This is a genomic window from Tateyamaria sp. Alg231-49 (genome assembly GCF_900143535.1).
In the GTDB taxonomy this organism is placed as follows: domain Bacteria; phylum Pseudomonadota; class Alphaproteobacteria; order Rhodobacterales; family Rhodobacteraceae; genus Tateyamaria.
On record NZ_FRFA01000007.1, the window covers coordinates 169,867 to 224,567 of the forward strand.

The following is a 54,701-nucleotide window of genomic DNA, read 5'->3' on the forward strand; positions in this document are numbered from 1 at the left end:
GATTGATCGGCTATGCAGGGGAATGGACTGACATTCTTTCCTATTTGCCAGAAGGTTGGGAGATGGACCCGATCAAGCGCCGCTCGGCTACAGCTGCGACGTTCGCCGCCAGCCTCGAACTGGTAAAAGAGGGTCACTTAGAAATCCGTCAGACTGATACCTTCGCGCCCATTCAATTGCGCAAAAGAGATGAGCCCCGTGACAGAACCAGTTGAACATCAAGAAGAAAGCCTGTTTGAGGCCCCTCCGATAGCTGAGCAGGAACGCATGGTCGAAGCGATCCTGTTCGCCACCGCTGATCCCATCACCGTCGCGGAGTTGAGCGCACGTATGCCCCATGGCTGCGATCCGGCCGAGGCGCTGGTCTATTTGCGCAAACGCTACGAAGGGCGCGGCGTTGCAGTCATGAAAGTCGGTGATGCCTGGGCCATTCGCACGGCGCCTGACCTCGGGTTCCTTATGCAAAAGGAAACGGTGGAAACCCGTAAACTGTCGCGTGCTGCCATCGAAACGCTGGCTATTATTGCCTACCACCAGCCTGTCACCCGCGCCGAGATCGAGGAAATTCGGGGTGTCAGTGTCAGCCGTGGCACTGTGGATCAATTGCTCGAACTGGAGTGGATTCGTTTTGGGCGTCGCAAGATGACACCGGGACGGCCCGTGACATTTGTGGTGACGCAGTCGTTCCTTGACCACTTTGGGCTCGAAAATGCACGCGATCTGCCGGGGCTCAAGGAATTGCGCGCCGCTGGTCTGCTGGAAAACCGGCCCGCGCCGGGTTTGACGCCCGGTCCAGAAAGCGAGGACGAAGACGAGGACGTCGAAGGTCAAAGCGAACTTTTCGAGGATTGACCCGAAAATCGCCGCATTCTGCCTTATATTGGGGGCAAATCGTAAGGCAGGAGCAGTTCCATGAATGCCAATCAGATTATCAATTTAGTTGTCCGCATTGTTATGCGTAAGGCGATCAATGGCGGCATCAATGCTGGGATGAGGAAGTTCTCGGGTGTGCGCGGCGCGCAGCCTGCGCCGCGATCCCAACCACAGCACACCCAACCACAGCACACCCAAGCGCCGCCCGCCCCACAGGCTGAACTCGGGCCCAACGATGCCAAGATACAGCGCAAATTGGCCGCCAAGCGTGCGGCCCGCGCGGCAACGGCCGCGGCCGGCACCAACACCGGCTAGTGGTCCGGAATTCCACCGTTGATCGCGCATAGGTAGTAGCCTAGCTTCAAACCCATTATTTTAAGGATGGGAATTTGGGTTATGGCTGATCAGAATATTGGCGTGCGCGCGTCCTCGGTGTCATTGGGCATCACGGTTATCCTGCTTTATGTGCTCTTTGTGTCGATGGTGACCTTCGGCTTCGGCACTTACATTTTCCGCACCACTTGGCAGGCCAATCCGCCCATTATTTTGGCTGACGAGGCTGCGGGTGAAATCGAAATTGATACCGATATCGACAACAACGTTTTTTTGCTGCGCCGTGAAAAAGCGATCGAAGATGACAAGCTGATCGTAGCTGCTGAGATACGGGCTTTGCGACAGCGGCTCTCCGAAAATGAGGCGCAGGTCAAAATTTCCTTTGGTCCGATTGCCCGGGAACGCGAAGAGATGCGACTGTTCGTTAATCGCACCATTATTGACTTGGCCGACTATCAATATGCTCTGACCGGTCCAGATCGGTTCAAATATGAAAACACGGTCAATGATGAGGATCTGCAACCTTTTGCCAAGCTGACAGAATTGCTCACGGTGTTGGACACAGGAATTGACGCGGCAGACCTCGATGAAGATGCACGCGCCAGTTACGTGGACCTCAGCAATGCTGCCAAGATTGCTCTGAAACTGGCACTGGGCGATATCGAAGCGGCGAACGCAGCCTCCCACGCTGTTCAGCAGGAAGGCGAATTGATCGAGGATCAGATTGCGGCGCGCGAGGACCGTAACCGCTTGAATGACGAAAATATCGCAGCTCTTCGGCGGGTTCTGCCCCTTGAGTCCGTGATCCGTGCGCGTCTGTCGTCGCTGTCTCTGGACTTGCCGATCGCGCCTGATTTGTTGTTACGGCTGGTCAGCTTCCCGACTATTTTTCTGACCCTGATCGTGACAATCGCTGCAGGTGCTTTGGGCACAGTGGTTGCGTTTTCACGCCGCTATTACTCTTCCACCAGTTCTGCAGACCTGACCTTGAGCCGTCTATTCGTGAATGTGGGCGAGGGGATCGCGGCGGCGATTGCGATCTTTCTGTTTTCCGGGGCGGGTATGCTGGCCCTGACCCAAGGGGGGGGCAGTGCCGAAAATGTTGAACTGAGCCCTTACACCGTTGCTTTTGTGGCCTTCCTGTCCGGTTTTATGGCCGAAGACGCCTTCGCCTCGATTCAGGCGGCGGGCAAGCGTCTATTCGCAACAGACGAGAACAATGACAACGGCAATGCGAATGGGAATGGGAATGGGAATGGGGAAGGCGGTACAACAGAGGCAGCGGTCGTAGAACAACCCCAACCCGCAGCAGCGACAGAACCGCCGAACAACTAGGCGGGGGCCGCGAAGTGTTTGGACAGCTTCAGGCCTTGCCCCTGATAGTTTGAGGCAATGCCTGTTCCGTAAAGCTGTGCTGGACGCACAGCCATGCGCTCGTAAATCAACCGACCCACGATTTGCCCGTGTTCCAGCACAAAGGGCGCTTCGTGACAGCGCACCTCAAGCACGCCGCGCGCGCCAGCACCGCCAGCCGCATCGTGACCAAAGCCCGGATCAAAGAATCCTGCGTAGTGCACGCGAAATTCCCCGACCATCGCAAGGTATGGTGTCATTTCGGCAGCGTAATCAGGGGGAATATGGACCGCCTCGCGACTCACCAGAATGTAGAAGGCGCCGGGGTCCAGAATGATATGACCATCGCTGCTGTGGACCTCTTCCCAGAAATCGGCAGGGGCATAGTGCCCGATATTGTCGAGATCGATAACGCCGGTGTGGGGTTTGGCCCTATAGCCCACCAGAGTTGTGTTGGGCAGACGCAGATCCACGGAAAAGCCTAGGCCGTCGTCAATCACGGCGTCTCCGTCCACCAGCGGCATGTCAGTGTGTAACGCGGTGAGGTCGGCGTCACTTAACACCGCTTGCCCGGCCCGAAACCTGATCTGGTTCAGTCGCATACCCCGACGCACCAGCACCGAAAACGAACGCGGACAGATTTCAGCGTATAGCGGGCCATCATAGCCGGGAACAATGCGGTCAAACTCGGTCCCGCCATCGCAGATCGTGCGCGTCAGCAGATCAAGGCGGCCAGTTGAGCTTTTGGCATTCGCTACCGCCTGGACATCGGCGGGCAGGGACAAACGCTCCATAAGCGGGACAACATAGACGCACCCCTTTTCCAGAACCGCGCCATCGTTCAGATCCACGCGGTGCATCTCAAACTCTTCGAGCCGGTCGGCAACAGTGCGCCCATGTCCGGCAAGAAACGAAGCCCGCACGCGGTAGGCGACCTGCCCAAGGCGCAGATCAAGGCTGGCGGGTTGGATTTGGGCAGAAGTAACGGCAGGGCGCGCCGAAATCTCGCCACGCGCGATCATGTCCGTCAGTTGGCTGTCTGCAAGTACACCGGTCATCTCGTCCCCTCGTCGTCAATACATGTCAAAGCGGAGAGTTGGATAGGCCCCGTAGCGCTGGGGCGGGTGTAAATGGTCGGGCTAGCAGGACTCGAACCTGCGACCTTCCGTCCCCCAGACGGACGCGCTACCAGGCTGCGCCATAGCCCGACGTGAAGCGTGTCATACCCGAATTCCGGCCCGAGGCAAGGGTGAATGCGCAAAGGTTGTCGTCTCTTTATCGCTGATCTTGCCGCGCACGGGCCATCTGGTCCCTCAGCGCCGTCAATTGGGCCACAAGTGGGCGCAACGCGTCGGCTTGCGCGGGTGTCAGCTGGCGCAGCGTCGTCGCCCGTGTAAGGAGCGATGGAGAGAAATCCGCGGCGTCGATTCCGTCATCGTCTGGCACATCTACGATACGTGGGCGCGGAGGCGCTGCAGGCTCGGGCTCAGCATCAGATTCGGTGTGCGTGAACATCGGCGTCGTATCGGGGGTGGGTTCTGATTGTGATGGCTCTGTGGATGCCTCCGCCGGCGTTTCGTCTGCAAATCCTGTTTCAACGGTTGCTTCGGCGGGCGCATCCTCGCTTGCAGGCGTTTCAGGCGCACCAAAGCTGAACAAAGCTGGCTCTTGCACCTCATCCGGCGCTGTCGGCTCAGGTGCGAAGGTTGCAACCGGGACCTCCGGCGGAGTGGCAGGCACGTCTTCGGGCACTGGCGCGTATGTCTCTTGCGGTGGGCTGGCCTCATCCGGGGGGGTATCGTCCGCGCCCGCATCCGACATTTCTGTGCCCGCGTCAAAGCCACCCATTTCGGGCGTAAGTGTCGGCACGTCCGACGCGCGTGGCGTGACATCTGCCTCTGGCGCAGGTTCTGAGCCGCGCATGAAAGAGGGCAGGGAGGCCGCGGCGTCTTCACTCTGTTCCGTCTGCGCGGCCATTGGGGGCGGCGCGCCCAGTCGGGAGTGCTCTGGTGCCTGATCAAGGCTTTCGGCGATTGGTGTTGGTTTGGGCGCTGAGTCGATATCTGCGTCAGTTTTTGAGACGAGATCCGCATCCAGTTGGGCGGCCGTGTCATCATCAAGAGGGGACGACAGATCGGAGACGTGGGCGATTCCGTCCTCGCGCAGGATCTTTTGCACGCCTTTGATCGTCAGGCCATCATCATGCAGTAACTTGCGAATGCCACCCAAAAGCAGCATGTCGGCGGGGCGATAATACCGACGTCCGCCTGCACGTTTTACCGGTTTGACCTGGGTGAACTTGCTTTCCCAGAAACGCAGAACATGGGTCTGCACGCCCAGCCACTCGGCCACTTCAGAGATGGTGCGAAAGGCGTCTGCAGATTTTGCCATTTGACTTACGATTTGTTCCCGCTTGCCACGCGATCTTTCATCAGATGCGAGGGGCGAAAGGTCAGGACCCGACGTGGGTTGATGGGCACTTCTTCGCCGGTCTTGGGGTTGCGGCCGACGCGGGCAGATTTGTCCCGGACCGAAAACGTACCAAAGGAAGAAATCTTCACTTGCTCGCCGCGCGTTAAAGCGTCGGACATGTGATCCAGCACGCTTTCTACAAGTTGCGCGCTTTCGTTGCGTGACAGTCCAACCTCGCGAAATACCGCTTCGCTCAGGTCCATCCGCGTCAATGTCTTGTCAGCCATAAATCACTCCCCTTTTACAAAGCATAGGTTGAGGGGAAATTCCGAGTCAATATCAATGACTTGCAGAGTGGCGGGAATCTGCAGGCAAAACGGGTAATTAGGGCCTATTGCAGCATAATGCGCGATGATCTTACCAGCGCAAGACAACTGCACCCCATGCCAGACCGCCGCCAATCGCTTCGGTCACGACCAGATCACCGGCTTTGATCTGCCCATTTGCGCGCGCCACAGACAGTGCCAACGGAATGGAAGCCGCCGAGGTGTTGCCATGGTCTTGCACGGTCACAACGACCCGGTCCATCGCAACGCCCATCTTCTTGGCCGTTCCCTGAATGATGCGGATGTTGGCCTGATGGGGAACGATCCAGTCGACGTCCTCGGCACTTACACCGGCCTTGTCCATCGCCGTATTGGCGGTTGCCGCCAGTTTTTCGACCGCATGGCGGAACACCTGATTCCCTTGCATGCGCAAATAGCCCGAAGTGCCTGTGCTGACGCCGCCATCCACATAAAGCAGATCACGCAGCCGTCCGTCGGAATTTAGATCCGTCGATAGGATGCCGCGATCTTCGGGCGAGCCTGCGCCTTCTTGTGCCTCCAGCACAACCGCACCGGCACCGTCTCCGAATAGCACACAAGTGCCACGATCGGTCCAATCCATGATCTTTGAAAACGTCTCTGCACCGATCACCAGCGCCCTTTTGGCCTGTCCGGACACGATCAGTGCGTTGGCATTGGCCAGTGCATAGATGAACCCCGCACAAACTGCCTGCACATCAAAGGCAAAGCCACGGGTCATACCCAGTTGGGCCTGAACCATCGTCGCAGCGGATGGGAAGGTAAAGTCCGCCGTGGACGTCGCCAGAACGATGGCATCAATATCATCAGCCACCATCCCCGCATCTTTCAGCGCAGCCGTAGCAGCAGCGCAGGCCATTGAGGACGTTGTATCGCCTTCTGTCGCGAAATGGCGGCGTTCAATGCCAGAGCGGGACTTGATCCACTCGTCGCTCGTATCCAGCGTCGCCTCGAACTCAGAGTTCTCGACCACACGCGCAGGCAGGTAGTGACCTGCACCTTTGATTACGGCACGCAAAGTCATGATGTTTCGCTCTTTTCTCCGGTTGGGCCGGCTGCTGCCACGCGCGCAGCCAGCTTGTCGCTAAAGCGCAATTCGGCCAGCTGGGCAGCCAGTTTCAGGGCTGCTGAAACGCCCGTTGCATCTGCACTGCCGTGGGATTTCACGACGGTGCCGTTCAGGCCCAGAAACACACCACCATTGTTGCGCCGTGGATCGATCCGCTTTTTGAGGCGGTTCATCGAGGTAAAGGAGAGCAGGTACGCAAGGCGTGACAAGGGCGAGAATTTGAACGCCTCGCGCAGCAACTCGCCGATCAGGCTCGCGGTGCCTTCGCCCGTTTTGATGGCCACATTCCCGGTAAATCCGTCCGTCACGATCACGTCGGCCACGCTGCCCGGAATATCGCCGCCTTCAACAAAGCCAACAAAGTCGAACTCTGCTGCATCTGCATGTGCGCCAATAAGATCATAGGCTTCTTTCAATTCCGTGCGGCCCTTGTGCTCTTCGGTGCCGACATTCAGCAAACCGATACGCGGGCGGGCCAGATCCATCCCGTTGCGGGCATAGGATGCACCCATCAGCGCAAAGCGCAACAGGTCATCGGCATCTGCACGCACATCTGCGCCGACATCCAGCATTACGTTAAACCCTTGCGGGTTGCGCGAGGGCCAAAGCACAGCGATGGCGGGGCGGTTGACGCCAGGCAGCTTGCGCAGTCGGATCATCGACAGCGCCATCAGCGCGCCGGTGTTGCCGCAACTGACGGCCACAGTGGCCTCGCCATTGCGCACTGCTTCGACGCAAGACCACATCGAGGTGCCTTTGCCGTTGCGCACCACATGGCTTGGCTTGTCTTCCATTGTTACGACGCCGGTGGCATCACGCACTTCACACCGCCCGGCCAGACCCTTGCGGCGCGCGACAAGGCGCGTCAGTTCGTCCTTCGGCCCATGAAGGATGAAACCGAGGTCCTGATTCTTTTTTGCAGATATTGCACAGCCCGCAACAACAGCGGCGGGGCCTTGATCCCCGCCCATGGTGTCCACGGAAAGAATAATAGGAAACGCGAGAGCGGCGTTCGTGTCGGCCTGTTTAGATATGGGGGCCGTCATGTGCTGCTGCCTAGCTCTTTTGCCTGTGTTGATCCTAGGCTTAGGCCGCGTCGTCTTCCAGATCAACTTCTTCGGTCATCGGGACAATTTCATTGTCGTCATAGTGACCGCATGCCGCGCAGATGTGGTGGGGGCGTTTCAGCTCACCACAGTTGGGGCATTCGTTGGGATTCGCGGGCGTCAGGCTGTCGTGGGCGCGGCGGTTGTTGCGGCGCGATTTCGACACTTTGTTCTGTTGCACAGCCATTGGAATGGGCCTTTGAGGTTCGGGCAGAGCCGCGCGGGTCGCGGTTGCATGTTTCAAGTCGCCCAGGATCGGGCATAAATTAGGTCGTCCACTTTGGGCGTGACGTGCGTTTAGGCAAAGGCCCCGCCCATGTCCAACCCAAAATGGCGTGAGGGCGGCAAAATACGCATATCTTTCGCACGTGCAAGGCGAAATTCGCCTCGATGCCCCTATTCTCCGGGGTCTTTGTCCAGCTTTGCCTTCAGATCGGCCAAGCCTGCAAAGGGCCGAACCGCCTCATCCGTCAATGGCGCCTTTCCGGGTTCGGTCAGAACTGTTTCACCCAAGGACACACCAGATGCACGGGGATAGTCGGGCACCGCAAGGCTTAGTGCTTCGATCAGCACGGCATCAGGGTCAATCCATGCACCCAGTTTCTCGACTTCGTCATCTTCTGGCATTTCGACCTCGGGGGCATCGATCTCATCGGCGAAATCGCGCAGGTAGACGCGGCGCACAGGCGTGTCGATGCGTGTGACGACCGGGGCCAGCGTCACGGCGCATGGCTGTGTGACCGTCGCACCCAAAGTGCCCGTCAAAAGCCAGTCTGCTTTACCTTGCGCGCGCACCTCTCCTGCAAAGCGGACTTTGCGCAAACTTGTCAGTTCCAGCATGTCGGCCATCGCTGACAAAGCACTTTTGTCAGGCACAATTTCAAACGCTGTACCAGCATTTTGCGCAAGGTCAGCGACCCGGAGGGCAGATCTAGAAGGTTGTGTGTTGGCCATGGCGCGTAACTCGTTTCTTGAACCGCAGGCAATCCTTGAGTAAGTCGAGATAAAAGGACTGCGCCTCACACACAAGGGGCGGCACACATAAAGGGGGCCGACATGCGCGCCTTGGCATATCTGACAGTGGCGATGCTGTCGCTGGGGCTTGCGGCCTGTTCACCGACATTTCGCAATCACGGTTATATCCCGCCCGAAGAAGACCTGCAGGAATTGGTTGTCGGGGTCGACACCCGTTCGAGCGTCGAAGATGCCGTGGGCCCGCCTACTGCGGGCGGTGTTTTGGAGGGGGGCAATTACTATTATGTGCGCAGCACTGTTAAAACCATTGGCCCGCGCCGCCCCGAAGTGATCGACCGACAAGTGTTGGCCATCTCATTTAACGGGAATGGTGTTCTGGACAACATCGAGAGCTTTGGGCTTGAAGATGGCCGCGTGGTTGCCCTGACGCGCCGCGTTACTGATGCTGACCTCACCAATGTTACCTTCATCCGCCAATTGCTCGGCGGCATCGGACAGGTCAGTCCTGACTTTGGTGGAGGGTGAGCCGTCACGATGCTTTGACCGAATCTGTGCTAGGTGGTGTCAAAAGCAACCGAACAGAGCAAGGCGCATGATGGGTTTGAAAAAAGGTCGCTATCGCGCTGTCGAGGGGCAATGTCCCGCTGACATTGCAGATGCGCAGGCTTTGAGGGCGCGCTGTTTCGCTCTGGACCGGGACGTGGACACGTTTGATCTCTTGTGCACTCACATCCTGATCCGAAGGCTGAGCGACGACGCATTGGTGTGCTGTTTTCGCATGATGCCGCTGTCAGGCGCGGAAATCTCGCGCAGCTATTCCGCGCAGTATTACGCTCTGGACGCCTTGGCGGCTTACGACGGCAAGATGGTCGAGATGGGGCGGTTCTGCGTGGACCCAGAGGTGCGCGACCCTGACATTCTGCGCGTCGCATGGGGGGCAATGACCGCCTATGTTGACGGCAATGGGGTTGAATTGCTGTTTGGGTGTTCGTCCTTTTCCGGCACCGAGACGGCGGATTATCTGGACGCTTTTGCCATGCTCAAGGCGCGTCATCTGGCCCCCAAACGCTGGTTGCCTCGCGTCAAAGCGCCCAAGGTTTTCAAATTTGCCGCGCGCCTGCGCCGCAAGCCGGACGCCAAAAAGGCGATGCTGCGCATGCCGCCTTTGCTGCGCACCTACCTGCTGATGGGGGGCTGGGTCAGTGATCATGCTGTGGTGGATGATCGGATGAACACGCTGCATGTCTTTACAGGTGTCGAGATCGGGGCCATCCCGCCGGCGCGCAAACGTCTTTTGCGGGCTGTGATCGGGTAATGCCTTGGGGCGGGGAGCCCATAAAAGTGCCGCAGTACTTTGGGCACAAAGAAACCCGCACCACATCAGTTGACCCCGCGTGGCCAAGAGACTAGCTGGCGCCCATGGCACGCATTCCACTTTTACAGCTTTCGGACATTTCGCTTACCTTTGGGGGCGACCCGGTCTTTGATGATCTTTCCTTGGTTGTACAGCCCGGCGACCGTGTCGCGCTTGTCGGGCGCAACGGGTCGGGCAAATCGACCTTGATGAAAGTGATGGCTGGCATCGTTGAAGCGGATCGCGGAGAGATCGTTGCAGGCCCCGGCGTGTCCGTCGGCTACATGGAGCAGGATCCCGATATGGCAGGTTTTGCCACGTTGGGTGATTTTGCCATGCACGGGCTGGACCCGTCGGACCTTTATAAGGTCGAGCGGGCAGGTGAGGGATTGAAGTTTGACCCGGCCCGCCTTGTGTCCACAGCGTCCGGAGGTGAGCGTCGCCGCGCGGCTCTGGCCCGTTTGATGGCCGAATCCCCCGATCTGATGCTTTTGGACGAGCCGACAAACCACCTGGATATCGAGGCCATCGGCTGGCTTGAATCCGAGTTGAAGGCGACCCGTGCAGGGTTTGTTCTGATCAGCCACGACCGCGCCTTTCTGCGTGCGCTGGCCCGCGCCACCCTGTGGATCGATCGCGGCATGGTACGCCGTCAGGAAAAAGGGTTTGAGGCGTTCGAAGCCTGGCGTGACACCACGTGGGAAGAAGAAGATACGCAGCGACACAAACTTAACCGCAAGATCAAGGCCGAGGCCCGTTGGGCGGTGGAAGGAATCAGCGCGCGGCGTAAACGCAATCAGGGCCGGGTGCGTGCACTTCAGGAATTGCGCGCCGAACGGTCCTCGCAGATCAAACGGCAGGGCACGGCCGCTATGGCCTTTGAGGCTGGACCCAAGTCCGGGCGCAAAGTGATCGAGGTGAAGGACGTCACCAAATCGTTTGGCGACAAGGTCATTGTCGAGCCGTTTTCGCTGACGATCCAGCGCGGCGACCGCATTGCCTTTGTTGGCCCGAACGGGGTGGGCAAGACCACACTGCTTAACATTCTGATTGGGCGCGAGGCGCCGGACAGCGGCACTGTGACCCTCGGCACCAACCTCGAGATCGCCCTGTTTGATCAAACCCGTGCGCAGCTCGATCCAGATATGAGCCTTTGGGACAGCCTGACTGGCGATCCGGAGATGCGTGTGAGCGGCAAGGCTGATCAGGTCATGGTGCGCGGTGCGCCCAAGCACGTGGTGGGCTATCTCAAGGAGTTTCTGTTTGATGAAGCACAGGCGCGTGCCCCTATACGTTCGCTTTCGGGTGGTGAAAAGGCACGGCTTTTGTTGGCCAAGCTGATGGCGCGCCCAAGCAACCTGCTGGTGCTTGATGAACCAACCAACGATCTGGATGTGGAAACGCTCGACCTGTTGCAGGACCTGATCGATCAGTATGATGGCACTGTCATGCTCGTCAGCCACGACCGCGACTTTCTGGACCGTGTGACCGTGACCACCATAGCTATGGAGGGGGATGGCAAGGCCACGGCCTATGCGGGTGGTTGGAGCGACTATCAGTCTCAACGCCGCCCCACTGCCACGCGAGAAGAAGCTGCGAAATCAAAATCTAACGCGGCGAAGGTAAAGCAAAGCGAGAGCTCCAAAGCGGGTCTCAGTTTTACTGAAAAGCACCGTCTTGAGGCCTTGCCTGCAGAGATGGAGCGGCTGGAGGCTGAGATCGTCAAGCTTCAGGAGTTGATGAGCGATCCGGACCTGTTCACCGAAAATCCGGTGAAGTTTCAAAAGGCCACGGATGCGCTGATCGAACGACAGGCCCGGCTGGATGAGGCCGAAGAGGAGTGGCTGATGCTTGAGGAAAAGGCGTCCGCTTGATCACAAGGTGAGCGCACGGCCCGGATTGCCAACGACAGTTGCACCCGCTTCGACGTTCTTTGTTACGATGCTGCCCGCACCGATGATGGCACGATCCCCGATTGTGATGCCCGGCAAGACAATCGCGCCCGCACCGATCCACACATCCGACCCAATTGAAACGGGGGCGGCCCGTTCGACCCCGGCACGGCGTTTGACGGGGTCGCGGTGGTGATCGGCGCATAGGATCTGTGCGCCCGTTCCAATCAGGGTGCCATCGCCAATGTGCACAGGCGCGCTATCAAGGATCACACAACCGCTGTTGATAAAAACTGCGTCGCCCAGATGGATGTTTATCCCGTATGAGCAGTGAAACGGCGTTTCGATCAGGCAGTTTTCCCCGGTCGCGGCAAAAAGCGCTTTGAGCGGCGCACTCAGAGTGCGTCGCTCGGACGGTGGTAAGTGGTTGTGGGCAAATACCGCCTCAAGCGCTGTGAGCCGCAAGGCTTCAAGCTCAGGATCAAGACAGGAGTACCACGCACCCGACGCCATATTGGCCTGTGCGCTGATCATGCCAGCCGGATCGGATCACCGGGGCGAATGGTGCCGCCCATGACAATGCGGCAGTTAAGGCCTGAGCGGTGTTCGAGCAGATCACAGATCGTCTTTTTGGTGATCATGTCGATGTAACGACAAGGATAGTTGAGCCGTCCGCCTTCCAACACGACATCGCCCACTCGGAATTGCCGCCCCACAAGGTGATTGAGCGGTACATCACGGGTGGTCAGGTTGCGGCGGTGTTCCTGCGGGGCCAGCACAATGTCATGGTCGCGTGCCAGCGCCTCCAGCGTCTCCACCTCGATCAGTGTCACTTCGCGCACATCTGGTTGGGCAGAGTAGGTGCCTGTATCGATTCCCTTGGCATAACGGTCGCCCGCTATACCGACCCCTTCGATCAATTCGGCCATGTCATGGCCAACCATAGGCGCGCGTGCCTGCGGCGTTGTATGAATGCTCAAGAGTTTTCCATGCCACATCGCAGCAGTCCTCTATCGCATCCGCAAGGCGCCGTCCAAGCGGATCACCTCGCCGTTCAGGTATCCCATTTCGACAATGAAACCTGCCAGCCGCGCGTATTCGGACGGATCGCCAAGCCGTGCTGGGTTTGGCACGTCCGCCGCCAGCGAGGCCTGCACATCGTCGGGCAATCCGGCCAGCATCGGGGTTTTGAAGATGCCCGGCGCGATGGTCATCACGCGCACCCCTGAACTGGCCAGATCACGCGCCATGGGCAGGGTCATGCCCACAATTCCGCCTTTGGAGGCAGCATAGGCGGCCTGTCCCTTTTGCCCGTCAAAAGCAGCGACAGATGCCGTGTTGATGATCACCCCGCGCGCGCCATCAGGTTCCGGGGCATTCCCGGCCATGGCGGCGGCGGCAAGGCGCGCCACGTTAAAGCTGCCTACCAGATTGATGTCGATTGTTTGCTGAAAGGCGGGCAGGGGGTGCGGGCCGTCCCGGCCCACGGTTTTTATGCCTAACGCAATCCCAGCGCAATTTACCGCAGCACTGATCCCGCCCATCTTGTCTAGGCCCATGTCAATTGCGGCTTGTACGGACGCCTCGTCGGTCACGTCGGTTTGTGCAAAGAAACCGCCGATTTCTTCGGCGACCTGCGCCCCACGGATGGCATCGCGGTCCAGCAGGGTCACTTGCGCGCCCTGAGACGCAAAGTACCTCGCCGTCGCTTCCCCCAGGCCGGACGCGCCGCCTGTTACAACGGCTTTGGTTGTTTCGAGTTTCATCGCTCATGCTCCCCTAACGCAGTCCTTGCGCCACATAAGCGCAAGGGTGCGAGCGCGGCAAGGCAGAGTGCTCAGCCCTTGTGGATCCAGCCCCCGCCATAAATGCGGCTGGAGTCCCGATCATAGAACACACAGGCCTGTCCCGGCGACACGCCTGCTTCGGCAGCGACCAGTTCCACAGTGGCCTCGGTCTCGCTGATGGGGCGAATCACGGCATCAGTGGGCGGTCGGGTCGATCGGACTTTGACCGCCACTTGCCATTCATCGCGCGATGCGAAGGGTGCGTCGCCCAGCCAGTTCACTTCGCGCACAGGAACGGTGCGTGTGGCCAGCATCTCTTTGGGGCCAACGATCACCTGACGGGCATCTGCATCCAGTTTCACCACATAGAGCGGGTCGGCCAACCCACCGATCCCCAGTCCGCGCCGTTGCCCGATGGTGTAGTTGACCACACCGTCATGTTGCGCCAGCACGCGCCCCTCCAAATCCACGATGTCACCGGGGGCGGCGGCCTCGGGGCGCAGTTTGCGGATGACGGCGGCATAGTCGCCATTGGGCACAAAGCAGATGTCCTGACTGTCGGGCTTGTCCGCGACGGACAGCCCATATTTTGCCGCCAGTGCGCGGGTGTCGTCCTTGGACGGCAAGTGGCCCAGCGGAAAACGCAGGTAATCGAGCTGCGCAGGCGTGGTCGAAAACAGGAAGTAGCTTTGATCCCGGTTCGCGTCGGCAGCACTGTGAAGCTCGGGGCCCGCATCGCCCATCTTGCGCTGGATGTAGTGGCCCGTGGCCATACAATCGGCTTCAAGGTCCTTGGCCGTTTCAAGCAGGTCCTTGAACTTTACCCGTTCATTGCAGCGGATGCAGGGCACAGGTGTTGCGCCCCCCAGATAGCTGTCGGCAAATTCGTCTATCACCGCGTCTTTGAACACGTTTTCATAGTCGAGCACATAATGGGGAAAGCCCATTTCTTCGGCCACACGGCGCGCATCATGGATGTCGATGCCCGCGCAACACGCCCCTTTTTTGGCCAGCGCGGCACCGTGATCATAGAGCTGCAAGGTCACACCCACCACGTCGTAGCCCTGCGCCTTCAATTCAGCTGCCACAACAGAACTGTCCACGCCGCCAGACATGGCGACGACGACACGGGTGTCGGCAGGGGCTTTGGCAAAGCCCAGTGAGTTGAGCGGACCGGACTGGTCAAGCATAGCGAAGTCTCCGGGAGGGTTAGGCGCATATATATGAAAATGGGAAATAGTCTCAAGAGGGGGTTTAACCCGCCATTAGGGCCGTAAGCGCATGTTGCCCGAAGTCTAAAGATGAGCAGTGCGATGTATTTGAAGAAAGTAGATGGGCCGCGCGCAATCACGTTGCCTGATGGTACGGTGCTGACGCGGGCCGACTTGCCGCCTCGATCCACTCGCCGTTGGGTTGCATCACGCAAAGCGGCGGTGGTGCGTGGTGTGTTATACGGTTTGCTGACGCAGACCGACGCGCTAGAGCGATATTCCTTAAGCGAAGAAGAATTTTTGGGGTGGGTGCAGGCCGTTTCAGACCATGGCGAAGAGGCACTGAAGGCGACCGCTTTGCAACGGTATATACAACTTTAGGTTGTCATTGTACAAATCCCACAAGAGTAACGTGTGGTTAACCTTTTCAGTTCACGTTTAGTTCGACACCGACACCCATTGTGGAGACCGATTGAATGCGCGTGCTGCTTGTAGAAGACGACCCGACAACCTCCAAAAGCATCGAATTAATGCTGACCCATGCAAACCTGAACGTCTATGCGACGGATCTGGGGGAAGAGGGTATCGATCTGGCCAAGCTTTATGATTACGATTTAATCCTTCTGGACCTCGACCTGCCGGATATGAACGGGCACGAGGTGCTGCGTCAGTTGCGACTTGCGCGTGTGGAAACCCCCATTCTGATCCTGTCAGGGACGGACGATACAGAAAACAAGATCAAAGGGTTCGGTTTTGGTGCTGATGATTATCTGACCAAACCCTTTCACCGAGAGGAATTGGTGGCGCGCATTCACGCCATCATCCGCCGCTCCAAAGGGCATTCGCAGTCAGTCATCGATACAGGCAACGTGTCCGTGAACCTTGATGCCAAAACGGTGAGCGTGGACAACAAGGCGGTGCACCTGACAGGCAAAGAATATCAGATGCTTGAACTGCTGTCTTTGCGCAAAGGGACGACCCTGACCAAAGAAATGTTCCTCAACCACCTTTACGGGGGCATGGACGAACCTGAATTGAAGATCATCGATGTCTTCATCTGCAAACTGCGCAAAAAGCTGAGCGTGGCGACGGGTGGAGAAAACTACATCGAAACTGTCTGGGGCCGTGGCTATGTGCTGCGCGACCCGGAACCTGTCGAGCAGGGCGATGACACACGGCTGGCCATCGGCGCCTGATCCGACCCAAATGTGTTAACAAGAAACCGGCGCGGTTCTCACTTGCGTCGGTTTTTTGTATTTGGAAGGCCAAGCTCCTTTTCCCAAATATGTCTTCTATGACTGGACCCGACGCGCGCACGCTTTTATCTCTTGGCCAGAACCAAGCGGGGAAAGACGTGAGCGCCGATACACCCACCAAAGACTTGTCAGTGCAGGCGGCCAAAGCCGAACTGGCCCGACTGGCAGAGCTGCTTGAGCAGGCAAATCGCGCGTATCACACTGATGATGCGCCCGACATCACGGACGCTGACTATGACGCGCTCAAACGCCGAAATGCTGAGATCGAGGCGCGTTTTCCTGCCCTGAAACGTCAGGACAGTCCTTCCGACCAAGTTGGCGCCGCCCCAGCGGAGGGGTTTTCCAAAGTCACGCATGCTGTTGCCATGTTGTCTCTGTCCAATGCGTTCGAAGATGCGGATGTGGGTGAATTCGATGGACGGGTACGCAAATACCTTGGTCTGAGCGCAGATGCATCTGTCGCTTATACCGCAGAGCCAAAGATTGACGGCTTGTCCCTGTCCTTGCGCTATGAGAACGGCGCGCTTGTCCAAGCGGCGACGCGGGGCGATGGGTCAGTGGGCGAGAACGTCACCGCCAATGCCCGCACCATTGCCGATGTCCCCCAAACGCTGACAGATGCCCCCGACGTTCTCGAAGTGCGCGGCGAGGTTTACATGTCTCACTCGGATTTCGAGGCGTTGAATGTCCGCCAGACAGAGGCGGGCCAAAAACCCTTTGCCAATCCGCGCAACGCCGCTGCTGGGTCGCTGCGCCAATTGGACAGCGCAATCACCCGCGCGCGTCCCTTGCGTTTTTTCGCATATGCTTGGGGCGCGCTATCGGACCCGCTGTCTGACACGCAGCACGGCGCTATCGAACGGCTTAAGGCTTTGGACTTTCAAACCAACGACCTGACAGCGCTGTGCGATGGTCCGGAACAGATGATCGCGCAGTACCGCAAGATCGAACAGCTGCGCGCGGCGCTCGGCTATGACATCGACGGTGTCGTTTACAAGGTCAACGATCTGGCGTTGCAGGCACGTCTTGGTTTTCGCTCGACCACGCCGCGCTGGGCGATGGCGCACAAATTCCCGGCCGAACTGGCTTGGACCCGGCTCGAGGCGATTGATATTCAGGTGGGGCGCACCGGAGCGCTGTCTCCAGTTGCCCGACTGACACCTGTCACGGTGGGGGGCGTCGTGGTGTCCAACGCCACGCTGCACAATGAGGATTACATCGCCGGACGCGACAACAAGGGCGAAGAAATCCGCGCAGGCAAAGACATACGTGTGGGCGATTGGGTGCAGGTCTATCGGGCAGGCGACGTGATCCCCAAAGTGGCGGATGTCGATCTGAGCAAGCGGCCTAACGACGCGATGCCGTTCCGGATGCCCGAACGGTGCCCCGAATGCGACAGCGAGGCCGTGCGCGAGCCCGGCGACGCCATCCGGCGCTGCACCGGTGGCCTCATTTGCCCCGCGCAAGCCGTTGAGAAGCTGAAGCATTTTGTCTCGCGCAGCGCCTTTGACATCGAAGGGTTGGGTGCCAAGCAGGTGGAGCAATTCCACACAGATGGATGGATTGCAGAACCTGCCGACATCTTCACGCTGCGCGACCGTTTCGGCAGCGGTGTTCAGCAACTCAAGAACCGCGAAGGTTGGGGGGACAAGTCCGCAGCCAATCTTTTCGACGCCATAGACGAAAAACGCAGCATTGACCTCAATCGCGTTATTTTTGCGCTTGGCATCCGCCATGTAGGCGAGGCAGCCGCCAATTTGCTGGCCGCGCATTACGGCACTTGGGCCGCTTTCGACACAGCGATGCGCAACGCGGAAGAGGGCAATGCGGCATGGGACGACCTGCTGAGCATCGACGGAGTGGGCGCTGTGATGGCCCATGCGCTGGCCACGACGTTCAACCAAGAGGCCGAGATTGCCAGCATCGACCGACTTGTCGCGCAACTCAGCATCAAGGAAGCCACGCGCCCGAACACCGAAGGCAGCCCAGTCGCGGGCAAAACGGTTGTCTTCACAGGCACGCTGGAAAAGATGACGCGCGCCGAGGCTAAGGCGCGCGCAGAATCGCTTGGCGCCAAGGTGTCAGGCTCTGTCAGCGCCAAAACGGATCTGCTGGTTGCGGGCCCTGGTGCGGGATCCAAGGCGAAGAAGGCTGCTGAACTGGGCATTGAAACGCTGGACGAAGACGGCTGGCTGGACCTGATCGGCACAGCATGAGCCGTCCTGAAATCCTTTTCCCGCTCTTTGCCGATCTTGAAACGCTGGAAGGGGTGGGGCCGAAAACTGCACAGCACATGGGCGGGCTCGCTATCACCACCCCGCGTGATCTGCTGTTTACGCTGCCTCATACCGGCATCGACCGCGCCTTGCGGGAAAGCATTCAAGACGTGGTTTTACCTGCGACGATTACCGTCAAAATCAAAGTTGGCGCACATACTCCGGCGCGCGGCCGGGGCGGGGCCTACCGCATCCATGTAGAGGATGCCGAGACATCGTTTCAGCTGGTTTTCTTTCACGGGCGCGGCGATTACCTGAACAAAGTGCTGCCCACGGGGGCCGAGCGCGTTGTGTCGGGCCGTGTCGAACTGTTCGATGGCATCGCCAACATGGTCCATCCCGACCACATCCTGCCTGTGGAAGAGGCCGGCGACATCCCCGCTTATGAACCTGTCTATCCACTGACCGGTGGCGTGACCCAAAAGACGATGTTCAAGGCCACGCGCGCCGCGCTGACCCGAATGCCTGCGTTTGATGAATGGATCGACCCCAGCCAGATCGCGTCGGCGAAGTGGCCCGGTTTTGCGGATGCGATGACACAGGTTCATGCGCCGAAAGGGCAGGCGGACCTTGCCGCGACCAGCCTTGTGCGCACCCGTCTGGCCTATGACGAACTGCTGGCCCATCAGATCACCCTCGCGCTGGCCCGCGCGTCCGAGCGCAAGATGCCGGGGCAGGTTACACAAGGCACAGGTTGGTTGCAGGCCAAGGTGCGCGCGGACCTTCCTTATGCCGCCACGGGGGCGCAGGACCGCGCGATTGCACAGATCGCCGCCGACATGGCCAGGCCCACGCGCATGAACCGCCTGCTTCAGGGCGATGTGGGTGCCGGAAAGACGCTGGTGGCCTTTATGGCGCTGCTCATCGCTGTCGAGGCGGGCGGGCAGGGCGTCATGATGGCCCCCACAGAAATCCTTGCGCGCCAGCATCTTGAGGGTTTGCAGCCTCTGGCGGAGAGTGCCGGTGTGGTGCTGGAAATTCTGACAGGGCGCGACAAGGGCAGTGAACGGCGCGCCAAACTGGCCGCGCTTGCCCGTGGTGACATCCAGATTCTGGTTGGCACCCACGCCGTGTTTCAGGACGACGTGGTGTTCAAAGATCTGCGCATCGGAATCGTCGATGAACAACACCGCTTTGGTGTCCGCCAGCGGCTCGCCTTGGGGAAAAAGGGGGCTGGCTCGGACGTGCTGGTGATGACCGCCACGCCTATCCCGCGCAGCCTTGCACTGGCGCAATACGGCGACATGGACGTCTCTATCCTTGATGAAAAACCACCGGGGCGCAAACCGATCAAGACCGCACTGGTCAGCACAGACCGGATGGATGAGGTGATCACGCGCCTGCGAGCGGTGATGGACGAGGGGCGGCAATGCTACTGGGTCTGTCCGCTGGTCGAGGAAAGCGAGGCCGTGGACCTCACCGCCGCCGAGGAGCGGTTCAAACGTCTGCGCGCGGCACTGGGTGAGGGGCGTGTCGGGCTGGTCCACGGGCAGATGCCGCCAGCGGAAAAAGACGCCGCCATGGCTCGGTTTCAGGCCGGCGAAACCGGTGTGCTGGTGGCGACGACAGTGATCGAAGTCGGGGTGAACATCCCCAACGCGACCATAATGGTGATCGAGCGGGCGGAAACATTTGGACTGGCACAACTGCACCAGTTGCGCGGTCGCGTGGGGCGGGGCGAAGCCGCCTCGACCTGTTTGCTGATGTATCAGGCGCCCTTGTCCGAATCCGGGCAAAAGCGGCTTGAGGTGCTGCGCGCCACCGAAGACGGCTTTCAGATCGCCGAAACCGATTTGCAGATGCGTGGATACGGTGATCTCATCGGCACGGCGCAATCGGGCGTGCCTCGGTTCCGTATCGCCGACCTTGATCGGCAGGCGAACCTCATGGCCATTGCCCAAAGCGATGCGCGCAAGGCGCTTGCCGATGATCCTGACCTGTCCAGCCCGCGCGGCGCGGCAATCCGTGTTCTTCTTTGGTTGATGAGACAGGACGAGGCGATCCGTTTGATATCAGTCGGTTAAGCCGTCTAGTGCCAGAAAGTTCGCAAATGTTCTTAAAAAGTTCTTTACGGGGTGTTAAAATTGTGAGAACAAAGAAGCAACTTCAAGGAAGGGCACTGATATGACCACACTCCGCACACTCAAAGATGTCGCAACCCGCGCCGAGGCCACTTTGCTTCAGGATGTGATCGGTGCTGCCGCGTTGACTGTGATGCTGGTTGTGGCTTTGCACTTGCCGTCATTGATCTGAATTTCTGCCTGCGTACTTGCCTGTGATCCACCTTTGCGCCCGTCCCAATTGGCGTCCTCACCAAGCGGCTCTGCCTGCCGCACGGTGACCCTGTTTCCCGCAGGAAACCCGGATCCGTCCCCCGCAAGACACGCTTTACTTGCGCCGCCATCCTCCCCGGATGAGCGGCGTTTTTTTTGGTCATGTCAGAAGAGGGGTCAGGCGCAGTTCGCCTGTAATGCCTGTTCCATTGCCTCAGCCGTGGCTTCGATGGCAAGCAGGATCGACGCGTGCCGATTTTTGAAATCCTTCGCGGGCGCAAGCACCTCGAACCCGTCAAAGGGGGCGGTTGGCACGTCGCCGCCGGACTTCAGCATTGCGCGCAGACCATCTCGGGCAGTCTCAATCTCAGCAAGGCTGCGTCCAATGACGGCATGGCCGGTGACAGCCGCTGCCGCCTGACCCAAAGCGCAGGCCTTCACATCCTGGGCAAAATCCGTGATTCGACCGTCTGCGACGCAAACATCCACTGTCACAGCCGATCCGCACAACGGAGAGCGTTTTTTGACCGTCGCATGTGCGTCTGCAAGACGTTTGGTGTGCGGGATGTCCGCCGCCAGCGCCAAAATGCGGGTCGAATAGAGTTTGATCAGGTCGGTATCGGCGGGCATGTCCCCTCCGGCTCTGGTGTCGGTTACTTATCCGTCCTACATAAGCCCGCCCAAGCCAGATGCAAAAAGGTTTTGTCATGACCACACCCTTTGACCCCGCAAGCCTCGCATATAATGCGCAAGGGCTGGTGCCTGCCATCGCGCAGGATGCCGAAAGCGGGGAAGTCCTGATGATGGCATGGATGAATGCCGAGGCTGTGGCGCGCACGTTGGAAACGGGGCGAGTCACGTATTGGTCCCGCTCGCGCCAAGCGTTCTGGATCAAGGGCGAGACGTCAGGGCACGTGCAGGAACTGGTGTCGCTGCGTGTGGATTGCGATCGCGATTGTTTGCTGATGCAAGTAAACCAGACGGGTCCTGCCTGCCACACCGGGCGGCGTACTTGTTTTTATACCGAAGTCGCCGACGGGTCCGAAGTGGAGTTGATGGCACCGCTTTAGGGCCGCAGGTCGACCATCGCGCGAATATCGTCTGGAGACGTACCTTCTGCGCGGTATTTGGAGATCGCGCGTGCATCGTCGCGTTTGGCCAACCGCTTGCCCGCTTCGTCCCGGATCAGACGGTGATGATGATAGGCCGGAGTCGGCGCATCCAGAAGCTTTTGCAGCAGTACGTGAATCATCGTGGCCTCCGCCAAATCGGCGCCGCGCACCACATCCGTAATGCCTTGGGCCGCGTCATCGACGACCACAGACAGGTGGTAAGATGTACCCATATCGCGGCGCGCCAGAACGATGTCACCTACCGTAGTGACCAGATCACCGCAGGTGATTTGCCCCGCGTTCAATCCGGTCTCTTTGTAGCTGAGGGGCTTTGTCAGATGACGCAATGCCGCTGCCATATCCAGCCGTAGGGGCTTGTCTGTCGGCCTCGGGCCAGTACGGGGATGACGGGTACGACAGGTGCCGGGATAGATGAGCCCATCGGGGCCATGACGCGGCACGCCTTCTTGCGGGGCGCTCAGCGCCGTTTCGATGTCTCGGCGGGTGCAGTCACACACATACATCAGGCCTCGTTCCCATAATATATCATGCGCTTGTGCGTAAAAGTTCATGCGTTCCGATTGCCGCAATACCGGTTCAGGCCAGCTCACCCCAAGCCATGCAAGGTCGTCATAAATCTGGCTTTCCCAGTGATCACGTGCGCGGGTCTGATCGATGTCTTCGATCCGTAGCAAGAACGTGCCGTTTTGAGCTTGGGCCATATCATAGGCCAACAGAGCCGAATAGGCGTGCCCCAAATGCAAAGGGCCCGTCGGAGATGGCGCAAATCTTGTTGTGAATGTCACGCTTTTTCAAGCACGTAGACGTTGGATTTCAACCCGATCCCTGGCAGGTGGGGCCCATGTTCCTTGAACAACAGTCGCGCGGCACCACAGTCGGTCCATTCGGCAACGCCGGCTTCGTTCGCAGGCTCTTCGAGCGCATGGTCATTGAACGAAAACACCAGTTTGCCGTCGCGCGGCAGGGCGCGCATCAGGATGTGCAGCACTTCGATGGGGGCCGCACCCGCGCCGATAACCCCGATTGCGGCGCATAGCGCATAATCTTTGCGAGGCAGTTCAGCTCCCGCTTCGATCTGGTCAAGGTGGCGATAGACGCCTTTTGCGCGCGCGCCTTCCAGCATCTCTGCTGACAGGTCGACGCCGTCTATGGTTTCGAACCCGGCGAGTTTCAGGGCAAGGCCGGACAGGCCCGTGCCACAGCCGAAGTCCAGCAACGGCGCGCTCATGTCGTCCGCATAGTGCTTGAGCGCATCCGCGCAGCGCCCGGGCGTGGCATAGCCGTGTTCGCCCACTTCCGCTTCGTAACTCGCGGCCCAGTCGTCATAAAGCACGCGGGTCGAGGCCGCGTCGCGGGCGGTGTAAGCTTTGTCGAGGAATTTGGTCATGGGCTTACGTTAGCCGCGTCAAATACGCGGCGTCCAGTGGCTTGATAGGGTCCCGGGCCGGGGGCGCGCTGCCTTTCGCGCTCATTGGAGTACTTTTGATCAGAAAAGAAGATCAGGCTGCTTGGGACTGTGGCGCCAGCCAGTTTTGCCAGTCGGCCTTGGCGCGATCAGTGTAGGCTTTGTAGCGGTCTTTACGTCCGCGCCGCCCGCCTTTGAGGCCCTCGACAGGGGGGAACAGACCGAAATTGACGTTCATTGGCTGGAACGTCTTGGCCTCTGCACCGCCAGTGATGTGGGTGATCAAGGCGCCCATGGCCGTTGTGTTGGGGGGGATGTCCAACGCGCCTCCCAAGATCTCCGTTGCCGCCATTCGTCCGGCCAGCAAACCCATGGCTGCGGATTCAACATAGCCTTCGACCCCCGTGATCTGCCCGGCAAAGCGGATGTTGGGCCGTGACTTCAGCCGCATGTCGGCGCTCAGCAAGGTTGGACTGTTCAGGAATGTGTTGCGGTGAATGCCGCCCAGGCGAGCAAATTTGGCATTCTCAAGTCCGGGAATGCATTTAAAAACATCGGTTTGTGCGCCGTATTTCATTTTTGTCTGAAAGCCGACGATGTTGTACAGTGTGCCCAGTTTGTTGTCCCGGCGCAGTTGTACGACGGCATGAGATTTGACGTCTGGCGCATGGGGGTTGGTCAACCCAACAGGTTTCATCGGACCAAAACGCAACGTCTCGCGTCCACGCTCTGCCATCACTTCGATCGGCAAACAGCCATCGAAATAGCCTGCCGTTTCGCCCTCTTTGAACTCGGTTTTGTCGGCTGAGAGCAGGGCGTCGATGAAGGCCTCGTATTGGTCGCGGTCCATGGGGCAGTTGAGGTAGGCGGTGCGCTCTTCTTCGGTTTCGCCCTTGTCATAACGGGACTGCATCCATGCCTTGGACATATCGATGCTGTCGAAATAGACGATGGGTGCGATGGCATCGAAAAAAGCGAGGGCTTCGCCGCCCGTTTCCTGCGCGATGGCCTGACCAAGTGCAGTCGAGGTCAACGGACCGGTTGCGAAAATCCAGTTTCCCGTGGAGGGCAATTCAGTGATTTCACCGTATTCCACCGAAATATTGGGATGGGCGATCAACGCATCTGTCACCGATTGCGCAAAGGGATCACGGTCTACAGCCAGCGCACCGCCCGCAGGCAGACGATGCTGATCCGCTGTGGCCATAATCAAACCGCCCGCGGTCCGCATTTCCCAATGCAGCAGACCCACAGCATTCTGTTCGCTGTCGTCTGAGCGGAACGAATTTGAACACACCATTTCACCCAAAAGGCCGGTCTGATGGGCAAATGTCCCGACTTTGGGTCGCATTTCGTGGATGACCACGGACACGCCCATATTGGCCGCTTGCCAGGCCGCTTCGGATCCGGCCATTCCGCCGCCAACGATATGCAATTCATCTGTCATGGGGCGGATGTAGGGCACCGCGCGCCGTTGCGCAACTTTGATCAGGGTGGGGGGGATTTTTGGGGTCGCCGCTGCGGGGATGGTCGGTCAGTGAGAGGCTGACCTGGAGGGACCTTCCGCCAGTCGGCGACCCAAAATCGTATCCGGTTGTTAACCGTGTCCAATTTGTGCCTCATTTGCGCCCAGATTAATAGAGCTTATTCGGAAACAATCGGGTGCCAATTCGGAGACAACCATAGGTTACCTTTGTTTTTATGGCTCAAACCCTATTGAGACCACTCTGGCGGGCGCTTGTTGATAAAGGCATCAATGCCTTCTTTGGTGTCTGGGTGCACCATATTGTCTACCATAACCTGCCCCGTATAGGCGTAAGCGTCAGCCACGGGCATTTGAATTTGGGCATAGAACGCCTCTTTCCCGATGCGCACGGCAGAGCCGAGTTTGGACGCCAATTGTTCGGCGAGGGCGGCGGCCTCGGATTCTAGGTCTTCGGGCGCAACGGCCCGGTTGATCAGGCCCAGCGTTTGGGCGCGCTCTGCCTCGATGAACTCGCCCGTGGTCAGCATCTCGAACGCTTGCTTGCGGGGAATGTTGCGAGACAGGGCGACCATGGGGGTCGAACAAAACAACCCGATGTTTACACCGTTCACGCCAAATCGTGTTCCGTGGGCGGCGACCGCCAGATCGCAGGTGGCCACCAACTGGCAACCGGCGGCTGTTGCAATTCCGTGTACCTGAGCAATCACTGGCTGTGGCAGGGACTGAATACGCGCCATCATGGCCGCACAGCGGTCAAACAGGTCTTTGAAATAGGCAGCACCGCCATCCGCGTTCTGACGCCCCGCGGTCATTTGCTTCAGATCATGGCCTGCACAGAACGCTTTGCCTGCTCCGGACAATACGACGGCGCGCACACTGCGGTCGTCTGCCACGTCATCGAGGGCGCTGTGCAACGCTGCGATCATCTCATCACTCAGCGCGTTTAACCGCTCAGGCGCGTTCATCCGCAGATGCATTACGGCACCCCTGACCTCACGTTCCAGAATTGCCATCTTGCTCTCCCTCGTCTTTGCAGCGAACCCTAGGGCAATTGTGCGAGGAGGAAAAGTATGGCCCCAGTTATGGACGCCGCCGAAATGAACGCCTTTCTGGGCCGCGTGTTTCTGGAGGTGGCGGGCGAATTTCATGTGGAAGAGGTCAGTGGGGACACTGTCACCTTGCGACTGTTTGTTCAGGACCGTCATTTGCGTCCCGGCGGCACGGTGTCGGGCCCGGCTATGTTTTCCCTTGCGGATGTGACCGCCTACATGGTGACGCTGGCCCAGATCGGCCCACGCGCGCTGGCGGTGACCACGAATTGCGCGATTGATTTCATGCGTAAACCCGCCGCAGGGGTCGATCTGATTGCCAAGGGGCGGCTGTTGAAACTGGGCAAGCAACTGTCCGTGTCGGATGTTCTGATTTATTCCGAAGGCATGGACAAACCCGTGGCGCGGGCCAGCCTGACCTACGCCATTCCGCCCCAAGGCGTTGATTTGCCCGGTTAGATCAACCCCGCGGCACCCCAAGCCAGCCCCAGCCCAACGGCCAAAGTTGTCAGCACAGCCGCATAGCCCGCCAGTTTCCAAGCTGAATACGGACGCTCTCCGTATGCGCGCCCTTCGATGCCGCAGACCACGACCATTTTGGCGGTGTCGTTGTAGGTGTAGTGCAAGATCCAGACTGGCAGCAGGATACGTCGGTAATGAATGCCACTGGTGTCGGTGTGATAACGGATGTTGTGCACGCCGGATTTGTTCACATGCCCCTTGATCCGGTTGCGGATCAGCAGCGCCTTTTCATTGCCCTTGCGCTCCAACCCCTCGCTCAGCGTTTGGTGGTGCTGTTCGGCGGCAAAGCCTGACAGATATCCAGCGCGATAAGGGCGCAGCCGCTCTGGGTAAAAGTCGTGCAGGATGCCGTCACGGATCAGGGGCGTCACATGGTGCGAGGCGGGGACTAGCATATCGTCAAACCGCATCCGTAACACGCCCGAGGTCTGGCGCGTCTCGGTGCGCTTGTTGCGCCGCACGCGGTAGCTGGCCCAGTACTGAATCAACTCGTCGCTATCAAAGGTCCAGAACGGGACGTAGATGCCAGCCACACGGGCTTTGGCCACCACGCCGGCCAGATCACTGGGTGCGGCAATGCGTTTGCGCACCCAAGCCTGTGCGAGGGTCTGGGCATCCTGTTCGGGAACGCGGAAAGGGATCAACGCCATTGGCTCGTATCCGCGGTCATTTGTTTCAACCACAACTGGCCCGTCGCAATAAGAGCACCGGGTGCTCAGCGATTGGGCCACAAAGGTAACAGACCCGCCGCAGGTCTCACACCGGTGAACGATGCTGTCAAAGTCGATCTGCGCCTCCGGGGCGGATACCAGCGGATCAAACGGGAATTCTTCAGCTGCTGCGTCGTCGTCAGCAGTTTCCAGCGAAGTGACGTTTCCACAGCTGGCGCATTTTAAGGCTTGCACGGCAGGGTCGTACACACACTGACCCGCGCAGGTGGCGCATTGCAGTTCGGACTGGATGACAGGCGCCGCCATCAGTCCTCTCCCATGATCGCAATGGCTATCTCAAGCAGGACACGCAGGCGCAGCCAGGACCGGCCAATCGCGCCTTCCAAATCGCCCGTCGCGCCCCAATCGCCAATGATCGTGGCCAGAAACCATGTGGTCATCAGCCAGAAGGCGATGATGGACCAGCCACCGATGCTGCGCAGCCAACCGGTGGAGCCCTGCTTCAACTCATGCTTCGCCTCATAAACCGCGATTAGCTTTTTTACCGCCGGAACGCCTGCAAGGGTGCCAAACGCGATCAACGCAAGGGCGGCGAGGGCAGGGGCGGCAAGGGACAAAAACATAAAAGATCAAAGCCGAAGGACAGGTGTCACACCCTCTTGTTGGACGTAAGACCCCATTGCAAGAGTGGAAACGGCAAAATTGATGGGGTATAATAATACCTTATTTGTAAGATATTGTTTTTGAATGTTTAAAACTGACATATGTCCGTTGACGTGCAATTCAGCCGCGCCTATACCCGCCCAATCCGAAATTCGAGCCCCCTAAGGGATGCGACACATGAAAACCTATACCGCAACACCTGCGGACATCGACAAGAAATGGATCCTCATCGACGCCGAAGGCGTGGTGCTGGGCCGTCTTGCTTCGATCGTCGCCATGCGCCTGCGTGGCAAGCACAAGGCGTCTTACACGCCGCACATGGATTGTGGTGACAATGTCATCATCATCAACGCCGAGAAGATCCAGATGACGGGCAACAAGCGTCAGGAGAACTTCTACTGGCACACCGGTCACCCCGGCGGGATCAAAAGCCGCACCAAGGAGCAAATCCTTGAAGGCGCGCACCCCGAGCGCGTTGTGACCCAAGCGGTCAAGCGCATGCTGCCCGGCAACCGTCTGAGCCGTGAGATCATGACCAACCTGCGCGTCTACGCAGGCGGCGATCACCCCCACGAGGCGCAAAGCCCCGAAGTTCTGGATGTTGCATCCATGAACAAGAAAAACACGCGGAGCGCATGAGCATGGCCGACGAAATCAACACACTCGAAGACCTGCAAGCCGTGGCCGGCGATGCCGCCCCGGTTGAAGCTGAAGTGATCCACCGCGAACCCGTGCGTGACGCACTGGGCCGCTCCTATGCCACTGGTAAGCGTAAAGATGCGGTCGCCCGCGTCTGGATCAAGCCAGGCTCCGGCAAGGTCACCGTGAACGGCAAAGAGATGAACGACTATTTTGCGCGCCCCGTGCTGCAAATGATCCTTGCCCAGCCGTTTTCCGTCGCTGGCGTTGAAGGCCAGTTCGACGTTGTCGCAACGGTCAAAGGCGGCGGCCTCTCTGGTCAGGCCGGTGCGGTCAAGCACGGCGTGTCCAAGGCTCTGCAACTCTACGATCCGTCCTTGCGCGGCGCCCTGAAAGCGGCAGGCTTCCTGACCCGCGACAGCCGCGTTGTTGAGCGTAAGAAATACGGTAAAGCCAAAGCGCGTAAGAGCTTCCAGTTCTCCAAGCGTTAAGCTTTACACCACAGCAAAGAAAAAAGGCCGCTCCTATCAGGGGCGGCCTTTTTTGTTTTCGAAGTTGGTTCTTACAGACAAGGTACACGCAACCATGACCCGCCCAGGGCGCGCACCTGTGCACCGGTGCCGATTTTGAACCGCGCCAACCCTGGCGCGTTCACCGTATCCACGTGGCCAAGATCAAGGCGGGCCAAGCCTCGCCTTGCCAGATGATCGCATGCTCGCACCAACAGAGCGTGATGCGCGCCACTTCTGCGCCCGGCTTCTCCAGACCACCCCAGATAATAGGTGGCCACATGCCCATGGACTAAAAACAGCATCGCCGCGATGGGTTCCCGTTTGTCGGATGCGACGAACACCAGCGCGTTGTCGGGACTGGCCTTGGCATAGGCCTGCAACACAGCATGAGGCAGGCTGTGAAATCCCTTGGAACGCTGTTGCGCGAGATCCGCGGACAGTAACCAGCCGTGACGGAGCGGATCAAATCGGTCATGTTTGACCCGCAAACGCGCCTTTTCTGCCCGGCGCAAGGTTGCGCGCCATTTGGGTTTCATCGCGGCCAGACGTGCCGATGAGGTGCCAGACAAGGACAATTCAGCGACCCAGTTTGGCGTATGTATCTGGCGGTACCCGGCAGACCTGAGCGCGGCCAGATCGTGCCCATCGCTGTTGATCACGTGCAGACTGGAGCCGCGCAGGATGTTGGCATTATTTGGTCCATACTCAGCCCGCCAGATTGGCCCGCGAGAGGCCAGCGTCAGACCAAAGCGTGATATCGCCTGCACTGGTGCTGCACCGGGCAGGTGAACCTCAAGCACGGCACAGCCGGTCTGGCGTAACGCGGCGCTGTATTGTGGGTGTTGTTGTAAGGGCAGGCAAAGGTCCGGTTCCATCGCCACTGTTAAGTCCTCCGAAACCTAATGTGGCGTTAACTGTGATTATGGTTGCACGAAAAACTTCACAAAAAATTGTGGCAGGTTGCTATGCTCCGCCGTCCAAACCAACTCTGTTTGGCGCTGCTGTCGTAGCGAGTGTCGTCACGTTGCCCATTGCGGTCGTGGTGCTGTGTGTCGAGCTATTTGGGCCATGATCACCGGGGTTGATGGACGGGACCTTTGCGCTGGTCTGTCATGATTAACACTCCGTTTACCATCGCAACCGTCCGTTGCGTTAAGTCCTGCCATTTGCGGAAATCGTTTCTCACGCGGCGCACGGGGTGTGGCTCGACGATTGTCCTTGTTTTTATGGTGTTAAAACCCGCAATGCATTTGCGCTGGCTGCGACACAAAAAAGCCGTCGCGCGCACGCTACTCATCCGGCTTGATCAGCCCCAGTCCACGAAGGTAAATCCCAATCCCAGACTCCAGCAAATCCTCGGGCGGAAAGGGTGACGCGCGACCGGGCGAGTTGCGCGCAAACAGCTCCACAACGCCGTGGCTCATCGCCCAGATATGGGCCGAGAACATGGATGCAGGTGGGCGCTTATCCTCTGGAATATGCTCACTTAAATCGCCAGCAGCCTTTTCCAGAACGGCATTAGCCCGGTTGGCCACATCGGCCAGTTCAGGCGTACGATTGACCGAAATCCCGCTTTCAAACATCGCGATATAATGGCCGGGAAAGCGGCGGGCAAAGGCCAGATAGGCGCGGCCCGTGGCCTCAAATGCGGCCAAGGCCGAAGGCTGCCCGGATTGATAGGCGTGCTCCATCAGATCAGCAAAGATGCCATAGCCCTGCCGCGCACATTCCGCGATCAAATCTTCGCGCCCTTCATAGTGGCGATAAACGGCAGCAGGGGTCACGCCCGCCTGCTTGGCCGCCTCAGATAGGGTGAAGCCTGTTGGCCCCTTTTCCTCGATCAATTGCAAGGCTGCATCGATCAAAGCCTGTCGAAGGTTGCCGTGGTGATAGCCGCGTTTAGGCATCCCAGATATCCGGTCCGCCACAGATTTCTTTTTCTATTTTACCAATGGCTTGCAGGTCTTTGTTTGTGTAATCCAGTCCGTGCAAAAGCGTGCGGATTGCGTTCAGGCGCGCGCGCTTCTTGTCGTCCGATCGCACGATGGTCCAGGGCGCGATATCTGAATGTGATAACTGCAGCGTTTCGCGGATCGCGTCGGTGTAGTCGTCCCATTTGCCCAGACCCTCAACATCGATCCAGCTGAGTTTCCACTGTTTGAGCGGGTTACGTTCGCGCGCCATGATCCGGCGCAACTGTTCGGCCCGGCATACGTTCAGCCAGAACTTGAAGACATGGATCCCATCGTCGATCATCATCTCTTCGAAGGGGTTCACTTGGGCGAAAAAGTGCGCGCGTTGCGCGGGCGTGCAAAACTCAAAGACATGCTCGACCACGCCTCGATTGTACCAGCTGCGATCGAACATCACCAATTCACCGGCAGAGGGTAAGTGCTTGGTATAGCGTTGAAAGTACCACTCCGTGCTTTCTTTTTCGGTGGGTTTTGACAAGGCCACAACCCGAGCGCTTCGTGGGTTCAGGTTCTGGCGAAACCGTTGGATCGTGCCGCCTTTTCCAGCGGCATCGCGCCCCTCAAAAACGCAGGCAATCCGCGCGCCGGTTGCCTTGACCCAGCTCTGCATCTTGACCAGCTCGATCTGCAAAGCTTCCATTTCGCGTTCGTAATCCTTGCGCTTCATCCGCTCTGCGTGAGGGTAAGTCGGGGTCAGGATATCATCCTTGTCAGCGCCGGCGATCTTGTCGCGCACATCGTCTGGGGCACCGGTTTCGTAGAACTCGGTGATGGCACCGTCAAAGGGAAGGGTCATTTGATATCCCGCTCAAGTTACTGCTCTTAACATGCAATATGGGGGAGGTTAGCGGTTAACGCAAACCGGCCCGTGTAGCGACCCGGTCAATTGCCGCGATTACCTCTTTGGGGTTCGTGTGTTGCGGCATGTGTCCGATGCCGGGCAAGACGGTGACATTTGCCCCTTCGATCTGCCCGGGAACTTTGGCGGAGTGGACTGACAGCGGCACGATGGTGTCCGCATCCCCGTGCACGATTTCCACGGGCACTTTGATTGCACCGTATTGCGCTGACATTTCAACGACATAGGGGCGCAGCCAATTCACCTGACGGGCATTGGCCCGCATCGAATGACGCCGTAACGACAGGGCCGCTCCGACATGTTCCAGATAGCCATCAGGTGCGTCTTGGGGTTCGAATATACTGGCGAGTGTGGTTTCGACGTAGGTTTTCGGCACGAAAGCCGACAGCAAAGGCACCGCCAACCCGCCGCCCCAAGCCGAACCATTTACGCGGTAGGTCCAGCCCAGATCACCCGGCCAAGGGTTGGCCACGCCAGCGACCGACACAAGCCCGGCCAGATCGTCAAATTCCAGCGCCCATGCGTATCCTATGATCCCACCGAACGAGTGTCCCAACACAATCGGGTTTGTGACCCCCAGCTGATCCGTGGCGGCCTTTAACAACCGTGCCTGATCCCGTGGGCTGGCATGAGCGGTGGAAAAGGCGCGCCTGTGCGCCGGGTCCAACTGTTCGGTCCATCCCATTCCGGGTCTGTCCAGCATCGTGACGCGGTAGCGGTCCTTTAGCATATCGGCAAAAGCAAAGGAAAAATCGCGCGTGTTGCCTGAGGCCCCGTGCAGTAGCACGACGTCGGGGCCTTGACCCATTTGCACGGCGTGCACTGTCACGCCGTCCACATCGATCAATCGCCCCATATGAGGGTAGTTGGCGGCAGCATCCCGGTCGCGTTTGATCGAAAAGAACTGAACAATCACAACCGAGACCACAATCACGGCAAGCAGAAACACCAGTGCTGTTTTCATCGCCTATCCCCGCAGGTCGGTGCGATCTTGTCCGATCCGCTCCATCTCGTATGGGGTTGTCAGATAGACTTCTGACAACCAGTTTCCATAGAGAAGGTGGGCGTGGCTACGCCAGCGATTGAGGGGGCGCTGATTGGCGTCGTTGTTTGGGAAATACCCAACCGGCATGGCGATCTTGGCGCCCTGCACCTGAACAGACGCCAGATCGCGGTCGTATTCCTGTTTCAGCGTGTCACTGTCGTATTCAAAGTGATTCAGAATGTAGAGCGCACGGTGCTGAGGGTCTTCGATCAAGCAGGGGCCGGTGACGTCCGACCCCAGCAAAATTGGCAGACCTGCTGCCTCTACTTCATCGCGGCGCACTTCAGTCCAGCGGCTTACGGGGATGACGCAATCATCTGAAAAGCCGCGCAAATAGGGCGAGGCAGGTGCAAGGTTTGCGTGCCGATACGTGCCGAACAGCTTTTCTGTCAGCAGGTGTTTGGGTACATCATGAAAATGGTGCAGCATCGCCATCCCGCCCCAGCATACGCCAAAGGTGGAATGTACATGGGTTTGGGTCCAGTCCATGACTTCGCACAGCTCTTCCCAATAGCTCACGTCTTCAAAGTCGAGGTGTTCGATGGGCGCGCCAGTGATGATCAGGCCGTCAAACTTCTGGTCTTTGATCTCTGCAAACGGGCGATAGAAGCTGTCCATGTGATCGGCCGAGGTGTTCTTGGCCTCGTGATCCGTCATCCGGACAAGCGTCAGTTCGATCTGCAATGGTGTGGCCCCAATGAGACGCGCAAACTGTGTTTCGGTCTGAATCTTCTTGGGCATCAGATTCAGCAGCGCGATTTTGAGCGGTCGAATGTCCTGAGAGGCCGCCAGCTCGTCATCCATCACCATCACGCCCTCGCTGTCGAGGACGGAATAGGCGGGCAGGGTGCGGGGCAGTTTCAGGGGCATGGGTGGTTCCGGGCGAAAGGGCTAGGGGAAGGCAGATAGCCTTAGCTTGCGCGGCGCTCAAGGGCGACGGCGACGAGATCGATGAAATCCGCTTCACCTTTGAGAGAGGCGACTTCGTCCGCCGTGACACTCACGCCCCAACGTTCCATCGCTTCATAGCGGGGCTGGCGGTGCGCCAGCGCGCGCGCGTACGTCCAGCGCACAAAGGCGTCTGGGTCGACCTTGTCTTCGCCGAGGCCGGTTTCACCAAGATACGTGTTCCAGCAGTTCAATAGGAACTCGGGCTGATAGGCCATGGGCTTGGGCGCCTTGTCGAACCGTGCGATCAGCGCTTGGGTATGGGCGGCATCCCCTTTGATCCAAAGCGGCAGGCAGGTGCGCGACAGATGGGTCAACAGCGGGTCGTTATCGTCTGTTGCGTCTACCCATTCACAGATTGACCCACCGGTGTCACAGATAAAGTGGGGATAGCCATAAAGCGCCTGCGCCCGGTCTGCGAAATAGCTGGTGTCGTTCAAGGCGGACAGTTCTGATTGGTGGAACTGTTCTTGACGGCGACGATATTCCGCAATGGGCAGTCCACCTTTTTCCGGATCGCCGGGTTTGCCCAGATAGGTGGACACGGGGCTAAGGTTGTCGAACGTGATGTTGGAGCCGATATAGATGCTGTCAGACATCAGCAGAGACCGCAGAAACGGCACCTTCATGGCTTCGGCCTTGGCGTTGTCGGCGATCAGCTCGCCCATATACCGCGTGCCGATCCGGTAATCGATAGAGTAGTGGAACCAATGGCCAGAGGCGCGCACGATGCTCGACATATGCGTCTTGCCCAGACCCGACATGCCATAAACCAACACGCGCTTTTGCGCGGCTGCGCGCCAGTCATCGGCGGTGCGATAAAGCATGATGGTCGTTCCTGTCCGCTTCTGTTCGCGCCGTGGTAACGATGTGCCTGCTAGCGGTCAACACGACCATCCGCCAGACGCTCACCGCATGCTGCGCACCCATGCCCAAAGTCGCCGGTCCAGAATGACAAGGCCAAGGGCCAACAAGGCAAAGCCGACAAAGGCATTCGGCCCCAAAGCCTCCCCCCGCACCCACGCACCGAGGGCAATGGCCACAGGCGGGATCAGCAGGGTGACGAGCATCAGATTGCCTGCGCCCGCCAATGCCAGCACTCGGTAATAAAGCAGGTAAGCACCTGCCGTGGCGATGAAGGCATAGTATCCAATGGCGAGCAGCGTAGGTTTCGCCAGATCAAGGTTGATTGGCCCGTCAACGATCCACGCCAGTGGTAGGATGATCAGCGTTGACCCGGTCAGCATACCTGCGGCGGCGACTTGAGGGGCAAGCCCGCCCAGAAAATGGCGCGCCCACACGCTTGCCAGAGCGTAGGACACTGTGCCGGCAAGGATGGCGAGCTGTGCAAGGCTTTGCAGATCAAAGCTGCGAAAATTGTCGAGGCCGATGGCCGTCGCGACCCCCAAGAAACCCAAGGTCACCCCAATGGCCTTACGCGTGGTGATCCGCTCATCCGCAAAAAACAGCGCGGCTGCAATCACTCCGAAAATGGCGGTGGCTCCGTTCAAGATCGAGGTCAGACCCGTTTCAATGTAAAGCTGCCCCCACGCCATCAGACCAAACGGGATCACGTTGTTCAGCAGACCCATGCCCAGAAACCCCAACCAGATACGCGGGTCGCGGGGCAGGGGCAGACGCATCACAGCCACCACGGCCCAAAGTGCCAGCATCGCCCATCCGGTACGGTGAGCAACAGAAGTCAGAGGGGGGACCTCATCCAGCGCCACCCGGATGGCCAGAAAGGATGCACCCCATATCGTGGCCAGCAAGATCATCTCGGCCCAAGCGCGGCCTGTCATCGTCTTTTGTGGTGTCATGTGAGAAGTAGTGTCAGCGGCGCTGAGTAGGTGCCACCCGAATCCTGCGCAAAGAAAAACCCCCGCGGCGATTGCTGCAGGGGTTTGGTCATTTTCAATGATTGAATGGATCAGAAATTGTAGCCGATCTTGATGCCGAACGCTATTGCGTCGTTGTCTTCAAAAATACCGCCCGGCACTGCGGGGCCGACGCGTGTATTTGCATCACCGATGTCGATAAACCGAACACCAGTTGTGACTTTCATATTGCCTTTTGTGTAGATCGCAGACAGCGCCACACTGGTAAAACCATCAGTCGGGCCTAGGTTCCCTGTTGGCGATCCTGTGGTTTCTTCGTAGCTGACTGATCCTGCAACGGACCACTGATCATTCAACCTGCGGCCCAAGCCCAGCGTCCAGGTGATCCGATCATCGTCAAAAAATACCAGCGGCGATCCAACCAAGGCAACATATTGCTCCGGCGCGATTTCGAACGAGGACCACTCGACCCAGCGCACCGAACCGAACAGAAGCGTGTCCTTGGCGATCCCGGATTGGAAATCCAGCGTCAGGGATTGCGGAGTTTCGATCTCCGTAGTTGACGCAACACTGCTTCCCAAAACGCTGCTTTCGATGGTGTCAAGTTCGTGCTCGATGGAGGACTGGTAAGTCAGCGAGACGCGCATCGCAATTTCGGGCATCTCGTAAGACGCACCAACGAGGTAGCCAACTGCGCCGTCGCTGTCGGCGTTTGCTTCATAAGGTGGAGTCACACCCGGCACCGCCGTAACGAACGGCACAACAGCCGCGGCTGAGATAACTTGGTACCGCAGCCCGCCGTAAACGCTGAATTGGTTTGGCATCTTGTACCGCAAAACCGCGGTCAGAGCGTCAGAATCAAAAAACGCCGTTGAACCCTGAGCGAAGTATCCGGTACCGGTGGGATAATCTACGTCCGCGCCATAGGGCTGGTCATAGATCAATGAATACGAAAATTTTTCGTTGATGTCCGCTTTGTACGCGAAACCAAACTGGTTGTAGCTGGGCGTCAAGTCACCCGATTGGGCGCCTGGCGTGACCAACCCACCTACCCCCGAGGTGTCTGGGCTGATATGCGCATAGCTAAATTCAAGATAGCGGCCGTTCTCGAACAGTGGGGCGACCGATTGATTGGTGCGTTCCACTCCTGCTGCTGACGCTGCTGTAGCACCCAGCAAAACGGCGGACGTCGCCAAAATATACGTTTTCATTTACTTCCTCCCAAAGCGCGAAATCTGTTTTGAGTGGGTACGCGCCGGGTGTGCATAAGGTATTTTCAAGGGGGGTGCGTCAATAATGACCCTAGGGCACAAACTTGCATGTGACGGAGCGTCATAATTTTGTGACCTTGCAGACACAACCCTAACTGCGACGGGTTTCAACCCAGAGGTTTAGGTAGTTTCCGGCAAAGATGATCAGGGCTCCGACAAACACCCAGATATCGATTGCCTCGTTGTAGGCCAGCATTCCAATTACGGCGATAGTGGGCAGGCGGATAAAGTCAATTGGCACCACGACGGTAGCCGGAGCAATGGCCAGCGCATTGGTCAAACAGAAATGGGCCAGCAGACCCGCGCATCCGATCAGAAAAACCCATGGAACCATTTGCGCATTCGGGAAAGCGACATCTCCGTCCCAGCTCGCCATCACAACGCCCATCACCAGTTGCATCACGGTCAACCAAAACAAGATGGACGTGATTCCCTCTGTTCGCGTAAGCCGTTTGGTCAGCATGATGGTAAGCGCAAAAAAGATGGCACTTGAGGCAGCCGTAATCACGCCAGCGTTCAGCCCGGCCATGTCAGGGCGTGCCACGATCAGGATACCAATGAACCCCATGATCGCAGCAAGCCCCCGCACCAGCGTCAGCCGCTCACCCAAAACAAGGGGGCTGAGCACGATGACCCATATGGGTGATGTGAATTCCAACGCAAAGACCTGCGCCAGCGGAATCACTGTTACAGCGTAGAACCACAGGTTCTGGCCCGTAAAATGGGCCAAGTTCCGCATGGTATGCGTGCCAAGGCGCTCCGTCTTGATGGACCGCCAGGCGCCCGTTGCTCCTGCCAATACACAGACAATGATCACCCCGACCATGCTGCGATACATCATGATTTCGAACGTATCGAGGCTGCCCGACACTTCGCGTCCGGCCACGGCCATGCTGGAAAACGAGGCGATGGACCCGGTCATCCAAAGGGCAGCCTTCAGGACTTGGCCCGTCGCATCTTGGGGTGCTTTGGTCATCATTCGGATCCAATCCGCATTGGTGCGAACAGGGGATCCGTCGCCGAACAAGTTTGGGGCAGCCGCTACAAGATTTCAACTGCAACCACTGAAACTCCAAGGGCCAAGCCGATCGCGCCGCTCAAAACAAGTTTGGGTCTCTGATACCTCGGTTTTGGTTGGTAGCAGGCGTGGCAGGTAGATCCTGAAAGCCGCATCTTGTGTCCGCAGCAAGGGCATTTGAAAATTCGGATTGCCATATTGTAGTCCCCTGAAAAATTGGCAAAAGTTTCGTGAAAGACCAGAATTTGGAATCTTACGCAATTCAATCAAAAGGGGAATTTTGGCCGCAATCAAGGGTCGCGTGAATGTCGCGTTATGTTATTTTGTGGCTGAAGAAATTTTGCGCGCGAAGTGATCTATTATTGTGCGCTTGAGGGCGTCATTCCCATTCGATCGTGCCCGGAGGTTTGGAAGTGATGTCGTAGGTCACCCGGTTGATCCCCGGTACTTCGTTGATGATCCGCGTGGCCGTTTCACCAAGGAAATCGTGGCTGAATGGGTAGTAATCCGCCGTCATCCCATCCACAGAGGTGACCGCCCTGAGCGCGCAGGCGTAATCATATGTCCGCCCGTCGCCCATCACGCCGACTGTGCGCACTGGCAGGATCGCGACAAAAGCCTGCCAGATGTCATCATAAAGACCGTGTTTGCGGATCTGATCGATATAGACCGCGTCCGCTTCGCGCAGGATCTCCAGCTTGGGGCGCGTGATTTCACCGGGGCAGCGGATGGCGAGGCCGGGGCCGGGGAAGGGGTGTCGTCCGATAAAGCTGGCCGGAAGACCAAGCTCGCGGCCCAGTGCACGCACTTCGTCTTTGAAAAGCTCACGCAGGGGTTCGACCAGTTTCAAACCCATCTTTTCGGGCAAACCGCCAACATTGTGGTGAGATTTAATGGTGACCGATGGGCCACCGGAGAAGGAGACCGATTCGATGACGTCTGGATAGAGGGTCCCTTGAGCTAGAAACTCTGCGCTTTCGATCTGGTCTGCGTATTTCTGGAACACGTCGATGAACAGGCGCCCAATGATTTTGCGCTTGGTTTCCGGGTCAGACACGCCATCGAGTTCACCAAGAAACAGGTCTGCCTCATTGGCGTGGATGACCGACAGGTTCATGTTGTCGCGGAACATGCCCACGACCTCAGCGGCCTCGTCCTTGCGCAGCAGGCCGTGATCCACAAAAACACAGGTGAGTTGATCGCCCACCGCCTCGTGGATCAATGCCGCAGCAACAGAACTGTCCACGCCGCCGGACAAAGCACAGATCACGTTCTTGTCGCCGATCTGGTCCCGTATTTTCTGGATCGCTTCCTCGCGATAGGCGCCCATGGTCCAATCGCCTTTGAACCCGGCCAGACGCACGAAGTTTTCATAGAGTTTGGCGCCGCGTGGGGTGTGGTGTACTTCGGGGTGGAATTGTACCGCGTAGAAGTGCCGATTGGTGTCCGCTGTTACCGCATAAGGCGCATTCGGGGAGGTGCCATAGACCTCGAAGCCCGGTGCCAGCTTTGACACGTGATCGCCGTGGCTCATCCAGACCTGCTCGCGCCCGGTGTCAAACCACCCGTCCAGCAGATCAAGGTCACTCGCCGGGGTCACAAAGGCCCGTCCGAATTCCGCAGTGCCGCCGCCACCGGATATCTTGCCACCCAGAACCTCGCCGCCCAATTGCTGCATCATGACCTGTTGGCCATAACAGATGCCGAGGATCGGCAGGCCGAGGTCAAAGATTCCTTCAGGTGCGCGGGGCGAGCCAGGTCGGGTCACACTGTCCGGCCCGCCGGATAAAATTATCGCACGCGGGGCCATCGCGGTCACAAAGTCCATTGTGACGTTCTGGTAGGGGTGAATTTCGCAATAGACGTTCAATTCGCGCAAGCGGCGCGCGATCAGTTGCGTCACCTGGCTGCCGAAGTCGATGATGAGGAGGCGGTCATGAATCTGGTCTGTCATGCTCGTGCAATAGGCGCGGGGGGTGCGGGTGGCAAGCGCCTGACTGGGGTTCCACCCCTGACCCTGCAGTATTTTTGGTCAGAAGAAACGGGGATGTCGCTTTTTTCCCTCTTGCGGCGCTTATTGCGCGTTTGGAAAGGCCGGATCGGGTAAGCCCAACTGCACCGGATGAGAGCGATGAGGGGATGGATACATGGCTGAGGCGACAGCACCGAGCAGACGCGCCCGTGGTGGTGGAGGGGCGGCACGCCGTGCGGCGCGCAGTGCCGTGTCCTTTGAGACAGCCCGTTACATCGAACGCAACATCCCAAATTACGAAGTGCTCACCACCGAAGCCCTCGAGGTGATCGAGCATAATGCCGAGACGATTTTGGAAGAGATCGGCGTTAACTTCCCGGACAACCCTGCTGCCCTCAAGCGCTGGGCGGATGCCGGGGCGGACATTGACGGCGACCGTGTGCGCATCCCGCGTAGTCTGGCGCGTCAGCTTTGTGCCACGGCCCCCAGCAGCTACACCCAGTACGCACGCAACCCCGAACGCAGTGTTGTCGTGGGCGGCAACAACCTTGTGCTCGCCCCGGTTTATGGCCCGCCCTTTGTACGGGATGCCGCTGGCGGTCGCCGCTATGCCACGATGGATGATTTCCGCAACTTCGTGAAGCTGGGCTACATGTCAAAGTGGTTACACCACTCCGGAGGCACGGTGTGCGAGCCGACTGACGTTGCGGTGAACAAACGCCATCTTGATATGCTGCACGCCCACATGACTTTGTCGGACAAGCCCTACATGGGCTCTGTCACCGAACCCAGCCGCGCGCAGGACTCGGTTGAAATGTCCGAGATCCTGTTCGGCAAAGAATTTGTCGCTGAAAACGCAGTCATGACCTCGCTGATCAACATCAACTCGCCGATGACGTTTGACGATGTGATGATGGGCGCGCTTGAGGTCTATGCACAGGCCGGGCAGGGCTGCATCATTTCACCCTTTATTGTCGGTGGCGCGATGGCGCCGGTCTCCGTCGCAGGCACGTTGACGCAAGTGCTGGCCGAAGTGCTGGCTGGCATTGCCTATTCACAGCTGTGCAAACCCGGGGCACCAGTCATCTTTGGCGCGTTTGTGACGTCCATCGATATGAACTCTGGCGCGCCGACGTTTGGTACGCCCGAGGCCGCGCACATCACCTATGGCGCTGGGCAACTGGCGCGGCGGTTGGGCTTGCCCTTCCGGTCGGCTGGGTCGTTCTGTGGTTCAAAACTGCCGGACGCGCAGGCAGCTTATGAAACCGCAAACTCGCTCAACATGGGATTGTTGGCAGGCGTGAACTTTATGCTCCATTCTTGCGGCTGGCTTGAAGGGGGGCTGGTCAGCTCATACGAGAAATTCGTGATGGATGCGGATCAGCTTGGCACGCTGCATCATCTGGCAGCGGGTGTGCAAATGGATGAAAACGCGCAGGCGATGGATGCGATCCGGGAAGTTGGCCCAGGCGGGCACTATCTGGGATGTGCCCACACGCAGGAGAATTTCAAGACAGCGTTCTGGAAGTCGGATGTGCTGGATTACAAACCGTTCGAGACGTGGGCGGATGAGGGCGCTCGCGATACGCAGGCCTTGGCCACAGCGCGGGTTGCCAAGCTGCTCAGCGACTATCAGCAACCCGCAATGGAACCTGCAAAGCGCGAGGCGCTGGACGCCTTTGTCGCGCAAAAGAAAGAAGCGGAACCCGACAGCTTTATGTAGGCCAGTCAGGCGGCAGAGGCGTCAACCTGTGCTGCGCGCAAGGTGCGCCCTTCGCCAATGATGGCGATCAGAACATCGATGTGGCGCAACAGGCTATATGACGAATCTTCGCCAAGGCGCAGCGCGTTCAACTCACCTTCGATCTCCATCAGGCGTATCAGGGCGTTTCCATGGCTCGGCAATTGCCCATAACCCAGCAGGCGCGGCAAGTGGGCGGCGCGGCGGTAATCTTCTGCTCCGATTCGGGCGGCGCGGATCAGCAGGCGTGGGCGGTGCAGTGCGTTTAGCATCGACAGGATATCTTGCATTTTCCAGTACTCCTTGAGTGTCTGCCGGCCTGATCTGCATCACGCTGGCGCCTGTATCATTGCACAACTTAAGCGGGTGTTGCGTGGGGTCTGGTGGCGGCGTGCGTTCGTTTAGCAACTGTTTATCATTTGGAAACAATGCTGCGTACATCGACAGATATTAACGTACAGGCAACCAATACACTCCTAGGTTGTGTGGATAACTTGTGGATAACTACGGCATTAAGACCGTGCCACACAGACATTGAGGACGGAAAATAACGGATGCAATTGAACGATGGATCTCCTCCCGTGCTTTCGGGATTGCCGACATGGGTGCCAGACGCTGCAATCCACTATCTGGCGCACACAGAGGGCGGGCTTCCGATCCGCGAAGTGGCCCGCAAATCGGGCTGCCATGCGTCTACCGTCCTACGTCAGATCCGCAGATACGAAACACGCCGCGAAGTTCCCCTGATTGACGCTGTGCTTCGTAAACTGGGTGCAGGGGTGACCAAGCGAACGTCGAAGAATGCCCAAAAGCAAATTAAGGAGGTGGATCCGATGAGGCTTGCGATCAAGGATCAAGGCCCCGATGCAACGACACTGACGCGGGATGCGCGCCGCATCCTGCGCCGCCTCTGTGAGACGGGTGCTGTGCTGGCTGTTGCCGTAGACATGGAAAAGGCGGTCGTGGTGCGAGACGGTGCCACGGGGTCCAGCACGCGCACGGCTGTGGTGGACCGCAAAGTCGCCGAAGCCATGGCCCTGCAAGAGTGGATCAGTGCGGACGTGTCCGGGCGCATCACCCGCTACAAGATTACCGCGTCCGGCCGGACAGCTCTAGGCGAAATGATGGAGGGAGAAGATGCTGGGGCATCTGGCATGGCCGAAGCCCCGGCGGAATTTGCCGACCAGCATCGGGTCTGGGGCGAGCGCACGATACGTGACAATGAAACCGGCCAATCGCGCAAGGTGCGCTACAATCTGGCCGAGTCGCCGCTGACGGCTTTGGCGCGTCGACGAGACAAGAACGGCGCGGTGTTTCTTACGGATGATCTGGTCAGTGCAGGCGAACGTCTGCGCGAGGATTTCGAATTGGCTCAGATGGGGCCGCGTGTCGCTCAGAACTGGGATCGGTTTTTGACCGCAGGGAGCCGCGGCAGCTTTGCCATGGACAGTGGGGTGGGCAATGGGCCCGAGCGGGCGCGCGGCCGGGTGGTACATGCGCTGAAGGACCTTGGCCCGGGCCTGTCAGACGTTGTGTTGAGGTGCTGTTGCTATCTTGAAGGGCTTGAAGCAGCAGAAAAGAAACTGGGCTGGTCGGCGCGGTCCGGCAAGATCGTTCTTCGCATTGCGTTGATGCGCCTGAAACAACATTACGATGAAACCACAGGACCGGGGGGCGGACTGATTGGCTGATCAGCTTTTCGGTCTGGCAGAAGTGGCGCTGCGATCCCTACTTCGCAGCGTCATTTTTTATGCGCCGAAGCGCCCATCAGGTTAGGGGCGGCTCCAAGCCCCGTTTTGGTTTAATGTAAAATAAACTTGGCGGATTTGGGCCCGGTGCCCGTTGCATAGCGGCCTTGCGCCGCGTGGTGTTCTTTCGCCGCGTGCCTATGTTAAGATGCAGTCAGCATCTAAACCCACAAGGCACAGCATATGCGCGATTTGAAAATTCCCGAACAGCGCCACCCCGAAAAAGCGCGCCGCCCGGACAACCCGCAGCCGAAGAAACCTGACTGGATTCGCGTCAAAGCTCCCGGCGGTGAAGGGTACGCTGAAACCGCAAGAATCATGCGCGACAACAAACTGGTGACGGTGTGCGAAGAAGCAGGATGCCCGAATGTGGGTGAGTGCTGGTCGCAAGGCCATGCAACCATGATGATCATGGGCGAAGTTTGCACACGGGCCTGTACCTTCTGCAATATTGCGACAGGCAAGCCGCCTGAGGACTTGGACGCTTTTGAGCCGGGTCGCGTGGCCCATGCTGTCGAAAAACTGGGCCTGAACCACGTGGTCATTACTTCTGTTGATCGTGACGACGTCGAAGACGGCGGCGCGGACCACTTTGCCCAGACCATCCGGGCCATTCGTCACCGCAGCCCCGCCACAACGATCGAGATTTTGACACCGGACTTTATCCGCTGTGACCCGTCCGTTTTGGAAGTCGTGGTCGAGGCCCGCCCGGATGTGTTCAACCACAACCTTGAAACGGTGCCCGGCCTTTATCCAGAGGTCCGCCCCGGTGCGCGCTATTTCCACTCGCTGCGGCTGTTGCAACGGGTCAAAGAGCTGGATCCATCGATGTTCACCAAATCAGGTATCATGGTTGGCCTTGGCGAAGACCGCCAGTCTGTCATTCAGGTCATGGAGGACATGCGCGCCGCCGATATCGATTTCCTCACCATTGGCCAGTACCTGCAACCAACGCCCAAGCATCACCGCGTCGACCGCTTCGTGCATCCAGACGAATTCGCCTCTTACGAAAAAGCGGCTTACGGCAAAGGGTTCCTGATGGTTTCGGCCACGCCTTTGACCCGGTCGTCGTACCACGCGGGCGATGACTTTGCCCGATTGCGTGCGGCCCGGCAGGCTAAACTGGCCTAAGCTGGCGCTTAGGGGACAGCAGGCAGTGCTTTGACATAGGCGGCGATGGCGGCCCTGTCCGTCTCGGGCAGGCGGCTGAGGTTTTCAACGACCTCGGCCATTTTACCTCCGGCACTGTCGTAGTCCGGGGTGAAGCCGGAGGTGAAATACTCAACCAGATCGCCTTCACTCCAGTCCAAAGCAGCGGGCGTGATGTTCGGAATCGTTCCCTTGCCCGACGGATTCGGAGCCCCGGCCATCCAACGAGATCGATCAAGGCCGCCAACGGCGTTGCGCGGCGTGTGGCACTCGGTGCAATGCCCAAGCGCTTCGACCAGATACCGCCCCCGCGCCAGTGTCTCGGTGTCCGCTGCCATGACATAGTCGTCGCTCACAAACGCCAGTTTCCAAAGGCCCAGCCCTCGCCTGATGTTGAAGGGAAAGCCGACATCATGGGCACGCGACGGAGTTGCATCGCCGGGCAGGGTTTTCATGTAGGCAAATAGGTTTGCGACATCTTCTGCCGTCATGTGCTGGTAAGCGGCATAGGGAAAGGCAGGATAGTAGTGTTGGCCCCGTGGCGAGACGCCAAGCGTGACCGCACGGGCAAACTCATCAAGGCTCCAACCGCCCAAACCAGCAGTTTGATCAAAAGAGATGTTTGGGGCGTAGAATGTGCCAAAATCGCTGGCAAAGGCCTGACCACCGGCCAGTACAGGCATCCCGTCGGTTTCTGCGCCAGGCGACGTGTGGCACGACGCACAGCCCGCGGCGGCAAAGATCAACGCGCCAGCCTGCGGGTCTGCTGCGGTGCCCGCGGTAAATCCGTCAGGCAAGGTGCGCGGTTGTGTCAGGTACAGCCCGATGGCCACACCCAACACAATCAATACGATCAGAGTTCTGACGATGCGGCGCACTGCTGCCTCAGTTGCGCGGGCCGCGATACGGCTTGTGGCAATCCCCGCATGTCCCGCCAAGGGCCTGCATCTGACCACGCAGGGCCTCCAGATCAGTGCCCGCGGCCGTAACCATAGCAGCAGCTGCAGTTTCGAACGCGATCGCTTGCTTTTCGAATCCTGCTGAATCGGACCAGATCTCTGCCTTGGCACGAGATCCCGCTACGGCACCTTGTTCTGACCCTTCCAGATAAAGCACGATCCGCGACATCGCCGCGCCGGCCTGCAAGTTTTCGGCAGCCGCTGTTGCAAGGGCCGCATCATAGGGTGCTTCGCCTTTGGCCATGCTGCCCAAAACGCCCATATGATAGCCGATCATACTCATATTTGCGTTTCTTGCTTTTGCAGCCGCCTCAAGGGCCTTGCTGGAGTGTCCGTCCGACAAAACGGGGGCCGCAAGGGATGCGGCGACTAAGGTGAGAACGGAAAGGCTGAATGGGCGCATTTTGAGAAACTCCTGAATGACTGTGCGACAAAGTGTAGCGCGAATGTGTGCAGAGCCCATGTCACAATTTCATGATACAACCCTGCACAGCGCCTTAGGTAAAGCGAACCTTGCCGATGTAGGGCAGATTACGGTTTCTCTGAGCAAAGTCGATGCCATAACCCACAACAAATTCATCTGGGATTTCAAAGCCTATCCAGTCCGAGCTAACGTCGACTTCGCGGCGGCTTGGTTTGTCGAGCAGCGCAATGCTGCGCAGCTTGGCGGGTTTGCGCCCCTTAAGCAGTCGGATCACGTGGCTCATCGTGTACCCGGTGTCGACAATATCTTCGACCACTAACACATCGCGCCCTTCAATTGTGCCGCGCAAGTCTTTGAGAATGCGCACTTCCCGACTGCTTTCCATGCCGTCGCCATAAGAAGACGTTTCAAGGAAATCGACCTCGATTGGCAGGTCCAGCTCGCGCACAAGATCGGCAATAAACACGAATGACCCGCGCAACAAACCGACCACAACCAACTTGTCGGTGCCGGAAAACTCAGCCTCAATATCCATGCACAACGCTTCGATCCGCGCGGCGATGGCCTTGGCCGAGATCATCTTGTCTATGACATATGGCCGCTCTGTCATGGTCATCCCCTTGATTTCATGCCGCAACCGGGACACATCGGTCGCAACTTTTTCCTTCGAGGTCTTGTGTAACCCGATGCCTACGCATTCCGAAACCCGGCTTTTGCCTTACACCCCTGAACAAATGTACGCGCTGGTGGCCGATGTGCCATCTTATCCGGAGTTCTTGCCGTGGTGTTCTGCCGCAAGGGTGCGCAAGGTGACCCCGGTTGGGGACAGTGAAGTCATGGAAGCGGATCTGGTGATCAGCTTCAAAGTGTTTCGAGAACGCTTTGGCAGCCGCGTTGTTCTGTGGCCGGATGCTCACAAGATCGATACTGAATATCTGGACGGCCCGTTTCGCTTCATGAGGTCGAATTGGTCATTTTCGCCTGCCGATGGGGGATGCAACGTGTCTTTCTTTGTCGATTTCGAATTCAAGAACGCGATTCTTCAGGGAATCATTGGCGTGGTGTTCAACGAGGCGATGCAGCGGATTGTGCGCGCGTTTGAACGGCGCGCAGCGGCGCTCTACGATTAGTGCTGGCTGGTTTGGTAGGCCGGCCTCCCTGTGGAGGGCAATAAGGAAGCCGGGCGGCGACGCAGAGTGATACTGGCAGTCTATTGAGTCAGCCGGTCTGCAACCGTTCGAGCAGAAGCGCCAAAGCATGATCTTTTGCGGAGGCGCGCACGGTCTCGCGCCCCAACGCGCCGTATTCGACCGTTTCGCTGTTGACGCCATTTCCATCCGCAATCCCAAAACACACCCGACCTTCCGGTTTGAATTCGGACCCGCCGGGGCCTGCGATGCCGGTGATAGAAACCGTCAGGTTAACAGGCGCGTGTGACAGTGCGCCTGCGGCCATCTCGCGCGCAACTTCTTCGCTAACAGCACCATGCGCGTCGAGTGTCGCCGGGGAGACGCCCAGCATATCGATCTTGGCTTGGTTCGTGTAGGTGACAAAGCCGCGTTCGACCACAGCCGACGAGCCGGGAATGTCCGTCAACGCAGCGGCCACCATGCCCCCTGTACAGCTTTCTGCAGTGGCAATCATGATCCCACGTTCTTTCGCTGCATCAAGAACTTGCGTGGAAAGGCTCATCTTAACACCAGTTCATGCACAAGGACCGCAAGCACCAATACTCCGATGGCTGCAAACACACCCGCAATTACATCATCCAGCATCACCCCCAGCGCATCGCCGCGCCGGTCGGCGCGGCCCACCCAAAGTGGCTTCCAGATGTCGAACAAGCGAAACAGTGCAAAGGCGGCAATCCAGCCGGGCCACATCACCAGAATATCCATCCCACGGTCCCACGCCGCATAGCTGAGTGGGGCAAGTGCGATCCACTGGCCAACCACTTCGTCAATAACGATTTCGGATGGGTCGTGATCTGTTTTGCCAGCCGTCATTTGGATGGTGGCCCACCATCCGAGAGCGAAGGCTGCGAGTCCCGCCACCAAAAGTAATGGAAAACCACCGAGAGTGTGGAGGCCCCAGCCCAATGGCAAGGCAACGGCCGACCCCCACGTGCCGGGGGCAGGACGCAAATGGCCAGCGCCACCCACCGTGCCTATCAGATGCGCAATCATGGGCGCACCAGCGCGGCTGTCGCGATGCAGGCAATTCCTTCGCCTCGACCGGTAAAGCCGAGACGTTCGGACGTGGTGGCCTTGACCGACACGCGCGCCTCTTCCAGTGCCATAACATCGGCCATGACGCTGCGCATACGGTCGGAATGCGGCCCGATCTTGGGAAACTCACAGATCAAAGTGCAGTCGATGTTGGAAATCTCGAACCCCATGTCCCGGGCCAGATTGACCGCATGGGTCAGGAAAATATGGCTTTCTGCGCCTTTCCATTGCGGATCAGAGGGCGGGAAGTGTTGGCCAATGTCGCCTTGCGCCAACGCTCCATAGATGGCGTCCGTCACTGCGTGCATACCCACGTCCGCATCCGAATAGCCAACGAGGCCGTGACTGTGAGGGATATTGACGCCACACAGCGTGACGTGGTCGCCGGGGCCAAAGGCGTGCACGTCAAATCCATTGCCCAGTCTAATGTCCATCACGTCCTCGCAAGATTTGATCGGCCCGCGCGAAATCCTCCGCATGGGTGATCTTTAGATTGTCCTCATCTCCCGGCACGATGGCAACGTCCAGGCCATAGGCGCGCGCCACTTCGACATCGTCGGCAGCACCTCCGGGGTGGGCTGCATGTGCGGCGATAATTGATTCCAGATCAAACCCCTGCGGTGTTTGCGCGCGAAACAGGCCTGCGCGATCCATTGTCCCAGTGACCTGACCTGCGGACCCAGTCCATAGGGCGTCCGTTACTGCGAGCGCCGGGGCCGCGCCGGTTTGCTGGCCCAAGGCGCGGATGACCCGTGAGATCAGAGTGTGAGTGACCAAAGGGCGCGCAACGTCGTGGATCAGGACCAAGGGGGCATCAGTGACCGCGGCCAGTCCATTTTTGACGGACGCCGAACGGTCGCTGCCGCCAGTGACCGCGATCGTGTTTGAATCCAGAAAAGGATTGGCGCGCCCCATATCGTCACTGTGCAAAACAAGGACAATCTGATGAATATCCGGGTGGCTTTGGAACGCAGCCAAGGTGCGCGCCAAGACGGGCTTTCCGCGCAGGTTCTGCCACTGCTTCGGCTCAGTCCCACCAGCACGCACACCGCGCCCGGCAGCCACGATGACGGCAGCCGCTTTGTTCATCTTTCGCTCACAAAAACCATGCCAAAATCTCTATGTGTAATGGCAGTTACTGTCCATGCCCTGCAAATGTGCTTAAATGTTGTGCAAACGCGCTAAGTGCTAGTGCTGAATGGCTTTGGCCGCATTGAGAAAGGGCTTGTGCTGCTATAGCTCAAGGTAACCGCACAAGGATTAGGCAATGTCCACGGCCCTTGGCCCCCTCGATATGACACCCCCCGTGATGCTGGCCCCGATGGCCGGGATCACTGACCTTCCGTTTCGTGCCCTCGTGGCAGGGTTCGGGGCAGGGATGGTTGTGTCTGAAATGGTGGCCAGTCACGACATGCTGAACGCACGCCCCGGCAGTCGCGAAAAAGCAGAGCTTGGGATCGGTGTGGGCAGTACGGCGGTGCAGCTTGCCGGGCGCGAGGCAGCGCCGATGGCGGAGGCCGCCAAGATGGTGGCCGGGCAGGGTGCGCACGTCATCGACATCAACATGGGGTGCCCCGCCAAGAAAGTAACCCAAGGCTATTCTGGCTCTGCGTTGATGCGCGATCCGGACCATGCATTGACGCTGATCGAGGCTGTTGTGCGCTCGGTCGATATTCCAGTGACATTAAAGACGCGGCTTGGGTGGGACGATGGGATGATGAATGCGCCTGAGATTGCAGCGAGGGCCGAGTCGGCAGGAATCAAACAGATCGTGATCCACGGACGCACGCGGTGCCAGTTTTACAAGGGATGCGCCGATTGGGCTGCTATTCGCTCGGTCAAAGAGGCTGTCAGCATCCCAGTGATCGCGAACGGAGATATCGTGGATGCGGACAGTGCTGCGACCGCGTTGCGCCAGTCAGGGTGCGACGGCGTCATGATCGGGCGCGGTGCGCAAGGGCGTCCCTGGCTGCTCGCTGAAGTGGCCCATGCGCTTTATGGCACGCCGGCACCTAAGGTGCCAAAGGGGCGCGCATTTGTTGACCTTGTGATCGGACATTATGAAACGGTGCTGGCCTTTTACGGCGAAGTTTTGGGGCTGCGTGTCGCGCGCAAACATCTGGGCTGGTTCATGGACACGGCCAAAACAGGTCCAGAGGCGCGACGGGCTGTTTTGACCGCGAAATCAACCATAGATGTCATGGCGCTGTTACCGGACGCGTTGATGGCGGATGCCGGGCAGGTGGCGGCATGACCACTGTTGGAGACCTCTGGGCCTCTTTGCCGGTGCCCACTATCGTGATCGGGCCAAACGACGACATTGTGGACATCAATTCGGCCGCCGAAGGGTTCTTTAACGTCTCGGCCAAAACGATGCGGGGCGCGCCCCTTTGGGACCAGCTTGCCGTTGATGCCCCCCTTGAGGAAAGCCTTGCCCGGGCACGCAAGAATGGCACGCCGCTGTTTGTAAATGACGTCGACGTGGGCTCTGGCCAACGCGCACCATTGCAATGCGCCTTGCAGATCGCGCCTTTGGTTGGGGCATTGGACCATATGGTGCTGATGATATCTCCGCGAGAGTTGGCAGGGCGCATGACGCAAAGCCATTCGGTGAAATCTGCGGCCAAATCTGCCATCGGCATGGCCGAGATGTTGGCACACGAAATCAAAAACCCGCTCGCTGGGATCACAGGTGCGGCCCAACTTCTCAGCATGAACTTGGGTGCCGAAGATCTTGAACTTACAGACCTTATTGTCGAAGAATCCCGCCGCATCGTGAAGCTGCTGGAACAGGTAGAGCAATTTGGCAACCTGTCGCCGCCTGACCTGCGCCCCGTCAATATCCACGATGTGTTGGATCGCGCACGCCGCTCTGCCTTGTTGGGTTTTGGTGCACATGTGTCGATCATTGAAGATTACGACCCGTCATTGCCGCTTGCTTTTGGCGATCCGGATCAACTGCTTCAAGTGGTTCTGAACCTGCTCAAGAACGCGTCTGAGGCAGCAGCCCAAAAAGGCGGAAAGATCCGTCTCCACAGCTATTTTGAACACTCCTTCCGCCTGCGTCGTGCGGATGGGAGCGGGCAATCGCTGCCCTTGCAGATCGAGATCATCGACAACGGCCCCGGTCTTCCGGAAAGCATAGCGGCGGACATTTTTGATCCGTTTGTCTCGGGCAAGGAAAACGGCACGGGCCTTGGCCTCGCGCTGGTTTCAAAGATCATTTCGGATCACGGGGGCTGGATTTCGGTCACCTCTGTGCCGGGTCAAACCGTGTTTCGCCTGTCGCTGCCACGCGCGCCTAAATCTGACACACCTGCTGCTGAAAAAAAGGACTGACTCATGGATGGCACCGTACTAGTCGCCGACGATGATCGCACAATCCGCACTGTTCTGACCCAAGCGCTGACGCGTGCCGGGTGTAAAGTGCATGCGACGTCTTCTTTGACGACGTTGATGCGTTGGGTGGGTGAGGGCAAAGGCGATGTCGTGATTTCCGATGTCATGATGCCCGACGGCAATGGCCTCGAAATGCTGCCCAAGATCAGTCTGGACCGCCCCGGTTTGCCAGTGATCGTGATTTCAGCGCAGAACACCATCATGACGGCGATTCAGGCGGCGGAGGCAGAGGCCTACGACTATCTGCCCAAACCGTTCGATTTGCCCGATCTTATGAAACGCACCGCCAAGGCGTTGGAGATGAAGGCGCAAGGCCCGGCCCGCGCGTCCGAGGATGAGCGTCCGGATGAGTTACCACTAGTGGGGCGCACGGCGATCATGCAGTCGCTTTATCGTGTTGTGGCACGGGTGATGAACACCGATCTTCCGGTATTGATCTGGGGTGAAAGCGGGACGGGTAAGTCGTTGATTGCGCGCGCAATACATGACTTTTCCGACCGCCGGTCGCTGCCGTTCATTACGGCAAATGCCGCTGATTTGCAGGACCTCGAGGGGCCAGCGCGGGTGTTGGCACGGGTCAAAGGTGGCACGCTGCTGATTGATGAAATTGGCGATATTCCCGAAGAACTACAGGCCCGCATCGTGCGGATGATGGACACGCCCGGCGAATACGTCCCACGCTTTTTGGCCACCAGCCAGTCTGATCTGACTGCGGCCATGGAGGCGGGGCGCGTGCGCAAAGACCTTTATTATCGTCTTTCAGGGGCGACGCTGAACGTGCCTGCCTTGCGTGAGCGGGTCGATGACATCCCTTTGCTGGCCGACCATTTTCTTGCTCGCGGTGAAAAGTCTGGTCAGGCCCCGCGCGTCCTGTCCGAAGCGGCGGCCGAAATTTTCCGCACCTACAGCTGGCCCGGAAATGTGCGCCAACTGGAAAACGCTGTGCGCCGATTGGGTCTGACCAGCCGCGCAGTCGAGATCTCCGCACCCGAGGTGGAGCAGGTACTTGGCAGCCAGCCAGAACTGGAGCCGATCCGCAGTGCCGGCGATACCGAAAAGCTTGGCGCGTCCGTAGCCCGCCACCTCAAGCGCTACTTCGATCTGCACGGCAACATGTTGCCGCCCCCCGGCCTTTATCAGCGAATCTTGCGCGAAGTGGAGATTCCGTTGATCGAAATTGCGCTGGATGCGACCGGTGGAAATCAGGCTAAATGCGCCGATCTGCTAGGAATTAACCGAAATACGCTGCGCAAGAAGATCACGGACCTCGATATTGAGGTGACACGTCGCCGTAAATTGATGTAATACTGCCACACAACCAGTGGCATCTGAGCACTCATGCTCAGAAGATCACTGGATTTAGCGGTTAGGTGCCTTTGGCGCCACATCATCGAGGTCATGCCAAGTGGCATCCGGGACACGCACCAGTTTGTGGCTGACGGTAATCCGTCTTTATCGCCGCAAACGCTATCGCAATGCAGCGACGCTTGGGCTTGTCGTGCTTGGGCCCGTGCTGGCGTTGGTTACGTATCTTGTTCTTGGACCGCTCGATCAAGGGTCGAGCGCACTTGCGCTGCGCCTCGTTCTGCTGGCCGATCTTGTTTACGTGTTGGTCGTTGCGGCCCTCGTGTTGTCTCAAATCGCCCGACTCATCGCGGCGCGGCGGGCGAAATCTGCCGGATCACGGCTCCACTTGCGGCTCACGGGTGTGTTTGCCGTTATGGCTCTTATCCCTACTGTGACCGTGGCTGTTTTCGCGGGCCTGACGGTGAACATCGGACTTGAGGGGTGGTTCTCTGATCGCGTCAGCCGCGTGGTCAGTGCGTCACTGGCGGCGGCACAGGCGTATGAGACCGAACAACGCGAAGATCTGATCACGGATGCACGGGCTCTGGCGCGTTACATAGACACAGTACGGGGCCAACAGACGGTTGGCGATAGAGAGGTGCTGAGCGAGGGGCAGGTGCAAGTACAGCGTGGCCTGCGCGAAGCTTACATGATCGATGGCACAGGCGATATGCGCGCACGTGGCAATCGCTCCTATCTTTTCGATTTTGAACGTCCTTCTGCCGATGAAATCAGCGCAGCCATCGCTGCGGGCGGCATTGTGATTCAGGACTGGCCCAACAACGAATTCCGCGCGCTGGTGCCACTGGCAAGCTATGTGGACCGTTTGCTCTACGTCAGTCGGCAGGTGGATGGGGAAATCCTGTCGCTTTTGGATGAAACGCAGGAAACCGTGCGGCTGTACCAACAGTTAGAGAGCGAGCGGGGTAAGGTTCTGTTTCAATACGGTATTTTGTATCTCGGCTTTGCTGTTATCCTTATTCTGGCGGCGATCTGGCTAGGCCTTTGGTTTGCTGAACGCCTTTCAGGCCCGGTGGGCCGACTGACGGGCGCGGCGCAGCGGGTTGGCGCGGGTGATCTGGATGTTCAGGTGCGCGAAGAGACGGGCGATGACGAAATCGCGATGCTAAGCCGGTACTTTAACCAGATGACCAAACAACTCAAAGGTCAGCGTAAAACGCTGTTGGACAACACCCAGCAGATTGAGCGGCGCGAACGGTTGTTTGACTCCGTGCTTGGGTCTGTCACGTCGGGGGTTGTTGGTTTGGATGCCAAGGGGCGTGTGACCTTTGTGAACCGATCCGGTTCGCGTTTGCTGGGATGGCGGGATGACCGCGAATCTGAGCCGCTGTCCGTCGCGGTGCCGGAGTTTGCAGCCTTGTTCGCGCTGGTGCGCGCCAGCAAACAGGAGGTGGTGCAGGACGAGGTCAAAGTGACACGCGGCGGACGTCTCGAGAACCTGTTGGTCCGGATCGCCAAGAGGCGGAGAGACGACGGACGGCTTGAAGGGTACGTGGTCGCTTTTGATGATGTGACGGATCTGCTGAGTGCGCAACGCATGGCCGCCTGGGGCGACGTGGCCCGCCGTATCGCGCACGAGATCAAGAACCCGCTGACCCCGATCCAGCTGAGCGCGGAGCGGATCAAACGCAAATTTGCCCACAAACTGGGCGAGGACAGCGATAGTCTGGAACAGATGACAGATGTGATTGTCCGCCAAACCGGGGATCTGCGCCGGATTGTGGATGAGTTTTCCAAATTCGCGCGTATGCCGGAACCGGACCGCAAGACCCATGATCTGGTGTCAATTGTGCGCGACGCGGTCGTGCTGCAGCAGTCTGGGCAACCCGAAGTCAAGATTACGGCCGACCTCCCGACAGAGCCGATCCTGTCCGAGGTCGATGCGACGATGTTGTCTCAGGCGCTGACCAACCTGATTAAGAACGCGGGCGAAGCGATTGATACTTTGTATGAAAAGGGCAAAGCGCCCGAAGGTCATTCCCGCCAGATCGAAGTTGCGATGTCTCTCGGAGCGTTGGGCACGGAAATAAAGATTTCGGACAATGGTATCGGATTGCCTGTGGATCGCGCGCGCCTTTTCGAACCTTACGTGACGACCCGAGACGAGGGCACGGGCCTTGGCCTGCCCATCGTCAAGAAGATCATTGAA

General features: G+C 58.6%; 60 protein-coding genes and 1 tRNA gene (2 of these 61 only partly in view). 24 read left to right on the plus strand and 37 right to left on the minus strand.

Translation table 11 applies throughout. From position 1 onward, the window contains the following. The 4 genes from DHN60_RS12800 to DHN60_RS12815 form a co-directional block, all read left to right on the plus strand. Positions 1–215: the final stretch of a ScpA family protein gene (locus DHN60_RS12800; protein ID WP_108837703.1), read on the plus strand. Its footprint begins 589 nt before the window's first position; the window shows 215 of its 804 coding nt (coding positions 590–804); its start codon lies beyond the left edge, outside the window; its stop codon occupies positions 213–215. After that, positions 190–852, plus strand: a complete 663-nt coding sequence (gene scpB / locus DHN60_RS12805; RefSeq protein ID WP_108837704.1) for an SMC-Scp complex subunit ScpB — start codon at positions 190–192, stop codon at positions 850–852. The genes DHN60_RS12800 and scpB overlap by 26 nt, the downstream gene beginning before the upstream one ends. A gap of 60 nt (positions 853–912) precedes the next feature. Then, positions 913–1,188 carry a hypothetical protein gene (locus DHN60_RS12810; protein WP_108837705.1) on the plus strand — a complete coding sequence of 92 codons (276 nt, stop codon included), beginning with the start codon at positions 913–915 and terminating at the stop codon, positions 1,186–1,188. Positions 1,189–1,269: 81 nt separating this feature from the next. After that, the gene (locus DHN60_RS12815; RefSeq protein WP_108837706.1) at positions 1,270–2,541 is read left to right on the plus strand and encodes a hypothetical protein; all 1,272 of its coding nucleotides are present in this window, start codon (positions 1,270–1,272) and stop codon (positions 2,539–2,541) included. Here DHN60_RS12815 and DHN60_RS12820 read toward each other — a convergent pair. The 8 genes from DHN60_RS12820 to DHN60_RS12855 all read right to left on the minus strand — a co-directional run bounded on the left by DHN60_RS12820 (position 2,538) and on the right by DHN60_RS12855 (position 8,465). Beyond that, positions 2,538–3,617: a 2'-deoxycytidine 5'-triphosphate deaminase gene (locus DHN60_RS12820; protein ID WP_108837707.1), complete on the minus strand. Its 1,080-nt coding sequence runs from the start codon at positions 3,615–3,617 to the stop codon at positions 2,538–2,540. The two genes, DHN60_RS12815 and DHN60_RS12820, sit on opposite strands and share 4 nt — an antisense overlap. 73 nt (positions 3,618–3,690) lie before the next feature. Beyond that, positions 3,691–3,767, minus strand: a tRNA-Pro gene (locus DHN60_RS12825). A gap of 67 nt (positions 3,768–3,834) precedes the next feature. Further along, complete coding sequence (locus tag DHN60_RS12830; protein ID WP_108837708.1) at positions 3,835–4,950, minus strand: MerR family transcriptional regulator; 1,116 nt, start codon at positions 4,948–4,950, stop codon at positions 3,835–3,837. Positions 4,951–4,955: 5 nt separating this feature from the next. After that, on the minus strand, positions 4,956–5,258 hold the full coding sequence (gene ihfA / locus DHN60_RS12835) for an integration host factor subunit alpha (protein ID WP_108837709.1): 303 nt from the start codon (positions 5,256–5,258) through the stop codon (positions 4,956–4,958). A gap of 130 nt (positions 5,259–5,388) precedes the next feature. After that, positions 5,389–6,360: a beta-ketoacyl-ACP synthase III gene (locus DHN60_RS12840; RefSeq protein WP_108837710.1), complete on the minus strand. Its 972-nt coding sequence runs from the start codon at positions 6,358–6,360 to the stop codon at positions 5,389–5,391. Further along, positions 6,357–7,451, minus strand: a complete 1,095-nt coding sequence (plsX, locus tag DHN60_RS12845; RefSeq protein ID WP_108837711.1) for a phosphate acyltransferase PlsX — start codon at positions 7,449–7,451, stop codon at positions 6,357–6,359. The genes DHN60_RS12840 and plsX overlap by 4 nt, the downstream gene beginning before the upstream one ends. Before the next feature lie 40 nt (positions 7,452–7,491). Further along, positions 7,492–7,698, minus strand: coding sequence for a 50S ribosomal protein L32 (gene rpmF / locus DHN60_RS12850; RefSeq protein ID WP_108837712.1), 207 nt, complete (start codon positions 7,696–7,698; stop codon positions 7,492–7,494). Between the two features lie 209 nt (positions 7,699–7,907). Continuing rightward, positions 7,908–8,465 carry a DUF177 domain-containing protein gene (locus DHN60_RS12855; protein WP_108837713.1) on the minus strand — a complete coding sequence of 186 codons (558 nt, stop codon included), beginning with the start codon at positions 8,463–8,465 and terminating at the stop codon, positions 7,908–7,910. A gap of 102 nt (positions 8,466–8,567) precedes the next feature. Here DHN60_RS12855 and DHN60_RS12860 point away from each other — a divergent pair, with 102 nt between their 5' ends. The 3 genes from DHN60_RS12860 (at position 8,568) to DHN60_RS12870 (ending at position 11,714) form a co-directional block, all read left to right on the plus strand. Continuing rightward, positions 8,568–9,011 (plus strand): outer membrane protein assembly factor BamE, encoded by a 444-nt coding sequence (locus DHN60_RS12860; protein ID WP_108837714.1) that lies wholly within the window; start codon positions 8,568–8,570, stop codon positions 9,009–9,011. A 67-nt stretch (positions 9,012–9,078) separates the two neighbouring features. Next, complete coding sequence (locus DHN60_RS12865; RefSeq protein ID WP_108837715.1) at positions 9,079–9,801, plus strand: GNAT family N-acetyltransferase; 723 nt, start codon at positions 9,079–9,081, stop codon at positions 9,799–9,801. 104 nt (positions 9,802–9,905) lie between these two features. Further along, entirely contained in the window at positions 9,906–11,714 is a 1,809-nt protein-coding gene (locus tag DHN60_RS12870; RefSeq protein ID WP_108837716.1) for an ABC-F family ATP-binding cassette domain-containing protein, read from the plus strand. Here the strand turns inward: DHN60_RS12870 and DHN60_RS12875 are convergent, their stop codons facing one another. From DHN60_RS12875 to mnmA, 4 genes are all read right to left on the minus strand, one after another. Continuing rightward, entirely contained in the window at positions 11,715–12,266 is a 552-nt protein-coding gene (locus DHN60_RS12875) for a sugar O-acetyltransferase (RefSeq protein WP_108837717.1), read from the minus strand. Then, positions 12,263–12,712 carry an MOSC domain-containing protein gene (locus DHN60_RS12880; protein ID WP_234423631.1) on the minus strand — a complete coding sequence of 150 codons (450 nt, stop codon included), beginning with the start codon at positions 12,710–12,712 and terminating at the stop codon, positions 12,263–12,265. The genes DHN60_RS12875 and DHN60_RS12880 overlap by 4 nt, the downstream gene beginning before the upstream one ends. A gap of 30 nt (positions 12,713–12,742) precedes the next feature. After that, the gene (locus DHN60_RS12885) at positions 12,743–13,498 is read right to left on the minus strand and encodes an SDR family NAD(P)-dependent oxidoreductase (protein WP_108837719.1); all 756 of its coding nucleotides are present in this window, start codon (positions 13,496–13,498) and stop codon (positions 12,743–12,745) included. Between the two features lie 71 nt (positions 13,499–13,569). Continuing rightward, positions 13,570–14,709, minus strand: coding sequence for a tRNA 2-thiouridine(34) synthase MnmA (gene mnmA / locus DHN60_RS12890; protein ID WP_108837720.1), 1,140 nt, complete (start codon positions 14,707–14,709; stop codon positions 13,570–13,572). Between the two features lie 123 nt (positions 14,710–14,832). Here mnmA and DHN60_RS12895 point away from each other — a divergent pair, with 123 nt between their 5' ends. The 5 genes from DHN60_RS12895 (at position 14,833) to DHN60_RS22835 (ending at position 20,515) form a co-directional block, all read left to right on the plus strand. Further along, positions 14,833–15,111 (plus strand): DUF1153 domain-containing protein, encoded by a 279-nt coding sequence (locus DHN60_RS12895; RefSeq protein WP_108837721.1) that lies wholly within the window; start codon positions 14,833–14,835, stop codon positions 15,109–15,111. A 95-nt stretch (positions 15,112–15,206) separates the two neighbouring features. Further along, the gene (ctrA, locus tag DHN60_RS12900) at positions 15,207–15,926 is read left to right on the plus strand and encodes a response regulator transcription factor CtrA (RefSeq protein WP_108837722.1); all 720 of its coding nucleotides are present in this window, start codon (positions 15,207–15,209) and stop codon (positions 15,924–15,926) included. Positions 15,927–16,024: 98 nt separating this feature from the next. Continuing rightward, positions 16,025–18,202, plus strand: a complete 2,178-nt coding sequence (gene ligA / locus DHN60_RS12905) for an NAD-dependent DNA ligase LigA (protein WP_108837723.1) — start codon at positions 16,025–16,027, stop codon at positions 18,200–18,202. Continuing rightward, entirely contained in the window at positions 18,199–20,286 is a 2,088-nt protein-coding gene (gene recG, locus DHN60_RS12910) for an ATP-dependent DNA helicase RecG (RefSeq protein ID WP_108837724.1), read from the plus strand. The genes ligA and recG overlap by 4 nt, the downstream gene beginning before the upstream one ends. A gap of 100 nt (positions 20,287–20,386) precedes the next feature. Further along, the gene (locus DHN60_RS22835) at positions 20,387–20,515 is read left to right on the plus strand and encodes a hypothetical protein (RefSeq protein WP_255415567.1); all 129 of its coding nucleotides are present in this window, start codon (positions 20,387–20,389) and stop codon (positions 20,513–20,515) included. Between the two features lie 197 nt (positions 20,516–20,712). Here DHN60_RS22835 and DHN60_RS12915 read toward each other — a convergent pair whose 3' ends face one another. Next, positions 20,713–21,165, minus strand: coding sequence for an iron-sulfur cluster assembly scaffold protein (locus DHN60_RS12915; RefSeq protein WP_108837725.1), 453 nt, complete (start codon positions 21,163–21,165; stop codon positions 20,713–20,715). Positions 21,166–21,224: 59 nt separating this feature from the next. Between DHN60_RS12915 and hisI the strand changes: the two genes are divergently transcribed. After that, positions 21,225–21,605 (plus strand): phosphoribosyl-AMP cyclohydrolase, encoded by a 381-nt coding sequence (gene hisI / locus DHN60_RS12920; protein WP_108837726.1) that lies wholly within the window; start codon positions 21,225–21,227, stop codon positions 21,603–21,605. Here the strand turns inward: hisI and gluQRS are convergent. The 4 genes from gluQRS to DHN60_RS12940 all read right to left on the minus strand — a co-directional run bounded on the left by gluQRS (position 21,602) and on the right by DHN60_RS12940 (position 25,611). Continuing rightward, positions 21,602–22,453 carry a tRNA glutamyl-Q(34) synthetase GluQRS gene (gene gluQRS, locus DHN60_RS12925; protein WP_108837727.1) on the minus strand — a complete coding sequence of 284 codons (852 nt, stop codon included), beginning with the start codon at positions 22,451–22,453 and terminating at the stop codon, positions 21,602–21,604. The two genes, hisI and gluQRS, sit on opposite strands and share 4 nt — an antisense overlap. Then, the gene (locus DHN60_RS12930; protein ID WP_108837728.1) at positions 22,450–23,055 is read right to left on the minus strand and encodes a class I SAM-dependent methyltransferase; all 606 of its coding nucleotides are present in this window, start codon (positions 23,053–23,055) and stop codon (positions 22,450–22,452) included. The genes gluQRS and DHN60_RS12930 overlap by 4 nt, the downstream gene beginning before the upstream one ends. A 112-nt stretch (positions 23,056–23,167) precedes the next feature. Further along, positions 23,168–24,520 (minus strand): methylenetetrahydrofolate--tRNA-(uracil(54)-C(5))-methyltransferase (FADH(2)-oxidizing) TrmFO, encoded by a 1,353-nt coding sequence (gene trmFO / locus DHN60_RS12935; protein WP_108837729.1) that lies wholly within the window; start codon positions 24,518–24,520, stop codon positions 23,168–23,170. A 266-nt stretch (positions 24,521–24,786) separates the two neighbouring features. Next, complete coding sequence (locus tag DHN60_RS12940) at positions 24,787–25,611, minus strand: enoyl-CoA hydratase (RefSeq protein ID WP_255415571.1); 825 nt, start codon at positions 25,609–25,611, stop codon at positions 24,787–24,789. 18 nt (positions 25,612–25,629) lie between these two features. Here DHN60_RS12940 and DHN60_RS12945 point away from each other — a divergent pair, with 18 nt between their 5' ends. Continuing rightward, positions 25,630–26,067, plus strand: a complete 438-nt coding sequence (locus DHN60_RS12945; protein ID WP_108837820.1) for a PaaI family thioesterase — start codon at positions 25,630–25,632, stop codon at positions 26,065–26,067. Here the strand turns inward: DHN60_RS12945 and DHN60_RS12950 are convergent. Next, on the minus strand, positions 26,064–27,107 hold the full coding sequence (locus DHN60_RS12950; protein ID WP_108837730.1) for a hypothetical protein: 1,044 nt from the start codon (positions 27,105–27,107) through the stop codon (positions 26,064–26,066). The two genes, DHN60_RS12945 and DHN60_RS12950, sit on opposite strands and share 4 nt — an antisense overlap. Beyond that, positions 27,107–27,424, minus strand: coding sequence for a hypothetical protein (locus DHN60_RS12955; RefSeq protein ID WP_108837731.1), 318 nt, complete (start codon positions 27,422–27,424; stop codon positions 27,107–27,109). Before DHN60_RS12955 ends, DHN60_RS12950 begins: the two co-directional genes overlap by 1 nt. 217 nt (positions 27,425–27,641) lie before the next feature. Here DHN60_RS12955 and rplM point away from each other — a divergent pair, with 217 nt between their 5' ends. Beyond that, positions 27,642–28,103 (plus strand): 50S ribosomal protein L13, encoded by a 462-nt coding sequence (gene rplM, locus DHN60_RS12960; RefSeq protein WP_108837732.1) that lies wholly within the window; start codon positions 27,642–27,644, stop codon positions 28,101–28,103. A gap of 2 nt (positions 28,104–28,105) precedes the next feature. Further along, positions 28,106–28,594: a 30S ribosomal protein S9 gene (gene rpsI / locus DHN60_RS12965; RefSeq protein WP_108837733.1), complete on the plus strand. Its 489-nt coding sequence runs from the start codon at positions 28,106–28,108 to the stop codon at positions 28,592–28,594. 71 nt (positions 28,595–28,665) lie between these two features. Here rpsI and DHN60_RS12970 read toward each other — a convergent pair whose 3' ends face one another. From DHN60_RS12970 to guaA, 10 genes are all read right to left on the minus strand, one after another. Then, on the minus strand, positions 28,666–29,490 hold the full coding sequence (locus DHN60_RS12970; protein WP_108837734.1) for a GNAT family N-acetyltransferase: 825 nt from the start codon (positions 29,488–29,490) through the stop codon (positions 28,666–28,668). A 414-nt stretch (positions 29,491–29,904) separates the two neighbouring features. Then, on the minus strand, positions 29,905–30,522 hold the full coding sequence (locus DHN60_RS12975) for a TetR/AcrR family transcriptional regulator (protein ID WP_108837735.1): 618 nt from the start codon (positions 30,520–30,522) through the stop codon (positions 29,905–29,907). Next, a complete protein-coding gene (gene ppk2 / locus DHN60_RS12980) occupies positions 30,515–31,384 on the minus strand; it encodes a polyphosphate kinase 2 (protein ID WP_108837736.1) in 870 nt (289 codons plus the stop codon). Before ppk2 ends, DHN60_RS12975 begins: the two co-directional genes overlap by 8 nt. A 55-nt stretch (positions 31,385–31,439) precedes the next feature. Continuing rightward, complete coding sequence (locus tag DHN60_RS12985; protein WP_199913671.1) at positions 31,440–32,411, minus strand: alpha/beta fold hydrolase; 972 nt, start codon at positions 32,409–32,411, stop codon at positions 31,440–31,442. 3 nt (positions 32,412–32,414) lie between these two features. Further along, positions 32,415–33,362, minus strand: a complete 948-nt coding sequence (gene metA, locus DHN60_RS12990) for a homoserine O-succinyltransferase (RefSeq protein ID WP_108837737.1) — start codon at positions 33,360–33,362, stop codon at positions 32,415–32,417. A 41-nt stretch (positions 33,363–33,403) separates the two neighbouring features. Next, entirely contained in the window at positions 33,404–34,267 is an 864-nt protein-coding gene (locus tag DHN60_RS12995; RefSeq protein WP_108837738.1) for an ATPase, read from the minus strand. An 81-nt stretch (positions 34,268–34,348) separates the two neighbouring features. Further along, on the minus strand, positions 34,349–35,260 hold the full coding sequence (locus DHN60_RS13000; RefSeq protein WP_108837739.1) for a DMT family transporter: 912 nt from the start codon (positions 35,258–35,260) through the stop codon (positions 34,349–34,351). Positions 35,261–35,370: 110 nt separating this feature from the next. After that, the gene (locus tag DHN60_RS13005; protein WP_108837740.1) at positions 35,371–36,489 is read right to left on the minus strand and encodes an OmpP1/FadL family transporter; all 1,119 of its coding nucleotides are present in this window, start codon (positions 36,487–36,489) and stop codon (positions 35,371–35,373) included. 151 nt (positions 36,490–36,640) lie between these two features. Then, entirely contained in the window at positions 36,641–37,528 is an 888-nt protein-coding gene (locus tag DHN60_RS13010) for a DMT family transporter (RefSeq protein WP_234423633.1), read from the minus strand. 418 nt (positions 37,529–37,946) lie between these two features. Beyond that, positions 37,947–39,521 (minus strand): glutamine-hydrolyzing GMP synthase, encoded by a 1,575-nt coding sequence (gene guaA, locus DHN60_RS13015; RefSeq protein WP_108837741.1) that lies wholly within the window; start codon positions 39,519–39,521, stop codon positions 37,947–37,949. Between the two features lie 193 nt (positions 39,522–39,714). Between guaA and DHN60_RS13020 the strand changes: the two genes are divergently transcribed. After that, on the plus strand, positions 39,715–41,262 hold the full coding sequence (locus tag DHN60_RS13020; protein ID WP_108837742.1) for a trimethylamine methyltransferase family protein: 1,548 nt from the start codon (positions 39,715–39,717) through the stop codon (positions 41,260–41,262). A gap of 5 nt (positions 41,263–41,267) precedes the next feature. On the opposite strand, the gene DHN60_RS13025 is transcribed toward DHN60_RS13020, so the two are convergent. Continuing rightward, complete coding sequence (locus tag DHN60_RS13025; protein ID WP_108837743.1) at positions 41,268–41,570, minus strand: DUF6477 family protein; 303 nt, start codon at positions 41,568–41,570, stop codon at positions 41,268–41,270. 264 nt (positions 41,571–41,834) lie between these two features. Between DHN60_RS13025 and DHN60_RS13030 the strand changes: the two genes are divergently transcribed. Together DHN60_RS13030 and lipA are read left to right on the plus strand one after the other, a co-directional pair. Then, a complete protein-coding gene (locus DHN60_RS13030) occupies positions 41,835–42,971 on the plus strand; it encodes a DUF6456 domain-containing protein (RefSeq protein WP_108837744.1) in 1,137 nt (378 codons plus the stop codon). 240 nt (positions 42,972–43,211) lie between these two features. After that, complete coding sequence (gene lipA / locus DHN60_RS13035; protein ID WP_108837745.1) at positions 43,212–44,159, plus strand: lipoyl synthase; 948 nt, start codon at positions 43,212–43,214, stop codon at positions 44,157–44,159. Between the two features lie 8 nt (positions 44,160–44,167). Here the strand turns inward: lipA and DHN60_RS13040 are convergent, their stop codons facing one another. From DHN60_RS13040 to hpt, 3 genes are all read right to left on the minus strand, one after another. Next, a complete protein-coding gene (locus DHN60_RS13040) occupies positions 44,168–45,055 on the minus strand; it encodes a cytochrome c (protein ID WP_108837823.1) in 888 nt (295 codons plus the stop codon). A 7-nt stretch (positions 45,056–45,062) separates the two neighbouring features. Further along, positions 45,063–45,539 (minus strand): cytochrome c, encoded by a 477-nt coding sequence (locus DHN60_RS13045; protein ID WP_159089210.1) that lies wholly within the window; start codon positions 45,537–45,539, stop codon positions 45,063–45,065. Between the two features lie 94 nt (positions 45,540–45,633). Beyond that, complete coding sequence (gene hpt, locus DHN60_RS13050; RefSeq protein WP_108837824.1) at positions 45,634–46,170, minus strand: hypoxanthine phosphoribosyltransferase; 537 nt, start codon at positions 46,168–46,170, stop codon at positions 45,634–45,636. A gap of 76 nt (positions 46,171–46,246) precedes the next feature. Between hpt and DHN60_RS13055 the strand changes: the two genes are divergently transcribed. Next, positions 46,247–46,690, plus strand: a complete 444-nt coding sequence (locus tag DHN60_RS13055) for a type II toxin-antitoxin system RatA family toxin (protein WP_108837825.1) — start codon at positions 46,247–46,249, stop codon at positions 46,688–46,690. Positions 46,691–46,778: 88 nt separating this feature from the next. Here the strand turns inward: DHN60_RS13055 and DHN60_RS13060 are convergent, their stop codons facing one another. Genes DHN60_RS13060 through ispD form a run of 4 tightly spaced genes read right to left on the minus strand, consistent with a single transcriptional unit; the run spans position 46,779 to position 48,874 of the window. Continuing rightward, entirely contained in the window at positions 46,779–47,252 is a 474-nt protein-coding gene (locus DHN60_RS13060; RefSeq protein ID WP_108837747.1) for a CinA family protein, read from the minus strand. Next, a complete protein-coding gene (locus DHN60_RS13065; RefSeq protein ID WP_108837748.1) occupies positions 47,249–47,743 on the minus strand; it encodes a phosphatidylglycerophosphatase A in 495 nt (164 codons plus the stop codon). Before DHN60_RS13065 ends, DHN60_RS13060 begins: the two co-directional genes overlap by 4 nt. Beyond that, positions 47,740–48,219, minus strand: a complete 480-nt coding sequence (gene ispF / locus DHN60_RS13070; RefSeq protein ID WP_108837749.1) for a 2-C-methyl-D-erythritol 2,4-cyclodiphosphate synthase — start codon at positions 48,217–48,219, stop codon at positions 47,740–47,742. The genes DHN60_RS13065 and ispF overlap by 4 nt, the downstream gene beginning before the upstream one ends. Beyond that, positions 48,209–48,874 carry a 2-C-methyl-D-erythritol 4-phosphate cytidylyltransferase gene (gene ispD, locus DHN60_RS13075; protein ID WP_108837750.1) on the minus strand — a complete coding sequence of 222 codons (666 nt, stop codon included), beginning with the start codon at positions 48,872–48,874 and terminating at the stop codon, positions 48,209–48,211. The genes ispF and ispD overlap by 11 nt, the downstream gene beginning before the upstream one ends. Positions 48,875–49,052: 178 nt before the next feature. Here ispD and dusB point away from each other — a divergent pair, with 178 nt between their 5' ends. From dusB to DHN60_RS13095, 4 genes are all read left to right on the plus strand, one after another. Then, positions 49,053–50,039, plus strand: coding sequence for a tRNA dihydrouridine synthase DusB (dusB, locus tag DHN60_RS13080; RefSeq protein WP_108837751.1), 987 nt, complete (start codon positions 49,053–49,055; stop codon positions 50,037–50,039). Continuing rightward, positions 50,036–51,124, plus strand: a complete 1,089-nt coding sequence (locus tag DHN60_RS13085; protein ID WP_108837752.1) for a nitrogen regulation protein NR(II) — start codon at positions 50,036–50,038, stop codon at positions 51,122–51,124. The genes dusB and DHN60_RS13085 overlap by 4 nt, the downstream gene beginning before the upstream one ends. 3 nt (positions 51,125–51,127) lie before the next feature. Further along, positions 51,128–52,489, plus strand: coding sequence for a response regulator (locus DHN60_RS13090; protein ID WP_108837753.1), 1,362 nt, complete (start codon positions 51,128–51,130; stop codon positions 52,487–52,489). Between the two features lie 100 nt (positions 52,490–52,589). Then, on the plus strand, positions 52,590–54,701 hold the 5' portion of the coding sequence (locus DHN60_RS13095) for an ATP-binding protein (RefSeq protein ID WP_368773171.1). Its footprint extends 129 nt past the window's final position; only the first 2,112 of its 2,241 coding nucleotides appear in the window; it begins with the start codon at positions 52,590–52,592; its stop codon lies off the right edge, out of view.

What these genes read in the sequence shown, in the direction of transcription:
- DHN60_RS12945 (WP_108837820.1), top strand. Translation starts at nt 25,630, where the DNA reads ATGGCCCCAGTTATGGACGCCGCCGAAATGAACGCCTTTCTGGGCCGC.
- DHN60_RS12955 (WP_108837731.1), bottom strand. Translation starts at nt 27,424, where the DNA reads ATGTTTTTGTCCCTTGCCGCCCCTGCCCTCGCCGCCCTTGCGTTGATC.
- ctrA (WP_108837722.1), top strand. Translation starts at nt 15,207, where the DNA reads ATGCGCGTGCTGCTTGTAGAAGACGACCCGACAACCTCCAAAAGCATC.
- DHN60_RS12895 (WP_108837721.1), top strand. Translation starts at nt 14,833, where the DNA reads ATGTATTTGAAGAAAGTAGATGGGCCGCGCGCAATCACGTTGCCTGAT.
- DHN60_RS13045 (WP_159089210.1), bottom strand. Translation starts at nt 45,539, where the DNA reads ATGCGCCCATTCAGCCTTTCCGTTCTCACCTTAGTCGCCGCATCCCTT.
- ppk2 (WP_108837736.1), bottom strand. Translation starts at nt 31,384, where the DNA reads ATGACCCTTCCCTTTGACGGTGCCATCACCGAGTTCTACGAAACCGGT.
- DHN60_RS13030 (WP_108837744.1), top strand. Translation starts at nt 41,835, where the DNA reads ATGCAATTGAACGATGGATCTCCTCCCGTGCTTTCGGGATTGCCGACA.
- metA (WP_108837737.1), bottom strand. Translation starts at nt 33,362, where the DNA reads ATGCCCCTGAAACTGCCCCGCACCCTGCCCGCCTATTCCGTCCTCGAC.
- DHN60_RS22835 (WP_255415567.1), top strand. Translation starts at nt 20,387, where the DNA reads ATGACCACACTCCGCACACTCAAAGATGTCGCAACCCGCGCCGAGGCC.
- plsX (WP_108837711.1), bottom strand. Translation starts at nt 7,451, where the DNA reads ATGACGGCCCCCATATCTAAACAGGCCGACACGAACGCCGCTCTCGCG.
- recG (WP_108837724.1), top strand. Translation starts at nt 18,199, where the DNA reads ATGAGCCGTCCTGAAATCCTTTTCCCGCTCTTTGCCGATCTTGAAACG.
- trmFO (WP_108837729.1), bottom strand. Translation starts at nt 24,520, where the DNA reads ATGACAGATGAATTGCATATCGTTGGCGGCGGAATGGCCGGATCCGAA.
- rplM (WP_108837732.1), top strand. Translation starts at nt 27,642, where the DNA reads ATGAAAACCTATACCGCAACACCTGCGGACATCGACAAGAAATGGATC.
- DHN60_RS13060 (WP_108837747.1), bottom strand. Translation starts at nt 47,252, where the DNA reads ATGAGCCTTTCCACGCAAGTTCTTGATGCAGCGAAAGAACGTGGGATC.
- DHN60_RS12915 (WP_108837725.1), bottom strand. Translation starts at nt 21,165, where the DNA reads ATGCCCGCCGATACCGACCTGATCAAACTCTATTCGACCCGCATTTTG.
- ihfA (WP_108837709.1), bottom strand. Translation starts at nt 5,258, where the DNA reads ATGGCTGACAAGACATTGACGCGGATGGACCTGAGCGAAGCGGTATTT.
- hpt (WP_108837824.1), bottom strand. Translation starts at nt 46,170, where the DNA reads ATGACAGAGCGGCCATATGTCATAGACAAGATGATCTCGGCCAAGGCC.
- DHN60_RS12995 (WP_108837738.1), bottom strand. Translation starts at nt 34,267, where the DNA reads ATGCTTTATCGCACCGCCGATGACTGGCGCGCAGCCGCGCAAAAGCGC.
- lipA (WP_108837745.1), top strand. Translation starts at nt 43,212, where the DNA reads ATGCGCGATTTGAAAATTCCCGAACAGCGCCACCCCGAAAAAGCGCGC.
- DHN60_RS13010 (WP_234423633.1), bottom strand. Translation starts at nt 37,528, where the DNA reads ATGATGACCAAAGCACCCCAAGATGCGACGGGCCAAGTCCTGAAGGCT.
- DHN60_RS12870 (WP_108837716.1), top strand. Translation starts at nt 9,906, where the DNA reads ATGGCACGCATTCCACTTTTACAGCTTTCGGACATTTCGCTTACCTTT.
- DHN60_RS12865 (WP_108837715.1), top strand. Translation starts at nt 9,079, where the DNA reads ATGATGGGTTTGAAAAAAGGTCGCTATCGCGCTGTCGAGGGGCAATGT.
- DHN60_RS13020 (WP_108837742.1), top strand. Translation starts at nt 39,715, where the DNA reads ATGGCTGAGGCGACAGCACCGAGCAGACGCGCCCGTGGTGGTGGAGGG.
- DHN60_RS12985 (WP_199913671.1), bottom strand. Translation starts at nt 32,411, where the DNA reads ATGAAAACAGCACTGGTGTTTCTGCTTGCCGTGATTGTGGTCTCGGTT.
- dusB (WP_108837751.1), top strand. Translation starts at nt 49,053, where the DNA reads ATGTCCACGGCCCTTGGCCCCCTCGATATGACACCCCCCGTGATGCTG.
- DHN60_RS13000 (WP_108837739.1), bottom strand. Translation starts at nt 35,260, where the DNA reads ATGACACCACAAAAGACGATGACAGGCCGCGCTTGGGCCGAGATGATC.
- rpsI (WP_108837733.1), top strand. Translation starts at nt 28,106, where the DNA reads ATGGCCGACGAAATCAACACACTCGAAGACCTGCAAGCCGTGGCCGGC.
- guaA (WP_108837741.1), bottom strand. Translation starts at nt 39,521, where the DNA reads ATGACAGACCAGATTCATGACCGCCTCCTCATCATCGACTTCGGCAGC.
- ligA (WP_108837723.1), top strand. Translation starts at nt 16,025, where the DNA reads ATGACTGGACCCGACGCGCGCACGCTTTTATCTCTTGGCCAGAACCAA.
- DHN60_RS12855 (WP_108837713.1), bottom strand. Translation starts at nt 8,465, where the DNA reads ATGGCCAACACACAACCTTCTAGATCTGCCCTCCGGGTCGCTGACCTT.
- DHN60_RS12815 (WP_108837706.1), top strand. Translation starts at nt 1,270, where the DNA reads ATGGCTGATCAGAATATTGGCGTGCGCGCGTCCTCGGTGTCATTGGGC.
- DHN60_RS13025 (WP_108837743.1), bottom strand. Translation starts at nt 41,570, where the DNA reads ATGCAAGATATCCTGTCGATGCTAAACGCACTGCACCGCCCACGCCTG.
- mnmA (WP_108837720.1), bottom strand. Translation starts at nt 14,709, where the DNA reads ATGCTTGACCAGTCCGGTCCGCTCAACTCACTGGGCTTTGCCAAAGCC.
- DHN60_RS12820 (WP_108837707.1), bottom strand. Translation starts at nt 3,617, where the DNA reads ATGACCGGTGTACTTGCAGACAGCCAACTGACGGACATGATCGCGCGT.
- DHN60_RS12970 (WP_108837734.1), bottom strand. Translation starts at nt 29,490, where the DNA reads ATGGAACCGGACCTTTGCCTGCCCTTACAACAACACCCACAATACAGC.
- DHN60_RS13005 (WP_108837740.1), bottom strand. Translation starts at nt 36,489, where the DNA reads ATGAAAACGTATATTTTGGCGACGTCCGCCGTTTTGCTGGGTGCTACA.
- DHN60_RS12810 (WP_108837705.1), top strand. Translation starts at nt 913, where the DNA reads ATGAATGCCAATCAGATTATCAATTTAGTTGTCCGCATTGTTATGCGT.
- scpB (WP_108837704.1), top strand. Translation starts at nt 190, where the DNA reads ATGAGCCCCGTGACAGAACCAGTTGAACATCAAGAAGAAAGCCTGTTT.
- DHN60_RS12875 (WP_108837717.1), bottom strand. Translation starts at nt 12,266, where the DNA reads ATGATCAGCGCACAGGCCAATATGGCGTCGGGTGCGTGGTACTCCTGT.
- DHN60_RS12930 (WP_108837728.1), bottom strand. Translation starts at nt 23,055, where the DNA reads ATGACCAAATTCCTCGACAAAGCTTACACCGCCCGCGACGCGGCCTCG.
- rpmF (WP_108837712.1), bottom strand. Translation starts at nt 7,698, where the DNA reads ATGGCTGTGCAACAGAACAAAGTGTCGAAATCGCGCCGCAACAACCGC.
- DHN60_RS12840 (WP_108837710.1), bottom strand. Translation starts at nt 6,360, where the DNA reads ATGACTTTGCGTGCCGTAATCAAAGGTGCAGGTCACTACCTGCCTGCG.
- DHN60_RS12885 (WP_108837719.1), bottom strand. Translation starts at nt 13,498, where the DNA reads ATGAAACTCGAAACAACCAAAGCCGTTGTAACAGGCGGCGCGTCCGGC.
- DHN60_RS12975 (WP_108837735.1), bottom strand. Translation starts at nt 30,522, where the DNA reads ATGCCTAAACGCGGCTATCACCACGGCAACCTTCGACAGGCTTTGATC.
- DHN60_RS13065 (WP_108837748.1), bottom strand. Translation starts at nt 47,743, where the DNA reads ATGATTGCGCATCTGATAGGCACGGTGGGTGGCGCTGGCCATTTGCGT.
- hisI (WP_108837726.1), top strand. Translation starts at nt 21,225, where the DNA reads ATGCAAAAAGGTTTTGTCATGACCACACCCTTTGACCCCGCAAGCCTC.
- DHN60_RS13055 (WP_108837825.1), top strand. Translation starts at nt 46,247, where the DNA reads ATGCCTACGCATTCCGAAACCCGGCTTTTGCCTTACACCCCTGAACAA.
- ispF (WP_108837749.1), bottom strand. Translation starts at nt 48,219, where the DNA reads ATGGACATTAGACTGGGCAATGGATTTGACGTGCACGCCTTTGGCCCC.
- DHN60_RS12830 (WP_108837708.1), bottom strand. Translation starts at nt 4,950, where the DNA reads ATGGCAAAATCTGCAGACGCCTTTCGCACCATCTCTGAAGTGGCCGAG.
- DHN60_RS13090 (WP_108837753.1), top strand. Translation starts at nt 51,128, where the DNA reads ATGGATGGCACCGTACTAGTCGCCGACGATGATCGCACAATCCGCACT.
- DHN60_RS12950 (WP_108837730.1), bottom strand. Translation starts at nt 27,107, where the DNA reads ATGGCGGCGCCTGTCATCCAGTCCGAACTGCAATGCGCCACCTGCGCG.
- DHN60_RS13085 (WP_108837752.1), top strand. Translation starts at nt 50,036, where the DNA reads ATGACCACTGTTGGAGACCTCTGGGCCTCTTTGCCGGTGCCCACTATC.
- ispD (WP_108837750.1), bottom strand. Translation starts at nt 48,874, where the DNA reads ATGAACAAAGCGGCTGCCGTCATCGTGGCTGCCGGGCGCGGTGTGCGT.
- DHN60_RS12860 (WP_108837714.1), top strand. Translation starts at nt 8,568, where the DNA reads ATGCGCGCCTTGGCATATCTGACAGTGGCGATGCTGTCGCTGGGGCTT.